The 57,671-nt window shown below is 40.5% G+C and carries 51 protein-coding genes (1 of these 51 cut by a window edge); 44 read left to right on the top strand and 7 right to left on the bottom strand.

The features are described 5' to 3' along the window. The 16 genes from MKY17_RS15355 to MKY17_RS15280 all read left to right on the top strand — a co-directional run. Positions 1–176, top strand: partial view of a fumarylacetoacetate hydrolase family protein gene (locus MKY17_RS15355; RefSeq protein ID WP_098369472.1) — the end only. The gene continues 712 nt to the left of window position 1, outside the view; only the last 176 of its 888 coding nucleotides appear in the window; the start codon falls outside the window, past its left edge; its stop codon occupies positions 174–176. Between the two features lie 11 nt (positions 177–187). Further along, complete coding sequence (locus MKY17_RS15350) at positions 188–487, top strand: UxaA family hydrolase (RefSeq protein WP_098369473.1); 300 nt, start codon at positions 188–190, stop codon at positions 485–487. Positions 488–491: 4 nt separating this feature from the next. Next, the gene (locus tag MKY17_RS15345) at positions 492–1,649 is read left to right on the top strand and encodes a UxaA family hydrolase (protein ID WP_098369633.1); all 1,158 of its coding nucleotides are present in this window, start codon (positions 492–494) and stop codon (positions 1,647–1,649) included. Positions 1,650–1,671: 22 nt separating this feature from the next. Further along, a complete protein-coding gene (gucD, locus tag MKY17_RS15340; RefSeq protein WP_098369634.1) occupies positions 1,672–3,141 on the top strand; it encodes an alpha-ketoglutaric semialdehyde dehydrogenase GucD in 1,470 nt (489 codons plus the stop codon). Positions 3,142–3,209: 68 nt separating this feature from the next. Continuing rightward, positions 3,210–4,358, top strand: coding sequence for a galactonate dehydratase (gene dgoD, locus MKY17_RS15335; protein WP_098369635.1), 1,149 nt, complete (start codon positions 3,210–3,212; stop codon positions 4,356–4,358). A gap of 17 nt (positions 4,359–4,375) precedes the next feature. Beyond that, a complete protein-coding gene (locus tag MKY17_RS15330) occupies positions 4,376–5,287 on the top strand; it encodes a dihydrodipicolinate synthase family protein (protein ID WP_098369636.1) in 912 nt (303 codons plus the stop codon). After that, positions 5,284–6,231, top strand: a complete 948-nt coding sequence (locus MKY17_RS15325) for a U32 family peptidase (protein WP_098369474.1) — start codon at positions 5,284–5,286, stop codon at positions 6,229–6,231. The genes MKY17_RS15330 and MKY17_RS15325 overlap by 4 nt, the downstream gene beginning before the upstream one ends. Positions 6,232–6,298: 67 nt before the next feature. Next, positions 6,299–7,258: a C-terminal binding protein gene (locus tag MKY17_RS15320; protein WP_339200151.1), complete on the top strand. Its 960-nt coding sequence runs from the start codon at positions 6,299–6,301 to the stop codon at positions 7,256–7,258. Between the two features lie 15 nt (positions 7,259–7,273). Then, positions 7,274–8,137 (top strand): fumarylacetoacetate hydrolase family protein, encoded by an 864-nt coding sequence (locus MKY17_RS15315; protein WP_098369476.1) that lies wholly within the window; start codon positions 7,274–7,276, stop codon positions 8,135–8,137. A 21-nt stretch (positions 8,138–8,158) separates the two neighbouring features. Next, positions 8,159–9,115 carry a sugar kinase gene (locus MKY17_RS15310; protein ID WP_098369477.1) on the top strand — a complete coding sequence of 319 codons (957 nt, stop codon included), beginning with the start codon at positions 8,159–8,161 and terminating at the stop codon, positions 9,113–9,115. A gap of 13 nt (positions 9,116–9,128) precedes the next feature. Next, positions 9,129–9,761: a bifunctional 4-hydroxy-2-oxoglutarate aldolase/2-dehydro-3-deoxy-phosphogluconate aldolase gene (locus MKY17_RS15305; protein WP_098369478.1), complete on the top strand. Its 633-nt coding sequence runs from the start codon at positions 9,129–9,131 to the stop codon at positions 9,759–9,761. Positions 9,762–9,943: 182 nt separating this feature from the next. Then, complete coding sequence (gene larE / locus MKY17_RS15300) at positions 9,944–10,759, top strand: ATP-dependent sacrificial sulfur transferase LarE (protein WP_098369479.1); 816 nt, start codon at positions 9,944–9,946, stop codon at positions 10,757–10,759. After that, positions 10,756–11,526, top strand: a complete 771-nt coding sequence (larB, locus tag MKY17_RS15295; RefSeq protein WP_098369480.1) for a nickel pincer cofactor biosynthesis protein LarB — start codon at positions 10,756–10,758, stop codon at positions 11,524–11,526. Before larE ends, larB begins: the two co-directional genes overlap by 4 nt. Next, positions 11,507–12,397, top strand: a complete 891-nt coding sequence (locus tag MKY17_RS15290) for a LarC family nickel insertion protein (RefSeq protein ID WP_098369637.1) — start codon at positions 11,507–11,509, stop codon at positions 12,395–12,397. The genes larB and MKY17_RS15290 overlap by 20 nt, the downstream gene beginning before the upstream one ends. Further along, on the top strand, positions 12,394–12,870 hold the full coding sequence (gene larC / locus MKY17_RS15285) for a nickel insertion protein (RefSeq protein WP_286176855.1): 477 nt from the start codon (positions 12,394–12,396) through the stop codon (positions 12,868–12,870). The genes MKY17_RS15290 and larC overlap by 4 nt, the downstream gene beginning before the upstream one ends. Then, the gene (locus MKY17_RS15280; RefSeq protein ID WP_098369481.1) at positions 12,867–13,505 is read left to right on the top strand and encodes an urease accessory protein UreH; all 639 of its coding nucleotides are present in this window, start codon (positions 12,867–12,869) and stop codon (positions 13,503–13,505) included. The genes larC and MKY17_RS15280 overlap by 4 nt, the downstream gene beginning before the upstream one ends. 386 nt (positions 13,506–13,891) lie before the next feature. On the opposite strand, the gene MKY17_RS15275 is transcribed toward MKY17_RS15280, so the two are convergent. Further along, positions 13,892–14,809 (bottom strand): DMT family transporter, encoded by a 918-nt coding sequence (locus MKY17_RS15275; protein WP_098369482.1) that lies wholly within the window; start codon positions 14,807–14,809, stop codon positions 13,892–13,894. A 394-nt stretch (positions 14,810–15,203) separates the two neighbouring features. On the opposite strand from MKY17_RS15275, the gene MKY17_RS15270 reads away from it, so the two are divergent. The 8 genes from MKY17_RS15270 to MKY17_RS15235 all read left to right on the top strand — a co-directional run bounded on the left by MKY17_RS15270 (position 15,204) and on the right by MKY17_RS15235 (position 23,367). Next, positions 15,204–16,160, top strand: coding sequence for a sugar kinase (locus tag MKY17_RS15270; RefSeq protein WP_098369483.1), 957 nt, complete (start codon positions 15,204–15,206; stop codon positions 16,158–16,160). Between the two features lie 26 nt (positions 16,161–16,186). Then, complete coding sequence (allD, locus tag MKY17_RS15265; RefSeq protein ID WP_098369484.1) at positions 16,187–17,197, top strand: ureidoglycolate dehydrogenase; 1,011 nt, start codon at positions 16,187–16,189, stop codon at positions 17,195–17,197. A gap of 8 nt (positions 17,198–17,205) precedes the next feature. Beyond that, a complete protein-coding gene (locus MKY17_RS15260; protein ID WP_098369485.1) occupies positions 17,206–18,225 on the top strand; it encodes a zinc-binding alcohol dehydrogenase family protein in 1,020 nt (339 codons plus the stop codon). Positions 18,226–18,238: 13 nt separating this feature from the next. After that, positions 18,239–18,859, top strand: a complete 621-nt coding sequence (locus MKY17_RS15255) for a bifunctional 2-keto-4-hydroxyglutarate aldolase/2-keto-3-deoxy-6-phosphogluconate aldolase (RefSeq protein ID WP_098369486.1) — start codon at positions 18,239–18,241, stop codon at positions 18,857–18,859. Between the two features lie 12 nt (positions 18,860–18,871). Further along, positions 18,872–19,948 carry a mannonate dehydratase gene (gene uxuA / locus MKY17_RS15250; RefSeq protein ID WP_098369487.1) on the top strand — a complete coding sequence of 359 codons (1,077 nt, stop codon included), beginning with the start codon at positions 18,872–18,874 and terminating at the stop codon, positions 19,946–19,948. Next, positions 19,945–20,781, top strand: a complete 837-nt coding sequence (locus tag MKY17_RS15245) for an SDR family oxidoreductase (protein WP_098369488.1) — start codon at positions 19,945–19,947, stop codon at positions 20,779–20,781. The genes uxuA and MKY17_RS15245 overlap by 4 nt, the downstream gene beginning before the upstream one ends. 185 nt (positions 20,782–20,966) lie before the next feature. Further along, complete coding sequence (locus tag MKY17_RS15240) at positions 20,967–21,968, top strand: substrate-binding domain-containing protein (protein WP_098369489.1); 1,002 nt, start codon at positions 20,967–20,969, stop codon at positions 21,966–21,968. Positions 21,969–22,125: 157 nt separating this feature from the next. Continuing rightward, entirely contained in the window at positions 22,126–23,367 is a 1,242-nt protein-coding gene (locus MKY17_RS15235; protein WP_098369490.1) for an MFS transporter, read from the top strand. Positions 23,368–23,463: 96 nt separating this feature from the next. Here MKY17_RS15235 and MKY17_RS15230 read toward each other — a convergent pair whose 3' ends face one another. Beyond that, entirely contained in the window at positions 23,464–24,333 is an 870-nt protein-coding gene (locus MKY17_RS15230) for an AraC family transcriptional regulator (RefSeq protein WP_179890964.1), read from the bottom strand. 198 nt (positions 24,334–24,531) lie between these two features. Between MKY17_RS15230 and MKY17_RS15225 the strand changes: the two genes are divergently transcribed. The 4 genes from MKY17_RS15225 (at position 24,532) to MKY17_RS15210 (ending at position 29,692) form a co-directional block, all read left to right on the top strand. Then, positions 24,532–26,037 (top strand): altronate dehydratase family protein, encoded by a 1,506-nt coding sequence (locus tag MKY17_RS15225; RefSeq protein WP_098369492.1) that lies wholly within the window; start codon positions 24,532–24,534, stop codon positions 26,035–26,037. 44 nt (positions 26,038–26,081) lie between these two features. Further along, on the top strand, positions 26,082–27,095 hold the full coding sequence (locus MKY17_RS15220; RefSeq protein WP_098369493.1) for a zinc-binding alcohol dehydrogenase family protein: 1,014 nt from the start codon (positions 26,082–26,084) through the stop codon (positions 27,093–27,095). A gap of 82 nt (positions 27,096–27,177) precedes the next feature. Next, on the top strand, positions 27,178–28,665 hold the full coding sequence (locus MKY17_RS15215; protein WP_098369494.1) for a tagaturonate reductase: 1,488 nt from the start codon (positions 27,178–27,180) through the stop codon (positions 28,663–28,665). Positions 28,666–28,987: 322 nt separating this feature from the next. Then, positions 28,988–29,692: a TerC family protein gene (locus tag MKY17_RS15210; RefSeq protein WP_098369495.1), complete on the top strand. Its 705-nt coding sequence runs from the start codon at positions 28,988–28,990 to the stop codon at positions 29,690–29,692. Positions 29,693–29,884: 192 nt separating this feature from the next. Here MKY17_RS15210 and MKY17_RS15205 read toward each other — a convergent pair whose 3' ends face one another. Then, complete coding sequence (locus MKY17_RS15205) at positions 29,885–31,366, bottom strand: aldehyde dehydrogenase family protein (RefSeq protein ID WP_098369496.1); 1,482 nt, start codon at positions 31,364–31,366, stop codon at positions 29,885–29,887. 507 nt (positions 31,367–31,873) lie between these two features. Between MKY17_RS15205 and MKY17_RS15200 the strand changes: the two genes are divergently transcribed. The 8 genes from MKY17_RS15200 (at position 31,874) to MKY17_RS15165 (ending at position 44,488) form a co-directional block, all read left to right on the top strand. Beyond that, complete coding sequence (locus MKY17_RS15200; protein WP_098369497.1) at positions 31,874–33,706, top strand: sigma-54-dependent Fis family transcriptional regulator; 1,833 nt, start codon at positions 31,874–31,876, stop codon at positions 33,704–33,706. Between the two features lie 251 nt (positions 33,707–33,957). Beyond that, complete coding sequence (locus MKY17_RS15195; protein ID WP_098369498.1) at positions 33,958–35,103, top strand: histidine kinase N-terminal domain-containing protein; 1,146 nt, start codon at positions 33,958–33,960, stop codon at positions 35,101–35,103. Positions 35,104–35,900: 797 nt separating this feature from the next. Beyond that, a complete protein-coding gene (locus MKY17_RS15190; RefSeq protein WP_286176868.1) occupies positions 35,901–37,319 on the top strand; it encodes an amino acid permease in 1,419 nt (472 codons plus the stop codon). Positions 37,320–37,557: 238 nt separating this feature from the next. Next, entirely contained in the window at positions 37,558–38,310 is a 753-nt protein-coding gene (locus MKY17_RS15185; protein ID WP_098369501.1) for a hypothetical protein, read from the top strand. 278 nt (positions 38,311–38,588) lie between these two features. Continuing rightward, positions 38,589–39,584 carry a cation diffusion facilitator family transporter gene (locus tag MKY17_RS15180; protein WP_098369502.1) on the top strand — a complete coding sequence of 332 codons (996 nt, stop codon included), beginning with the start codon at positions 38,589–38,591 and terminating at the stop codon, positions 39,582–39,584. Between the two features lie 176 nt (positions 39,585–39,760). After that, complete coding sequence (locus tag MKY17_RS15175; RefSeq protein WP_098369503.1) at positions 39,761–40,504, top strand: Cof-type HAD-IIB family hydrolase; 744 nt, start codon at positions 39,761–39,763, stop codon at positions 40,502–40,504. A gap of 171 nt (positions 40,505–40,675) precedes the next feature. Then, positions 40,676–41,674: a nitronate monooxygenase gene (locus MKY17_RS15170; RefSeq protein ID WP_098369504.1), complete on the top strand. Its 999-nt coding sequence runs from the start codon at positions 40,676–40,678 to the stop codon at positions 41,672–41,674. A 420-nt stretch (positions 41,675–42,094) separates the two neighbouring features. Beyond that, the gene (locus MKY17_RS15165) at positions 42,095–44,488 is read left to right on the top strand and encodes a YhgE/Pip domain-containing protein (RefSeq protein WP_339200150.1); all 2,394 of its coding nucleotides are present in this window, start codon (positions 42,095–42,097) and stop codon (positions 44,486–44,488) included. A 193-nt stretch (positions 44,489–44,681) separates the two neighbouring features. Here MKY17_RS15165 and MKY17_RS15160 read toward each other — a convergent pair whose 3' ends face one another. From MKY17_RS15160 to MKY17_RS15150, 3 genes are all read right to left on the bottom strand, one after another. Continuing rightward, positions 44,682–45,281: an exonuclease domain-containing protein gene (locus tag MKY17_RS15160; protein WP_098369506.1), complete on the bottom strand. Its 600-nt coding sequence runs from the start codon at positions 45,279–45,281 to the stop codon at positions 44,682–44,684. A 213-nt stretch (positions 45,282–45,494) separates the two neighbouring features. Beyond that, the gene (locus tag MKY17_RS15155; RefSeq protein ID WP_098369507.1) at positions 45,495–46,376 is read right to left on the bottom strand and encodes a helix-turn-helix domain-containing protein; all 882 of its coding nucleotides are present in this window, start codon (positions 46,374–46,376) and stop codon (positions 45,495–45,497) included. Between the two features lie 303 nt (positions 46,377–46,679). Next, positions 46,680–47,306 carry a CAP domain-containing protein gene (locus tag MKY17_RS15150; RefSeq protein ID WP_098369508.1) on the bottom strand — a complete coding sequence of 209 codons (627 nt, stop codon included), beginning with the start codon at positions 47,304–47,306 and terminating at the stop codon, positions 46,680–46,682. Positions 47,307–48,091: 785 nt separating this feature from the next. Between MKY17_RS15150 and MKY17_RS15145 the strand changes: the two genes are divergently transcribed. From MKY17_RS15145 to MKY17_RS15110, 8 genes are all read left to right on the top strand, one after another. Continuing rightward, positions 48,092–48,670 (top strand): GNAT family N-acetyltransferase, encoded by a 579-nt coding sequence (locus MKY17_RS15145; RefSeq protein ID WP_098369509.1) that lies wholly within the window; start codon positions 48,092–48,094, stop codon positions 48,668–48,670. A gap of 177 nt (positions 48,671–48,847) precedes the next feature. Then, on the top strand, positions 48,848–49,282 hold the full coding sequence (locus MKY17_RS15140; RefSeq protein ID WP_076369604.1) for a DMT family transporter: 435 nt from the start codon (positions 48,848–48,850) through the stop codon (positions 49,280–49,282). 705 nt (positions 49,283–49,987) lie between these two features. After that, on the top strand, positions 49,988–51,622 hold the full coding sequence (locus MKY17_RS15135; protein WP_260398136.1) for a peptide ABC transporter substrate-binding protein: 1,635 nt from the start codon (positions 49,988–49,990) through the stop codon (positions 51,620–51,622). A 133-nt stretch (positions 51,623–51,755) separates the two neighbouring features. Continuing rightward, entirely contained in the window at positions 51,756–52,685 is a 930-nt protein-coding gene (locus tag MKY17_RS15130) for an ABC transporter permease (RefSeq protein ID WP_034311122.1), read from the top strand. Next, positions 52,685–53,614, top strand: a complete 930-nt coding sequence (locus MKY17_RS15125; RefSeq protein ID WP_053535169.1) for an ABC transporter permease — start codon at positions 52,685–52,687, stop codon at positions 53,612–53,614. The genes MKY17_RS15130 and MKY17_RS15125 overlap by 1 nt, the downstream gene beginning before the upstream one ends. Positions 53,615–53,663: 49 nt before the next feature. Continuing rightward, the gene (locus tag MKY17_RS15120; protein WP_098369510.1) at positions 53,664–54,677 is read left to right on the top strand and encodes an ABC transporter ATP-binding protein; all 1,014 of its coding nucleotides are present in this window, start codon (positions 53,664–53,666) and stop codon (positions 54,675–54,677) included. Positions 54,678–54,723: 46 nt separating this feature from the next. Next, on the top strand, positions 54,724–55,683 hold the full coding sequence (locus tag MKY17_RS15115) for an oligopeptide/dipeptide ABC transporter ATP-binding protein (RefSeq protein WP_098369640.1): 960 nt from the start codon (positions 54,724–54,726) through the stop codon (positions 55,681–55,683). A 214-nt stretch (positions 55,684–55,897) separates the two neighbouring features. Then, complete coding sequence (locus MKY17_RS15110) at positions 55,898–56,752, top strand: crotonase/enoyl-CoA hydratase family protein (protein WP_218925100.1); 855 nt, start codon at positions 55,898–55,900, stop codon at positions 56,750–56,752. A gap of 221 nt (positions 56,753–56,973) precedes the next feature. On the opposite strand, the gene MKY17_RS15105 is transcribed toward MKY17_RS15110, so the two are convergent. Continuing rightward, the gene (locus MKY17_RS15105) at positions 56,974–57,174 is read right to left on the bottom strand and encodes a cold-shock protein (RefSeq protein ID WP_029714163.1); all 201 of its coding nucleotides are present in this window, start codon (positions 57,172–57,174) and stop codon (positions 56,974–56,976) included. Positions 57,175–57,671: the final 497 nt, after the last annotated feature.

Genomic DNA, 57,671 nt, shown 5'->3' with positions numbered 1-57,671 from the left:
ACTATTTAGTCTTAGATAACACTGTTTTTGACGGATCAGTGTTACTTACAGGTACATGCGTGGTTCCGCCAAATGAATTTACATTGAAAGGGGATGACCGAATCGAAATCGAAATACCAGGGATTGGAGTATTAAACAATCCGGTTATCCAAAGTAAAGCAGTTCAAACAATTTAAGGGGTGACAAAATGGGCGAGTATAAAACACTTTACTTAAGTACGAAAGATAGTGTAGCTGTCGCTTTATCCGAAATCCCTGCAAACACATCAGTAGTTGTGAAGGCAGACCTTGAAGAAATTGTCGTACCCATTCTTGAACCGATTCGTTTTGGACATAAGTTCGCAGTCAAAGCCATCGAACAAGGAGCAGACATATTTAAATATGGGGAAGTCATAGGGGCAGCCTCAGCTTTTATTCCCGCTGGTGCACATGTTCATGTACACAATTTAGAAGGTAAAAGAGGAAGGGGTGACAAAATTGCTGAATGAAAAAATGCAGTTTTGGGGCTACCGCCGTCCGGATGGCCGCGTCGGAGTCCGGAATCATGTACTGATTTTGCCAACGATAACATGCGCAACCCAAACTGCACAGCGCGTCACAGAATTGGTGAGCGGAACCGTCACATTCATTCATCAGCATGGCTGTGCGCAAGTGGGCTCTGATTTTGATCAAACGGCCAGAACCTATGCGGGAATGGGGATGAATCCAAATGTATATGGTGTCATAGTACTCGGTCTTGGCTGTGAAACACATCAGGCGCACCGTATTGGAGATGAAATTGCTAAATGCGGTAAACCAGTGGAAACTGTATCGATTCAGGAACATGGCGGCACTCTTCAAACCATTGCCGAAGTAGCTAAAATTGCGGTCAAAATGGTTCAGGATGCCTCAATGGTTCAGCGGGAATTATGCGATTTTAGCGAGCTGATCGTCGGCACGGAATGCGGTGGGTCTGATGCATGTTCAGGCTTATCGGCTAACCCGGCAGTCGGACGTACAAGCGATTTGGTTGTTCAGCAGGGGGGAACCGCAATATTAGCGGAAACGACTGAACTTATCGGTGCAGAGCATTTGATCGCTAACCGGGCGGCAAACGACCAGGTAGCCAAAAAAGCTTATGCGGTTATTAAAATGATGGAAGACCGCTCGATTCAAATGGGCGTAGACATCCGCACCGGAAACCCGAGTCCGGGAAACATTGAGGGAGGTCTCAGCTCAATCGAAGAAAAATCACTGGGGGCAGCGACAAAATCAGGCACAACCAGGCTGGAAGAGGTCATTGATTATGCCCAGGTGCCCACAAAAAAAGGGCTCGTATGGATGGATACGCCTGGCCACGACATTGAGCAATTGACGGGTATGGTCGCAGGCGGTGCCCAAATCGTTCTCTTTACAAGTGGAAGAGGGACGCCAACAGGTTCTCCTATAACACCCGTAATAAAAATCTCAACTAATACTCCAATGTTTGACAGGATGAATGAAAATATGGATTTAAATGCAGGTACGATTGTTGATGGTTTAGAAACCGTTGATGAGGTGGGAAGTCGCATCATGCAAGAAATTCAACATGTTTCAAACGGAAAACTAACAAAAGCGGAGATCTTAAAGCAGCATGACTTTGGTATTTGGAGAATTGGACCGACATTCTAAAACGAAAAAGGAGCTAAAGATTATGATATCAACTACATTTGCAACGAAGACATATAAAAATTTCATTAATAATGAGTGGGTGGATGCATCTTCTGGAAATACAATCGAAAGCATTAATCCTGCGGACAAAGAACCGGTTGGCTACGTTCAAAGCTCAACCGGAGATGACTTAAACAAGGCTGTAGCTTCTGCGCATAAGGCAAAGAGGGATTGGCGCAGGCTCGGGCAGTCTGCACGTGGGCAAATCCTTTTCAAAACGGCTAATATATTGGAAGAAAATCTAGATGAAATTGCCGAAACCATGACTCGCGAAATGGGTAAAACGTTACCTGAAGCAAAAGGGGAAACGGCACGAGGTGTTGCGATCCTCCGTTACTATGCTGGTGAAGGGATGCGGAAAGACGGCGATGTTATACCATCATCCGATAAAGATGCCCTAATGTTTACAAAACGCTCCCCACTTGGTGTTGTCGGTATAATCACACCATGGAACTTCCCGGTTGCAATTCCCATCTGGAAAATGGCTCCAGCTCTTGTATATGGCAATACAATCGTATGGAAACCCGCTACGGAAGGGGCCGTTACAGCAGCGAAAGTTATGGAATGCTTTACCAAAGCAGGCTTCCCTGAGGGTGTTGTGAATTTTATTACCGGTAAAGGATCAATCATTGGCCAGGGGCTCATCGATCATCCGCTTTTAAATGCAATCACCTTTACCGGTTCTGAAAGTGTCGGTCAGAGCGTCGCAAAATCAGCTTCCGCCCGCGGCATAAAATATCAGCTTGAAATGGGAGGCAAGAATCCAGTCATCGTGACGAAAGATGCAAACATCGACCAGGCAGTCGAGGCGGTCATCAACGGTGGATTTCGTTCCTCCGGCCAAAAATGCACAGCTTCTAGCCGTGTGGTTGTTGAATCATCGGTCTATGATGTATTTAAACAAAAACTAGTTGAAGCAGCAGCGGAAATAACGGTTGGCAACGGCCTTCAAGAGGGAATTTGGATGGGTCCCTGTGCAAGCGAAAGCCAGTTCAATACGGTGAAAGAGTACATTGAAAAAGGCAAGCAGGAGGGTGCAAAACTCATACATGGCGGGGAGATATTAACTGGCGGTGACTATGATAGGGGCTTTTTCATTACACCAGCGATTTTTGAAGATGTGACGACGGATATGGTGATAGCGCAGGCAGAAATTTTTGGACCAGTTATCGCGCTTATGAAAGCTAGCGATCTTGTCGAAGCGATAGACATGGCAAATAATACGAAATACGGATTGAGTGCTTCAATCTTCACATCAAATATTAGCTCGATTCTGGAATTCATCGATGAAATTGAAGCAGGGCTTGTCCGTATTAACGCAGAAAGTGCGGGCGTGGAATTGCAAGCCCCATTCGGAGGCATGAAAGCATCGAGCACGGGTTCGCGAGAGCAAGGTGAAGCGGCGAAAGAATTTTATACAGCCATAAAAACGGTTTTTATTAAAGGTTCTTAATAAGAGTAAGAGAGGTTTCCATGTTTGAAAATCTCTCTTTCTTCCAAAAAAACAATGCGAGGTGCTTGATGAAAATCATAAAAATTTCTTTATACAAAGTTCCACCCCGCTGGCTGTTTTTAAAAATCGATACGGATGAAGGCATTTCCGGCTGGGGAGAGCCTGTCGTGGAAGGCCGTGCTGAAACGGTTAAAGCAGCAGTTAACGAATTGACCGATTATTTGATTGGGAGAAATCCGAACGACATTGAAGACATCTGGCAAACACTTTATCGAGGTGGATTTTACCGTGGGGGGCCAATTTTAATGAGTGCCATTTCTGGCATTGAGCAGGCACTATGGGATATAAAAGGAAAATACTTCAATATTCCTGTATACCAAATGCTCGGCGGTAAAGCACGCCAAAAAATTAAAGTGTACTCATGGGTCGGAGGAGATCGACCAGTGGATGTCGTTGCTGCTGCAATCGAAAAACAGAAGGAGGGCTTCCTTGCTGTCAAAATGAACGCATCAGAAGAAATGAATTACATTGATAGCTTTTCGAAAGTAGAGGCGGTCATCGAACGCGTTGCATCAATTAGGGAAGCGGTTGGCAAAGACTTTGGCATTGGTGTGGATTTTCATGGAAGGATTCATAAAACGATGGCAAAGGCGATTGTGAAAGAACTTGAACCGTACCATCCAATGTTCATTGAAGAGCCGGTGCTTCCGGAAAATAATGAAGCACTTCGTGAGATTGCCTGGCATACTACGTGCCCGATTGCGACGGGTGAAAGGATGTATACACGCTGGGGCTTTAAGCAGCTTCTTCAAGATGGCTATGTGGATATTATTCAGCCGGATCTATCCCACACAGGTGGTATTTTAGAAGGAAAAAAAATTGCCGCGATGGCAGAAGCCTCTGATGTAGCGATCGCTCCGCACTGCCCGCTCGGTCCGATGACTCTCGCTTCATCAATTCATTTGGACGCAACGACACCGAATTTCATTATTCAAGAGCAAAGCCTTGGTATTCATTACAACGAAGGCATGGACATTCTCGATTATATGAAAAATCCAGAATTATTCGACTATGAAAATGGTTATGTGAACATTCCGGATAAACCGGGTCTTGGTGTGGAAATCGATGAGGAAAAAGTGAAGCAGGCAGCAGAAACCGGACATGATTGGAAAAACCCCATCTGGCGTAATGAAGACGGGAGTATCGCTGAATGGTAATAAAAGGAGGAAAAACAATGGACTTTCATGGCATCATTCCACCGGTAGTCACCTTATTTGATGAAACGGGGAACTTAGATATGGCGCTGAACAGAAGCTATATCGACCTATTAATCTCACGGAATATAGACGGTATTTTATTGATGGGAAGTTCAGGTGAGTTCTCATCGCTTACAACAGAAGAAAGAAAATTATATGTACGCGAAATGATAAAGCATATTAACAACCGAGTGCCTGTTATGGTCGGGGTGGGGCATACCGCATTAAAAGAGGTGCAAGAACTGACTTCTTATGCAGAAGAGCATGGAGCGAACGGCGTTCTCGTAGTCAACCCATATTACTGGAAGCTGTCTGACGAGCAATTATACCGACATTTTTCCAGTGTAGCGAATCATACTAATCTGCAAGTTTTCATTTATAATATACCGCTCCTGACAGGTCAAAATTTATCAATCGAATTGATTAAAAAATTAGCTGAAGATCATTCAAACATTGCTGGAATTAAAGAGACGGTCAGTGATTTCGGGCACCTTCGTCAAGTGCTCGCGGAAGTGAAGAAAGTTCGCAGTGATTTCCGCGTCTTCTCTGCTTTTGACGAACACTTGCTTCCGGCTCAAATGATTGGTGCAGCGGGAAGTATTAATGGAAGCGCTGTCTTTGCACCGGAAATTTCCGTTGATTTATATCAATCGTATCATAAAGGTGACCTTGCTGAAGCACAGAAAAAGCATCAAGTGATTTCAAAACTGATGGATGTGTACAATTATGGTCCGACATTTTTTACTGCCATGAAAGAAGCAGTTCATCAGCGCTGGTTTGATGTTGCGGCTGGACACCGTGCACCCTGCGACGTATACCCTGCTGATTTGAGCGACAAAGTAGCTGCTCTTTTAAAAAATATAAATATGAAAGAAGGCGTCCAAAAATGAAAGAATCACGAGACTTGCTCGAACAATTAGGCTACCCATCAACTGATCTTAAAGACCTTCCTACATCAACGAAAACATTTCCAGACGGTGCTCAATACCGCATTGAACTCCCAAGCGTAGAAGGTCCAATAGCACTAAAAGAAACATTGAAAGAAATTGACCGACTCGGCTTGACTATTCACCGAATATCTCAAGGCAGCGGTATCATGCTTCAAACGGATGAAGAAATTATAGAAATGTGTAAAATGACAGCAGAGCGAGGCATGGAACTGAGTTTGTTTGTCGGTCCCAGGGGTTCATGGGATGTCAGTGCGGGACCGCTTACGCCAGGAGGCAAATCTCAGGGAATCCGCCATGAGGGCTCCGATCAGCTTGTTTATGCCATGGAAGACCTGAAAAGAGGGGCTGCACTAGGTCTTCGCGGTGCGTTAGTTGCGGATGAAGGACTCCTTCTTTTAACGAAAGAAATGAAAAAATACGGACAGCTTCCGGAAGACTTTGTTGTTAAAGTATCGGTTCAAATGGGGTCAGCCAATCCAGTATCCGTCAAATTAATGGAAGACATCGGTGCGGATACCTACAACGTGCCACCTGCATTAACGCTGTCTAAACTTGCAGCGATCCGACAATCAATAGACATTCCAATTGATTTATACGTTGAAGTTCCGGATACCTTCGGAGGCTTTCTTCGCTATTATGAAATACCGGAAATAATCCGTGTGTTGGCGCCTGTTTACATCAAATTCGGCCTTCGTAATCACCCAGATGTATACCCCTCAGGGAAACAATGGGAAAGTACGAACGTCTCACTTACAAAGGAACGTGTACGCCGTGCCGCAATTGGTATTCAAATGATCGAACGATACTATCCAGAAGCAAAAACATCGAAACTCGGTGCAAAAGGACTCGGAATTGCGAAAATTGAAAAGGCAGCAGCGAAATAGATGATATTAACGTGAGGGATCCCCTCTGATATTCACGTATTTGTTACTAAAAAGGAGTTGGGCACAAATGTCCTTTAAAATATTATTAACGGATTACGAATTTGAACATTTGAAATATGAAGAAGAGATTTTTCAAGAAAGGGGTCTTGAAATCGAATTCATCAAAGCGCAATGCAAAACTGAAGAAGAAGTAATGGAGCAGGCAAAAGAAGTGGATGCAATTTTAAATCAATATGCTCCTATCTCACGCCGAGTTATTGATTCGCTTGAAAACACGAAAATCATTTCCCGTTACGGTGTTGGCGTCAATACAATTGATCTCAATGCGGCTAAGGAAAAGGGGATTACTGTCGCCAATGTACCGGATTATGGCATGGAAGAAGTATCGAATCATGCATTGGCACTTTTACTTTCTTCGGCGCGGAAAGTGACACTGTTAAACAAGGAAGTGAAAAAAGGTAACTGGGACTTTAAAGTGTGTGTCCCGATTCATCGCTTTAACGAGCAAACTGTTGGGGTTCTAGGCTTTGGCCGGATTCCGCGCCGTTTCATTGAAAAGGTGAAACCGCTCGGCTTTAAAACTGCTGCTTACGATCCTTTCGTATCGGCGTCCGACATGGATGCGGTTGGGGTTCAAAAAATGGAACTCGACGAAATTATAGCAGAAGCCGATTATTTGTCGATCCATGTGCCCTTAATTGATGATACATACCATCTGATTAATGAGGAGCGCCTTAAACAAATGAAGAGAAATGCGGTTATCATTAACACGGCACGTGGACCGATAATCGATGAAAAAGCACTTTCTGATGCACTTGAAAAAGGAGTAATTGCAGGTGCAGCACTTGATGTGACAGAGAATGAGCCGGTCAGCACTGATAGCCCGCTGCTCACAATGGACAATGTCATCATTACGCCTCACAGCGCCTGGTATTCAGAGGAAGCAATGGTTGAACTTCGTCAAAAGGCAGCGAGAAATATCGTTCAGGTGCTAAACGGAGAAATAACACCATACGCTTTGACTTAGGAAAGGGGAAAAAATATGAAAATAGCGACTTTTTCCGTACAAACCGAACAACACATCGGTCTTGTTAAAAATGATCAAATTATTAGTTTAACGGCTCTCGGTCCAGAAGAATTTCCAGCTTGCATGAAAAATTTCATAGAACGAAGCAGCGAGTTAAGAACACGTGCTGAACAGTTAATTGAGCAACGGGTTAATGAAGATGCAATATTCAATCTGTCAGAAGTAAAAATCCTCCCGCCAATCGCAAAGCCGGATAAAATCATTTGCGTAGGACTTAACTATTTTGATCATTGCAAGGAAACGGGGATGGAGCCTCCTGAATCACCGGTCATTTTTTCAAAATATTCAAATGCCATTGCCGGTCATAATGATGCGATTGAAATTCCAATTAATTCAACCACGGTCGACTTTGAAGCAGAGCTTGCATTTGTCATTGGAAGAGAAGCGAAACATGTATCAGAAGAAGAAGCGAATGACTACATTTTTGGCTATACAATCATGAATGATATTAGCGCCCGAGACTTGCAATTTCAGGATGGCCAGTGGTCGAGAGGCAAAACAGCGGACACATTTGCTCCATTTGGTCCTGTTATCGTGACACAAGATGAAGTGGGTGACCCCCACAATCTAGCGATTTCGCTTGAATTAAACGGTGAAATTATGCAGGATTCAAATACAAGCAACCTAATTTTTACGGTTCCGAAAATCATATCATTTTTATCACAGTCCATGACACTAATGCCAGGTGATTTGATTGCAACTGGCACGCCACCAGGCGTTGGAATGGGAAGGAATCCGAAAATCTGGTTGAAAAAAGGTGACCGGATGAACGTCAGTATTGAGAAGATCGGTACGCTTTCTAATCACGTAATAGCATGACAAGAGAAAGTAGGTGATGATATGGATGTTGTAACCATCGGAGAAACAATGACAGTGTTTACCCCGAATGAAGAAGGTCCACTTCGCCACGCCCGTTCTTTTTCAATGAAGTTTGGCGGTGCGGAATCCAATGTCGCGATCGGGTTAAGCCGACTCGGTCATAGGTCACGCTGGATTAGCCGTCTCGGCGAGGATGAATTTGGCGATGCCATGCAATCGTTCATTCGCGGAGAAGGCGTTGATGTCTCTTATGTAACAAGAGACCCAGATGCGCCTACCGGAGTCTTTTTTAAAGAATTCAGACGGCTGAATGATACTAGAGTTTATTATTACAGGAAAGATTCGGCAGCTAGCAAAATGACAGCGGAATTACTACCTGATCTTGCCATCCAAGACGCAGCTTATCTCCATATTACCGGAATTACCCCTGCACTAGGGAATTCGTGTCAGTCGCTCTTGGATAAAGCGATCCGCATTGCTAAAGAAAACGGTACAAAAATCGTCTTCGATCCGAATATTCGCTTGAAAATATGGTCGGATGAAAATGAAGCACGTCACATCATAACAAAGTACGCCTCGGAAAGTGATATCGTCATGCCCGGGGTGACCGAAGCCGAATTTTTATTCGGCTCCCATACTCCGGAGTCATTTGTCGATCATTTTCATGAACTCGGTGTCGAAACAGTTTTACTTAAATTGGGCAAAGAGGGCTCTTTAATTTCAGCCCCGACTGTACCGAAAACATACGTTCCTGGATTCTTTGTGGAACGGGTCGTGGATCCCATCGGTGCTGGTGATGCTTTTGCATCCGGTGTACTTTCCGGCCTGCTTGATGGACTGCCGCTAGATGAAGCTGCAAGGCGTGGAAATGCCATGGGAGCAATGGCAACGATGGTAAATGGCGATGTTGAGGGTTTGCCGGTCCGTGCCGACCTCGCTTTGTTCATGAGTGGCGGCACTGATGATGTGACGAGGTAGAAAGGTGGAAAAAATGACTAAACTTGAAGAGCTTAAACATGGGAAGCTGGTCGCCGTCATTCGCGGTGCACGCCCAGATCAAATTATACCAATTGCCCGGGCCCTGAAAGAGGGCGGCATCCGAACGCTAGAAATAACAGTGGAAACTCCCAAAGTGTGCCATTTAATTGAAAGAGTGAAAGAGGAGTTCGGTGATGATATCATAGCGGGTGCCGGTACAGTATTGGATCCTGAAACGGCCCGTGCGGTCATCATGGCAGGGGCGGAATTCATCTTTTCTCCAACCGTCAATGTCAAAACGATTAAAATGGCGAAGCGCTATGGCGTTATTAGTATTCCTGGTGCGCTCACACCAACCGAAATATTGACTGCTTATGAGCATGGAGCTGACATTATCAAAGTTTTCCCGGCAGATGCACTGGGTGTTAGCTACTTTAAAAATCTTAAAGGACCGCTTCCTCACATTCCCCTAATGCCAACTGGCGGTGTCAACCTTGACAACCTTGCATCTTTTTTTAAGGCAGGGGCCATCGCGGCGGGACTTGGTGGTTCATTGATCAATCCTACGAAATTGATTACGGGTGAAGATTATACCAGGCTGACAGAAACGGCAAAAAAATTTTCAGCTATCGTACAAAAAAGCTAAAGCAATCCGTCGCTTATATGAATTTCAGTCCAATAGGCGCTGGGAATGAAAGTATGAATGTGTTTATTTCCTCCTTCTAACCAATTTGATGTATCTCTTTCAATCTTTTAGTAGTCCATCAAGGGTGTTATTGCTGGTGGACAGTAGATAAATTCAGACAAACCAGAAAGGGGAAAAGTGCTATGTTACAAGAAAAGTATAGTATTCTGCAGGGGATTCTCCAAAAAATGGAGTCGGTGGTGGTCGCTTTTTCAGGAGGGGTGGATAGCACTTTTTTGCTAAATGTTGCTATTGATACTTTGGGTTATGATAATGTGTTAGCCATTACAGCAGATTCGGAAACCTATCCGTCGAGTGAGTTGAAAGAAGCCATTATGCTATCAAAATGGATTGGTGCCAACCATCGAGTCATTCAGACTTCGGAGTTGGCCATTCCTGGATATTCAGAAAATAATCAGAATCGCTGTTACTTTTGTAAAAGTAGTTTATTTGACCACCTGCTTCCTATTCTTGAAGAATATGAATTTAATAATATAATTTATGGAGTCATCGCTGATGATGCTAACGAATTTCGTCCAGGCATGAAAGCAGCTAAAGAAAAAGGAATCAGGGGACCTCTTCTAGAAGCCGGTTTATTCAAAGAAGAAATAAGAGAATTGTCCAAGCAAGCCGGTTTGCCAACCTGGGATAAACCATCATTCGCTTGCCTATCTTCACGCATTGCATATGGCGATATCATTACGAAGGAAAAATTGACGAAAGTGGATAAATCAGAAGCTTACTTAAAATCATTGGATATTCATCAGGTAAGAGTCAGGACGCATGAGGATACTGCCCGAATTGAAGTTGAACCCGTTGATATGCCGCGAGTGCTCCAATACCATGTGGCGATCACGAAACGACTGAAGCAATTTGGTTATAAGTATGTATCAATGGATCTCACGGGCTATACAAGCGGAAGTATGAATATAGCACTTAAAAAGGAAGAAAAGTTATGATTGATGATATTTTAGAGCAGGTTCAAAATGGTTCATTGACAGCAGCTGAAGCAAAGGAAAAACTTGCATCATATGAAAATTTAGGGTTTGTAAAAATTGATCATCATCGTAAAAGGAGACAAGGCTTTCCCGAAATTGTGTTTGGAGAAGGTAAAACAGCTGAGCAAATTTTAACGATTGTACAATCACTGCGGACAAGGAATGATTCTGTGCTTGTGACTCGAATTTCTCGGGAAAAAGCAGTATTTGTACAAAAAGAATGCAGTGAATTTGAGTATAACGATATGGCACGGACACTTGCTTGGGTTAAAGAAAAACCTAAATCCGTTGGTTCATATATTGCAATTGTGTGCGCCGGTACATCAGATTTGTCCGTTGCTGAAGAAGCTGCCGTGACGGCCGAAACACTAGGTGTTCCAGTCAGGCGTATATACGATGTTGGTGTTGCTGGGCTGCACCGCCTCCTTGATAATATAGACGAGATACGAGGGGCTACCGTATCAGTTTGTGTAGCGGGGATGGAAGGGGCACTCCCAAGTGTGTTAGGAGGCCTTGTCACGAATCCAATTATTGCTGTACCGACAAGTATCGGTTACGGTGCCAATCTTAACGGTTTATCGGCACTTTTATCAATGCTTAATTCATGCGCATCGGGTGTAAGTGTGGTGAACATCGATAATGGATTTGGTGCAGCTTACAATGCAGCGATTATATACAAACTTGTACATAAAAAGGAGATCAATGATGATGAGGACATTATATTTTGACTGCTTTTCCGGCATAAGCGGAGATATGGTTATTGGTGCATTGATTGATGCAGGTGCAGACCCTTTACAAATGGAAGAAGAGTTAAAAAAGCTGAATATAGATGAAGAATATAGTCTGTCATGGGGGAAAGTCGTCAAAAATGGCATTACGAGTACTAAATTTCATGTTATTCTTACCAGTAAATCAGAGCAACCACATGAACACAGCCACAGTCATGGACATGAACACAGCCACAGTCATGGACATGAACACAGCCATAGTCATGGACATGAACACAGCCACAGTCATGGACATGAACACAACCACAGTCATGAAACCGAACCCAACCATAGCCATGCACCTCACAATCATCATGGTAGCCGCACCTACAAGCAAATTGTAGAAGCTATCAATGAGGCAAACCTTAATGAATCGGTAACAAACATGTCACTCGCCATATTTAAGAAGATTGGTGAAGCGGAAGGGCACATACACGGGCTTCCGCTTGATAAAGTTCACTTTCATGAGGTAGGAGCTGTAGATTCAATAATAGATATAATCGGGGCTGCAATTTTAATCGATCAGCTAGGTATTGAATCAGTTCAGTCATCAGCCATTCCAACGGGATCTGGACATATACATATTGATCACGGTGTATACCCGGTTCCTGCACCTGCCACACTTGAAATATTAAAGGGGGTACCGATTGCCTCAAACGTTATTCGTTCTGAATTAGCAACACCGACCGGTGCTGCCATCGCTGCGGTTTTAGCTGGAAAATTTGGCACGCTTCCAGCCATGACTGTCGAATCGATTGGCTATGGGGCGGGGACAAAAACATTTGAAAATCATCCGAACGTCCTTCGCATTATTATAGGGGACATCCAATGAAGCGCCCACCTGATCATGAGCATCTTGATGGACAAATGGTAAAAATGGAAGTGAATCTAGATGATATTTCCGGTGAATGGCTTGGTCATGTAATGGATTTGTTGTTTGAATCAGGAGCAAATGATGTATTTTATACTCCAATCTTCATGAAAAAAAATCGACCGGGGGTGTTATTGCAACTTCTCTGTTCACAGCAGGAGATTTCGAAAATAAAGAAGATATTATTTGCTGAAACAACGACTCTCGGTATACGCTACTATCCTCTTACCGTGCACAGGCTCGAACGATCTTTTTTACATGTAGACACAAAATGGGGGCAAGTGACGATAAAGAAAGGGTACCATGAGGGCCAACCCATACAGCAGGCACCTGAATATGAAGATTGCCGTAAAATTGCCGTTCAGAACAATATACCTCTTAAAAGGGTGTATGAAGAAGTATGGAAGTGTCTCGGGGAGGTGGTAGAGAAATGAGCTTGGTGTCGATTCTTACATTAGGATTCCTATTGGGGATAAAGCATTCGTTAGAGCCGGATCATGTTATTGCAGTAGCAACCACGGCAGGAAAAACGAAAAAATTATCACGGTCCACTCTAACGGGGGTGTGTTGGGGAATAGGGCATACATGTACGCTGTTTCTTATAGGTATGCTATTCATTTGGATGAAAGGGGAAATTCCAGAGTCGTTAAGCATGTCGCTGGAATTCGGTGTTGGTATCATGCTTGTTATGCTAGGGGCGAAAAGTTTATTTAAAGCTCGCCCTGATATCACGAACGACAAAGATAGATTTCGTCCTTTTTTGGTGTCCGCTTTAATTGGGTTCGTCCATGGTCTCGCGGGCAGTGCTGCAATGGTCATTCTAACGATGTCGACCGTAACCGGTATAGGTGAAGGATCCATCTATATCATTATATTTGGCGCAGGGACGATTATTGGCATGCTGTGCTTTACAACTTTACTAGGCATACCGTTTGCTTTGAATGGAAAGGACATCGTTTTGAACCGAATCTTCATCAAAATGGCGGGAGCTTTAAGTTTTGCATTCGGACTTTATTATATATACAAATTGGGTGTAACAGAAGGCTTGTTTGCAATCTGGGCTAATTGATTTATTTTTAAGCATGACTGGAATCTCAGGCTGTCTGTAATCTCCGTAGACAGTCTCTTTTATATTTATTAATTCAACAAACAATAAGTCTTCTAGGAGGTTTCTCAGAAAGAAAAGGGCCATAGCTGATAAAAAAGCTTGTCATAATGGGCACACTTCAATGGACATGTCCATGTGAATATAGGGGTATATTGTAACGGATATGAATCTCCAATTATTATTCTGCAAGTATGTTTCAAGGGCTTATAAACATCTGTAGATGGAGGAGAGGGTGGACAACATTTAATAAGACCCTATGACACTGCTATGCCATTGGGATGGTAGTGTCATAGGGTCTCTTATTCTGGTACGAAGAAAGTTACTGAATCTAGGGGCTGCCGTTGCCGCTAGGCAGATATACGTTTATTTTTCCTTTGAAGAATCCATATTTCAATTGCACCGGAGCCAAGCAATACCCCCGAAACAATGAAAATAAGTCCAATGAAATGTGCAGGCACAATGGCTTCATTAAGGAAAAATGCTGCCCCTAACAAAGAGAATAAGGTGTTTAAGTTAAGAAAAATGGATGATTCGGCTGCGCCTACCTTCCCAATGGCATAATTATAGCTCATGTGCCCGAGGGCAGTGGCAAAAATGGCGGAGAAGATGAAAGCTCCCCAGATGGAGGGTGGTGCAGTTGTCAGTGAAGATAAGCCCTCGGGTTCCTTCCATAAGCTGATGGCAAAAAGAATAAAAGACCCGATCAGCATCATGTAGCCGGTTAGTAATCGTGGATCCATTGTTTTTGAGGCTTTATTGATAAGTATGAAACTTAATGCCTGTGAAAGTATGGAAAGTAAAATATCCACATCCCCCAGATTAATAGAATGAAGTCCTCCACTTCCTGCCATAACGGTAAAACTCACACCCATGGCACCGCATATAAAGCCAAAAAGCCTGATTAAAGTGGGCTTTTTACGAAAGAATATCATGGTCAAGATGACAGTCAAAATTGGCCCCATGCCCAAAATCAGTCCAGCATTCGATGCAGAAGTCTTCGTCAATCCCTCAGCTAAAAAATAATGATGAAAAACGACACTCAAAAGTGCTCCTCCAAAAACGTAAAAAAGTTCACTCTTTTTAGGAAGGCGTATTAGTCCAAAAAAGAAAAGGATAAGAATGACTATAAGAGAAGCAGTAAAAATTCTCAAAGAGGTTATTGTTACGGGCTGTGTATTCGCAACTAAAATTTTAATAACCGAGACATTTAACCCCCATGTAATCATTATTCCGGTAAGTAAGATGTATATTTTCAAAAGACTCATTCCAAACAACCTTTCAAACTTATTTAACAATTGATATATTATACAACTTTCTCCAAATTAATAGCAAAGAGTAAATTTGATAGAAAGCTCTTTGATGAAAAATCAGAAACTCTTAATCATTAAAAAAGAGGGAAGAAATAAGTCCTTCCATTTTACCGTAATGTGGTTTTTTACCATAAATTTGGATGGGGAATAACATGAAATATACAAAATAAAAATAAAATTATAAATTATCAAACTTTTCTATTGTTTTTGGTAGGGTTTTCATTTACAATTTCCTTATGATTTACCAAACCGGTTTAGTATTTAACTAAATCGATTTAGTAAATGAAAATGATATGATCAAATGTTTTTTGTTTTTATTTGTGATTGTTCGAAAGAAGGAGGTACTGTATTGTCATCAAAATATGGTGTTTTAACGCTTGGCGACGCCATGATTACGCTAAATCCGGAAGAGACAGGACCTTTAAGATTCGTAAACCGTTTTGAGCGAAAAGTAGGAGGCGCTGAACTGAATTTTGCGATTGGCTGTGCAAGGCTTGGCATGCGGGCAAAGTGGATAAGCCGCTTAGGCAAGGATGAGTTCGGTAAAGTTATATATAATTTCGCTCGCGGGGAAGGCGTGGACATGAGTGATGTTGCCTATGTAAATGGATATCCAACATCTCTTAACTTTAAAGAAATCCGGGAAGATGGTTCCGGAAAGACATTTTATTACCGCTATCAATCTCCCATTTTAACTTTAAACCCGGGAGATATAACAGAGAAGATGTTTGAAGAGATTGATATAGTCCACCTTACTGGAGTGTTCTTGGCTATAGATCCCAAAAATGTGGATATTGCAAAGAGGGTCATGGATATTGCAAAACAAAAAAATATACCTGTTTCTTTTGATCCGAATATCCGCTTAAAGCTATGGTCCATCGAGGAAGCAAGATCAGTTTATTATGATTTTTTTCCATATGTTGACATTTTGCTTACAGGTTTGGATGAAATAAGATTGATCATCGGAACGGACTCTAAAGAATCTTTGGCGGAATTCGCAAAGGTGAATGACATTGATCAGCTTGTCATTAAGGACGGGAAACATGGTTCAAAACTATATACCGAAAGTGAATGGCATGAAAAAGAAGCATTCCCAGTTATACCTGTTGATACTGTTGGTGCGGGAGATGGTTATGATGCCGGTTATATTTACGGATATCTTCATGGTTTATCTATTGATGAAAGATTGACATTCGCAAATGGTGTAGGAGCTCTTGTCACCACTGTTGCAGGGGACAATGAAGGGTTACCGTATTTGGATGAAGTAATGCCTTTCATACAGAATGAGGCTGTTATAGAAAGATAGATGACTGAAAGAAATGAGGGGAGAAAATGGCAACAGTAACGATACAAGCCGAGGAAGCAAAACGATTAGTCATTCAACAGCTGACCAAAGTGGGTTTAAATGAACTAAATGCCGGGAAAATCGCGGAAGTATTGGTTCATGCCGATCTCAGAAACGTCAATTCCCATGGTGTTTTGCGAACAGAGCATTATGTGAACCGTTTACAGGCAGGAGGCATAAATCCCGATGCCCAGATTTCCTTCCAAAAGACAGGGCCAGTTACCGGTGTAGTTGATGGAGATGATGGGTTTGGGCATGTGATTAGCGACGTGGCCATGGACCATGCAATCGAAATGGCTAGAGATAATGGCGTGGGAATGGTGACAGTTATTAATAGCAGCCATTGCGGGGCACTAAGCTATTTCGTTCAAAAAGCCGCTGATGCAAAGTTGATTGGCATCGCGATGTCACATACCGATAAAATTGTGGTCCCATTCGGAGGAAAAACATCATTTCTTGGTACCAACCCAATCGCTTACGGAGTTCCTGCCAAAAAGAAGAAACCCTTTATTCTTGATATGGCAACATCCAATGTTGCGCTGGGGAAAATCCTCCAGGCACGCGAAGAAGGAAAGGAAATCCCTGAAGGATGGGGAGTGGATGAAAATGGAGCTAATGTGACAGACCCGAAGAAAGTCGTTTCCCTTTCCACTTTCGGAGGCCCTAAAGGCTATGGCCTATCCGTAATTGTGGATGTGTTTTCTGGATTATTGGCCGGTGCGGCATTTGGCCCTCACATTGGGAAAATGTATGACGACCTTGATAAGAAACGGAAGCTGGGACATTATTTTTGTGTGATTAATCCTTCGTTCTTTACGGATACTGAAATATTTTTAGAGCAAATGGATCAAATGATCGAAGAGCTGCAACAGGTTGAACCTGCTCCAGGGTTCGATCGCGTATATGTACCGGGTGAGATTGAACAAAGCAATGAAGAAAAAAACCTGAAACAAGGGATTACGATAGCATCAAGTGTTTATGAATTTCTTACAAAGTAGGTGGGGAAATGAAAGCGGTTCAAGTACGGAAAGCTCATGAACTTATCATTCAAGAAGTGGAAAAACCTCGGATTTCAAACTCGACGGATGTCCTTGTGAAAGTAAAAAGAGTCGGGATTTGTGGATCGGATATGCATATTTATCATGGTACGAATCCTCTTGCTACACTGCCGCGAGTCGTTGGGCATGAAGTAGCGGGAGAAGTTGTGGAGATAGGTCAAGGTGTCACGGGCATAAAAGTGGGGGACCACGTTGTTATTGAGCCCATCAGTTATTGCGGGGAGTGTTACGCCTGCCGTAAAGGCCGCCAAAATGTTTGTGAAAAACTTTCCGTTTTTGGGGTGCATGAAGATGGTGGGATGAGGGAATGGTTCGTCCTTCCGGAGAAACAATTACATGTTGTGGATCCCGCTTTAGCTTGGGAAGAAATAGTATTGGCTGAGCCATACACAATCGGCGCACAGGCCGTTTGGAGAGGCGAAGTGGAGGAAGGGGAAACAGTGCTTATCCAGGGGGCCGGGCCTATTGGAATTTGCATATTAAAGATGGCAAAGCTTCAAGGAGCATCAGTGATGATCACGGATTTAAGTGATGAGCGTTTGGAATTCGCTAAAGAAAGCGGCGCCGATATCACCGTCCATGCTGGAAAAGAAGATGTTCAAAAACGAGTGGAAGAATGGACGAATGGCGAAGGGGCGAACGTCGTCATTGATGCAGTATGCTTGCCGATGACATTCGAATTGTCCTTCGATGTCGTGTCAACGGCGGGGCGGATTGTCGTACTCGGTTTTGATGAACGTCCTTCAGCGGTTTCCCAGCTACCAATCACAAAAAAGGAAGTATCGGTGAAAGGGTCCAGATTGCAAACCGATCAGTTCCCGAAAGTGGTAAAACTTTTAAATGAAGGAAAACTCAGACATGAAGGTTTAGTTACCCATACATTTTCGCTCGATGATATCCAGGAAGCATTTAATTTTGTTGAAAATCATCCCGAACAAGTTCGAAAAGCGATCATCGTTTTTAATTAAGGGGGTAGGAGTTATGGATAAACATTCAATCATACATCGAATAACGGAAACGAAAGTTGTAGCTGTTATCCGGGGACAGGATGCAAAGGAGGCGGCACAACTTTCTAAAGCAGCTGTGGAAGGCGGTATTCAGGCAATCGAATTGACTTATACAACACCGGGAATTGAAGAAGTTTTCAAAGAAATGAAAAATACGGATGCACTATTAGGAGCAGGCTCTGTACTTGATTCTGAAACGGCTCGGCATGCGATTATAGCTGGCGCCAATTTTATCGTCAGCCCCTATTTTGTCAATGGCGTTGCCGAACTTTGTAATCGATACGGCATTCCCTATATGCCTGGATGCATGACAATTAGAGAAATGGCTACATCATTGGAAGCAGGTTGTGATGTTTTGAAGTTATTTCCGGCAAACCATTTTGAACCTTCTTTCATTAAGTCGGTTAATGGTCCACTGCCCAATGTAAGGATCATGCCAACCGGCGGAATTAATTTGGATAACATGAAGGACTGGCTGAATGCAGGCGCGGTAGCAATCGGGATCGGCAGTGACTTGAACAAAGCCTATCAAAATGGCGGCTATGAAGCCGCAGTGGAATTAAGCCGAAAATACATGCAAAAAATTGCGGAATAATGGAGGTGCATGATGAACATTACATTTAGATGGTACGGGAAAGACAATGATACCGTTACATTGGAGCACATTAAACAGATTCCTGGAGTGAAAGGGATTGTCTGGGCACTTCACCAAAAACCTGTTGGTGAGGTATGGGAAAAGGAAGAAATTCAAGAAGAAATTGAGTATATCCAATCATTTGGTTTTCACACGGATGTCGTAGAAAGTGTAAATGTCCATGAATCGATTAAATTGGGTAATGAAGACCGCATGATATATATAGAGAAATACAAAGAGACGATCCGGAATCTTTCGGAAGCTGGAGTGAAAGTCATTTGTTATAACTTCATGCCGATCTTTGATTGGACTCGGACGGAAATGTTCCATCCTTTGGAAGATGGCTCAACTGCCCTGTTTTATGAAAAAGCGAAAGTGGATACGTTAGAGCCGCAAGATTTAATTCGTACTGTAACGGAAGCTTCAGATTTAACTTTACCAGGTTGGGAACCAGAAAAGATGGATAGAATCTCTGAATTATTCGAAGCTTACAAAACTGTGGACGAAGAGCAGCTATGGGCAAATCTTGAAATATTCCTAAAAGAAATATTACCTGTTGCCGAGGCTTGCGGTATAAAAATGGCAATACACCCGGATGATCCACCATGGTCCATTTTTGGCTTGCCAAGAATCATCACCGGAGAGTCGAGCTATGAAAAATTGATTTCGATTTCGGATTCACCATCGAATGCATTTACCTTGTGTACAGGATCGATGGGGGCAAACCCTGAAAATGATATGGTTCAGGTGGCTAAAAAGTATGCAAACCGTTCGCCTTTCTCCCATATACGCAATGTGAAGATTTATGAAAACGGTGACTTTGTGGAAACATCCCATCATACCCAGGATGGATCGATCAATATACAGGGCGTCGTGGAAGAATTGAATAAGCAAAATTATACTGGTTATGTCAGACCGGATCATGGCCGCCATATATGGGGTGAAGTTTGCCGCCCAGGTTACGGTTTATATGACCGAGCATTGGGAATCATGTATTTGCTCGGATTATGGGATGCATATGAAGCTACTAAATTAGGTGAAAAATCATGATTCCCATTCATGAAAACTTATCGAACAGGGTGGCAGTGATCACTGGAGGCAGCGGTGTTTTATGTTCCAAAATGGCGGTGGAATTGGCCCGTCATGGTGTCAAGATAGCTATATTGAACAGAACGGCGGAAAAAGGGCAAGAAGTGGTCGAACTCATTGAACAAACTGGGGGGACTGCGATTTCCATCGCGGCAGACGTTTTGGATAGAACCTCATTGGAAAATGCAAAAGGGAAAATAATAGAATCGTTCGGAAGAGTGGATCTATTAATAAATGGTGCGGGAGGCAATCACCCTGATGCCATTACAGCTCCAGAGAAATATGGGGAAGAAGCAGAAGGAAAATCCTTTTTTGATTTGGATGAAAATGGTTTCTCCCAGGTTTTTGCCAGTAATTTCACCGGTACATTTTTGGCCAGTCAGGTTTTTGGGAAAGAGTTATTGCAAGTGGAAGCACCTGTTATCGTAAATGTATCTTCCATGAGCGCCTACGCTCCAATGACTAAAGTACCAGCATATAGTGCTGCCAAAGCTTCGATAAATAATTTTACCATGTGGATGGCTGTTCATTTTGCCGAAGAAGGTTTACGGGTGAATGCCATTGCTCCAGGATTCTTTTTGACGAAGCAAAATCGGAATCTTCTGCTTAATGAAGATGGCAGCCTGACGGCAAGATCTAATAAAATAATTACTTCAACACCCATGAAGCGCTTTGGGCAGCCTGAAGATTTACTTGGTACCTTGCTTTGGCTAGTTGATGAATCCTATTCGGGCTTTGTCACAGGAATTACGGTACCAGTCGATGGGGGCTTCATGGCATACTCAGGTGTCTGAATTCGGGTCCAATAAAAAGGCAAACAAGTGACCGTGATTAAATTAGTTCCACGGTATGGGAAATTGACTTTTTTACTGCATCAGAAGTTGATTGTAAAGCTTTCCTTATTATAATAGAATATTCCTTATATATCTAAGCCATTTTGGTAATAGAGAATTGAAACCACACGACAGGAATGAATGAATTGAAAACCATTACAATTACTGATGTCGCCAATCACGCGAAAGTATCAAAAAGCACAGTTTCCCAATACCTGAACAAACGTTACGAATATATGAGTGAAAAAACCAGGAAAAAGATTGAAGAAACTATAGAAGAGTTAAACTATCAGCCTAATATATTAGCACGCAGTTTAAAACAAAAATCCACTTTTACCGTTGGGGTGGTGGTTGCCAATATTCTTCACACGTTTTCAACTCAGGTTATTAGAGCTATAGAAAACTACTTTTATGAACAAGGGTTCCATATTATCGTATGCAATGCAGATGACAATCCTGAGAAGGAAAAGAATTATATTGAAATGCTAAGAGCTAAACAAGTTGATGGGATCATCATATTCCCCACAGGGGACAATCTTGATTTATATCAACGTATGAAGAGTGATCATTTCCCGATTGTTTTCATGGATAGGACGATCGAAGAATTGGATATTGCAACAGTCATGCTCGATAATCACCTTGCTTCCAAGTTAGCGATCGACAGGTTTATTGAAAAGGGTTATGAAACCATTGCAATCATAACCACCTCAATAATACGCGATATTAGCCCTCGTATCGAACGGATCCAAGGGTACAAGGATTCACTTGCGACACATGGGATACCATTTAATTCTGAATATATTAAAACAGTGAACGCAGATGAAATTCCGGTTGCACTTTCAGAATTTTTCGAATTGGAAAAGCCGCCTCAAGCCATTTTGGCAGGAAATGATATCGTACTTAATGAAGTGTTGCGTTATATGAAACAGCACGAAATCAATATACCTGATGACATAGCGGTCATAGGGATCGATGATGTGCCCTATGCCAGTTTCTATACACCGACCATCACAACGGTTAATCAGCCAGCCATTGAAATGGCCAACTTGGCAGCAGAGTTATTGCTTAGTCAAATCAATAAAACAGGAATAGAGGATACAAGCGTGCATCGCTTGAAACCGACTTTGCTTTCAAGGAATTCTTGCTAGAACCCGATGTAAGAATTCCTGTGAAAAAGAAAGCGCTTTTTCACGGGAATTCTAAACCGATTTAGTTATAGGTCATATAGGCTTTACTCTTGGTTATTAAATGGAAACGTTTCCAAAAATGCTGCTGCATTTATTGAAACGTATAGGGGGGTATTTTATGTTTTCAAATGGTAGAGGAATGCTTATCGTTTTCTTGTTCTTGGCAGGTGTAATAAATTATCTGGACCGATCTGCACTGTCCATTGCAGCTCCGTTCATCCAAGATGATTTATCCTTAACAGCAACACAGATGGGGATTATTTTTAGTAGCTTTTCAGTTGGTTATGCCATATTTAATTTCCTTGGAGGAATGGCGTCAGATAAATGGGGTGCAAAGCTTACGCTTTTCGTGGCGATGATCGTTTGGTCTTTATTCAGTGGTGCACTTGTACTTGCTGTCGGTTTTGCCAGTATGATAGTCATCCGCATCTTGTTTGGAATGGGCGAAGGACCTCTTTCTGCAACCATCAATAAGATGGTGAATAACTGGTTCCCAGCGAATCAACGGGCATCTGTCGTTGGTTTGACGAATAGTGGGACGCCGCTTGGTGGCGCCATAGCAGGTCCGATTGTTGGATTTATTGCCATCTCATATGGATGGAGAGTTTCTTTCATTGCCATAATGGTGATTGGCCTTATATGGGCGATTTGCTGGTGGAAGTTCGTTAAAGAAAAACCAGCAGAGTCAAAAGAACAGAAACATACTGGTAAATCTTATGTAGCCGCAACATCGGAAGGAAAGTTGAAATTCACGTTTTATTTAAAACAAAAAACTGTTTTATTTACAGCTCTAGCCTTTTTTTCTTACAACTATATTCTCTTCTTTTTCTTAACTTGGTTCCCAAGCTATTTGGTGGATGCACGCGGCCTAAGTGTAGAAAATATGAGCATCATTACTGTGATTCCATGGATTTTTGGATTCATCGGACTTGCTTTGGGTGGATTCGTTTCGGATTTCTTCTCTAAAAAATTCGCTCAAAAAGGTGTTTTATTCTCACGTAAGCTCGTGCTTGTAACATGTTTATTCTTATCGGCGGTATGTATCGGCTTTGCCGGACTGGTATCCACAACGGTCAGTGCGGTAACGCTTGTCGCACTTTCCGTCTTCTTCCTATATTTGACTGGTGCCATTTACTGGGCAATCGTCAACGATGTTGTCGACCCTGGTAATGTTGGATCTGTTGGAGGTTTTATGCATTTCTTGGCAAATACAGCAGGTATCATCGGACCGACGTTAACAGGATATATTGTCGATACCTCAGGCACATACACAGTTGCATTCTTGCTTGCAGGAGGATTGGCCATCGTTGCATCGCTTGCAGTCATCCGTTTTGTAAGACCGATAGTAAAGCCTGCGTAATAGATTATTAGAATGGAAGTGTCTCCCAAAGGAAATATCAAGGGAAGACACTTCCATTTTTCATGAATTAATATTTTTCATGTTTACTAGGCATGCTTAGCGCATCCGATTTTCTTTTCGAAATGTTGCAGGTGTTTTTTTATTGTATTTTTTAAAGGTGCGAAAAAATTGGGGCATGCTTTCAAAACCACACATCTCAGCAATATGGGCAATGGTGTGATTCGTTTCCAGCAAAAGTTCCTTTGCCTTGATGATTCTTTTCGTATTTAAATATACTATTAAGCCAATTCCGGTCGTGTCCTTAAAAACTCTGCTGAAATGAGCGGGACTGACCAAAGCTTTTTGTGCAAGTGTCGTCAAAGTCAATGCTTCATCGATATGTTCATTAATATAAATTAAAATATCTTTGATCCATTCTGAACTATAGCTATTGCACTCTGGTATATCTTCTTTGCCATTTATCCGGGTACGGTATAAATCAAGTATGATTTGATGAACGGTCAGCAAACAAGCATGCCTTGAGCCCATTGATTGGCTAGTGGTTTCTTGCAGGATAAGTTGTAGCTGTTCCTCCATCTTTACTTGTTTATTTTTCGGCAATGATATTTTATAATTCTTACTCTTTTTTGTCAGGTCAAACAAATGTAAATATGAAAAAGAATCATCAACCATATCTTTATATATCAATGTGGGACTGAAAAAGATAATGGTGGAGGTAACAGGGTCGTCCTTATTGGGTAAAGCCCTATGAATTGTATTATTAGGGATCAGGAATACATCCCCTTGCTGCATATCATAAAACACATCACCGATAAAAAAGGTCCCCTTACCGTTATAAACATAAACAATTTCATAATAGTCATGCATATGATCGGACAATTCATTCTGGGGACTTTTCGTATCCTGATAGACAAAAGAAAATGGGAAGAGTAAATCATGATTTAATGCATTATGAATTTTTTTCATTTCGTTCATCTCCTGAAAGTATAATACAACAAGAATGAGTATATTTATAGCAAAATATGCAATTTATATTTCAAAAATTGATGTTAAAATTAGAATAGATTTAAAAATTAAAAAAGTTCAAGCGAAAAATGAAAGGGCTTTCGGAATGGATTGACGTTTGGTTTTGAACGTCTTCACTCATGATAAGGAGGGGACAAAATGAATAAATTTGTTCAATTGCATTCAAATGATGATGTTGTTATTTCCTTGGAGGGGATTCATAAAGGACAGAGCCTCCAGATTCAAACGGAAGACAGGGGAATGATCCATATAAAAGCAAGTGATGACATTCCTAAAGGGCATAAAATGTTAGTGAAACCGATAAAACGAGGGGAGGACGTAATCAAATTTGGCTACTCGATCGGAAAAGCTAAAGAAGATATCTCGATTGGCGATTGGGTTCACACCCATAATCTAGCATCCGGTTTGCATGGTATATTGGATTATTCCTATCAACCTAGCAGTCAAAATACAATAGAGTCAAGTCAAGATCATACCTTCCAAGGATATATCCGTGAAAATGGGGAAGTGGGTATCCGAAATGAAATCTGGATCATCAACACGGTTGGTTGCATCAATAAAACATGTGAAATTCTCGCTAAAATGGGAAATGAGCAGTTTAAAGATCGACAAATCGATGGGATTCAACACTTTTCCCACCCATACGGCTGTTCTCAATTGGGTGATGATTTGACACATACACAGAAACTTTTAGCTGCCTTGGCTCAACATCCAAATGCGGCAGGGGTTTTAGTTGTAGGGTTAGGATGTGAGAACAATCAAATCGAAGCATTTAAAGAGGTCATAGGCGAATTTCCTCCAAATCGCATTAAATTTTTAAAAGCCCAGGAGGTTCAAGATGAATTGGAGAGCGGCTTACGTTTAATGGGAGAATTAGTGGAATATGCCGAAGGATTCGTACGCAAGCCCGTACCGGTTTCAAAGCTGAAAATAGGCTTGAAATGCGGGGGTTCCGATGGTTTTTCAGGCATTACAGCTAATCCATTGGTTGGTGCGGTTTCCGACCTTATTGTAGAAAATGGCGGGACCACGATATTGACAGAGGTTCCTGAGATGTTTGGAGCGGAAACGATATTGATGAACAGGGCAAGAGATGAAGAAACCTTTAATAAAATCGTTGGCCTTATTAATGATTTCAAACAGTATTTCATTCGCCATGATCAGGAAATTTATGAAAACCCTTCACCTGGAAACAAGGAAGGCGGCATAAGTACGCTGGAGGAAAAATCTCTTGGGTGCACGCAAAAAGGCGGCCATGCCACTGTAGTGGATGTTAGCCCATATGGTGAAAGGGTAGTGAAGCATGGTTTGAATTTAATCAATTCTCCTGGAAATGACCTGATTTCGGTGACGGCTTTGGCAGCAGCAGGTGCACATATCGTTCTGTTCACTACGGGAAGGGGAACACCATTTGGCGGACCGGTGCCAACCGTGAAAATAGCAACGAATTCAGATTTAGCCGATCGTAAAAAACACTGGATTGATTATAATGCAGGGCAACTGATTGAAGGTCAAAAGATCGAGGAATTAAAGGACGATTTATTCCAATACATTCTTGAACTTTCATCAGGTAAAAAGAAAACGAATAATGAAAAATTCGGTTATCGGGAGATAAGCATCTTTAAAGAAGGCGTCATTCTCTAACAGGTGTAAATATCTATTAAGATACTAAAAAGGAGTGTTATTCAGTGAAAAGTATTGTTTGTGAACAACCTTTTGAATTTAAGATGATCGAGACGGAAAAACCGGTTCCAAATTCAGGCGAAGCTTTGGTTCGTGTGCGGCGAATAGGAATTTGCGGTACGGATATACATGCCTATGGTGGTAATCAACCCTTTTTTAGCTACCCTCGAATACTTGGACATGAATTATCCGGTTATATTGAATCCATATCGGAGAATGAATCAGGGCTGAATGTCGGAGATCAAGTATCGATCATCCCCTATATGGAATGTGGAAAATGCCTGGCTTGCAGAAGTGGAAAAACGAACTGCTGTACGGATATGAAAGTTTTGGGTGTACATGCTGAAGGCGGCATGAGTGAGTGGATGACGGTTCCTTATAATCATTTGGTGAGAACAGAGGGTCTTACACTTGACCAATCCGCAATGATAGAGCCTTTAAGTATAGGGGCTCACGCAGTTAGGCGCGCTGCTATTCAAAAAGGGGAATTTGCACTGGTAATTGGTGCTGGTCCAATTGGCTTGGGAGTCATGGCATTCGCTAAAGAACAGGGTGCGAAGGTGATCGCAATGGATGTAAATGATGAGCGCCTTGCGTTTGCTGGCAAATGGGCAAATGTCGATTATACGTTGAACGTTTTGGAGAATCCAATGGAGGAATTAGCCCAATTGACAAATGGAGATATGCCAAGCGTGGTATTTGATGCAACAGGCAATGCTAAGTCAATGATGGATTCATTTAAATATCCTGCTCACGGCGGAAGGTTGATTTATGTTGGGTTAGTTAAAGCGGATATTTCCTTTAATGATCCTGAATTCCACAGTAAAGAGCTTACATTAATGGGAAGCCGTAATGCAACAAGGGATGACTTTGATTATGTCGTGAATACGCTGAAGAATGACAAGCTGGATATGGGACAGTATATTACACACCGCACACATTTGGATGAAATGATCAATCAGTTTGAAGGGTGGTTAACTCCTGAAGCTAAAGTGATCAAGGCTATCGTCGAAATTTAAGCATTATGTATGCTGTCATAAGGGCAACCTCTTAAATCGCACTCCGAATTGGATATTTCAATAAGAAAGGTGTTCTTTGATCATGAACATAAATAAATGTCAGCTAAAGAGTCTGAGTAAAGCTACAAAAACTGTCCAATATTCACATATGATGGATTTTCCCATAAAAGTATTGCAGATTGGGGAGGGGAATTTTCTTCGAGGCTTCTTTGATTGGATGATTCATGAATGTAATAAACAAGGTCATTTCATGGGAAGTATTGCAGTTACCCAGCCTCGCCGCGCCGGAAAAGGGAAAATAGAGGAAGTGAAGCGGCAAGATGGCCTGTATACATTAATGTTACGTGGTTTTCACCAAGGGGAGAAAATGGAACATACAGAGATCATTTCCGTTTTTTCGAAGGTAATTGATCCATATGAAGATTGGGTGGAATTTTTAGCGTTATCAGAAAATCCTGAATTGGAATTTGTAGTTTCCAACACGACTGAAGCAGGACTCAAATACCAGCCGATTCCTTTGGAAGAAGGAAAGCCAATTGAATCTTTTCCAGGAAAACTGACTGCTTTTTTGTATCATCGTTATCTGCATTTCAACGGAGATGCGAAAAAAGGACTGATCATGCTGCCTTGCGAGCTTTTAGAGAGAAATGGTGATTCATTGAAGCAATGCGTTCTTAAGCATAGCAGGGATTGGGATTTACCAAAGCCATTCATGAAGTGGGTGGACCGGGACAACCTATTCCTAAACTCGCTTGTAGACCGTATCGTTACAGGATTCCCAGCCAGTGAGTCGGAAAAACTATTTACGGAATGGGGATATAAGGATACTCTGCTAAATACGGCAGAACCCTACCATTTATGGGCTATTGAAGGTGACCCTTGTATTGGTCAGCGTCTTCCTTTACAACAAGCAGGCTTAAATGTGCGTTGGGTAAAAGATTTAACACCTTATCAAATGAGGAAGGTACGGATTCTTAATGGTTCTCATACCTTGATGGCTCCTTTAGGCATTTTATCTGGAATGGAAGAAGTAAAACAGGCAATCGATAATCCTGAATTCAACCAATTTCTGAGCAATGCCATCGAAAAGGAAATAATTCCTTCATTACCTTTTGATCAAAATGAGATGATGTTATATGGGGAAAGTGTTCTTGAGCGATTTAAGAATCCTTTTGTACATCACCTACTGTCCGATATTTCGCTGAATAGCATTTCGAAGTTCAAGGTCCGTCTCCTGCCTACCTTAGTGGAATATCATAAGGCGCAAGACAGGCTGCCTGAATGTATCGTACGAGGTTTTTCAGGCCTGATCCGATTTTATAAGGTTCACGAAGTGAAGGGGAGTTATATTGGTAAAAGCTTTGCGGGTAAAGTCTATGTCGTTAAAGATGATATAAAGACAATTGAATTTTTCAAGGAACAATGGCTTCGTTATGATAAGGGGGAAATCCCGCTTAGACAATTGATAGAGGCCACCTTAAGTAATCAATATCTATGGGGGAAGGATTTGAGCGATATCCCGAACCTAGGAAACGAAATATGCCAATATCTAGAAGGAATGATTGACTGAAATAAATCCGTTGAAAGGATATGGGCAAGTTAAGTTCATGAATTTCCTGCCTATCTCTCATTTTTTTCTTTATTTTATTTGTATTTTTGGTATACTGAATTAGTAATATTTTTTCTTGCTAGTTTACTAAGGGAAAGATATTAAAAGAGTTACATATTCTTTATTCCCGTGAAGGGGAGTAGCGTCAGGGATAACCTGAAATAAAGTCGTCATTACGTGGGAATCCCACCGGCTTTATTGGCCTAATTCATTTAGTGCTTAGCGAGACCTTTGCCATTTATGGCAGAGGTCTCTTTATTTTTGTATAAAGGAGGAAATAGTGTTGGATTTTTTAACAGGTGAATTCATTTCAGGACTTTTAGCGATCATTATGATAGATTTGGTTCTAGCCGGTGATAATGCCATCCTTATTGGATTGGCTGCAAGAAAGCTTCCAAAAGAACAGCAAAAAAAGGTGATAATATGGGGAGCGGTCGGCGCAATTGTGATAAGGATCATTGCAACGCTGCTGGTTGTATGGCTCTTAGAGGTGCCTGGACTGCATTTAATAGGGGGATTACTTCTTGTATGGATTGCTTATAAGCTCCTTATTGATGAAGAAGAACATGATGTGAAGCCTGCAGACTCGATGTGGGCTGCTATAAAAACCATCATTATTGCAGATGCTTTGATGGGATTGGATAACGTCCTAGCGGTGGCAGGTGCATCTCATGGTAACTTCGCTTTAGTGGTAATCGGTTTGCTTGTATCTATCCCAGTAGTGATGTATGGAAGCACATTAATCCTGAAACTGATAGAACGCTTCCCATTCATCATAATAATTGGTGCGGGAATACTAGGCTGGACAGCCGCTAAAATGATCGTAGCTGAACCCTTCATGCTCGACTACTTTGCAAATCCCTTCATTAAATACGGATTTGAAGCGATAGTGGTGATTGGAATCCTGGTTGCCGGGACTTCAAGACAGAAAAATATTGAAAAAGAAAAAGCAAACAGAGAAAAAATGCAAATCGAACGTAATGGATAATGGACACAGAGAGACCTTTCGAAAATGAAAGGTCTCTTCTTTTTGTCTAAGCCCTATAAGTTAGAAAACAAGAAAAAGGTGTACCAAAGTCCACACTTTGGTACACCTTTTGCAAATATTCAGGAAACGATAACATGGATTACAATCACGATATCTTAGCCGAATGATCTTATGGAGCGTTCACTCTTTTATTTAGTTTAAGTTAATCCATACACTTTTGACTTCCGTATAATTTTCCAAAGCATAACTGCCCATTTCCCGACCAATTCCACTTTGTTTATAACCGCCAAATGGAGAAGCTGCATCAAAGGCGTTATAGCAGTTTACCCAAACAGTACCTGCTTTTATTTCATTGGCCACATAATGGGCTTTTTTTACATCTTGTGTCCATAAACCTGCAGCCAATCCATATTCTGAGTTATTTGCACGGTTTATAACATCATCCAAATCATCAAAAGGCATTGCAGCTACAACAGGACCGAAGATTTCTTCTTTAGCGATCGTCATTTCATCTTCAACGCCTGCAAATATTGTAGGTGTTACAAAATAGCCCTCTCCTTGTCCATATTTGCCCCCTGTAACCACTTCAGCTCCTTCAGACTTTCCTTTTTCGATATAACTGCCCACTCGTTCCAATTGTTCACTGGAAACCAATGGCCCTATCTGTGTAGATGGATCAAGACCGGCCCCTTGTTTAATGTTTTTTGCATGAGACACTAAGTCGGCTACCACGTTGTCATAGGATTTCTTTTGAATGTACAGGCGGGAACCGGCACAGCAAACTTGTCCTTGATTAAACATGATGCCCATTAAAGCACCAGGAATGGCTTTACTCATATCTGCATCCGGTAGAATGATATTAGGTGATTTCCCGCCTAACTCCAACGAGATTTTTTTCACAGTTCCCGAAGCTTGGCGCATGATCATTTTCCCTACTGAGGTTGAACCGGTAAAGGCAATTTTATCGACATCTGGATGGTCTACAAGCGGTGACCCTGCTGTTTCCCCAAATCCAGGGATGACATTGAGAACGCCAGGAGGAAAACCGGCTTCAAGCGCCAATTGACCTAAATATAATGCTGAAAGCGGCGTTTGCTCTGCTGGTTTTAAAACGATTGTACATCCGGTTGCAAGGGCTGCGCCTAATTTCCATGCAGCCATAAGAAGAGGGAAATTCCATGGGATGATTTGTCCTACCACTCCAACTGCTTCATGACGGGTATAATTGAAGTAATTCCCAGCAACAGGTATTGTTTGTCCTACTATCTTAGTTGTCCACCCAGCATAATAACGGAAGTGATCGATTGCAAGTGGGACATCGGCATTAGTGGTTTCGCCAATTGGCTTGCCATTATCCAAGGTATCCAATTGTGCTAACGCCTCTTTATGTTCCTCCATGAGGTCCGCTAATTTATAAATGAGGCGGCTGCGTTCCGATGCACTCATTTTTTTCCAAGGACCGTTGTCGAATGCCTTACGGGCTGCTTTGACTGCTTTATCTACATCTTCCGGACCTGCTTCACTCACGACCGCTAAAACCGTGCCGTTTGAAGGATCGAGAGTCTCAAAGGTTTTTCCTGAAGCAGCTTCCACCAATTCCCCATTAATCAAAAGCTTTTTAGTGCCCTTCAAGAATTCTTGCACTCGTGGATTAAGTTTAATAGTTTGTTCCATGTATAATACCCCTTTTCATTTGGATTATAAGTTCGATATCTGTTCGGACAATGGCGTTCCTCTAAGTAAAGGATCAGGCATGATCTTATGTTTTTGATACAATTTTCTTTGGCTGCCTTGCAGCAAGTCAGAATATTTTTAAAAACTGGATTACTTGATTCTTTCCCCCCTTATCAAAAGAAATCAATTTCTCGACATGTAATTATGCAAGACGTATGCCATAACAAAAAACCGATGAAACCAGTTAAAAGATGGTAGATCGATATCGGAAGGTGCCATACTGTTCCATATTGGAACAGGCAGGTGTTCCAATATGGAACAAAAAAGTGTAGCAGTTCGCATAAGGCCGTTTTCATTTTGGTTAATATCTGAATTTTCTGTTATAATTAAACTGAATGAACGAACCCTGAATGCTCTGAAACTTTGAATTACATAGAGTTTCATTTATGAAATTGGATAAAAAACAGTAGCCGATTTACTCGATTATACATACGGGAGGATTATTCAATGTCTGTTAATATAAGCGCGGATAAAGGAACCATACCGGTATTTATTCAAGAATCATGGCAGCGGTGCATTTCGAAGGGACTTCAGCCAAGCATGATGGATAAGGAAGATATGCTTGGTGCATTTGAGTTGGCCGAATACCACGATCGATATGCAGAACTCCTGTACCATTCTTCCCCCATTTTAGAAGAAGTTTATCGCTCGATTAATGGTTTGGAGTCCATTTTATTACTTGCTGCTCCTGAAGGATATATTATCGAAACAGTTGGGGATCCAGCTTTCATTCGCCATGCAGATAATGTTTCTTTAAGGAAAGGGGCCAATTGGCTAGAGGAATCAAAAGGAACAAATGCAATAGGAACAGCCATTGTAGAGAAAAATCCTGTATTGATTCATGGCAGTCAACACTTTCATCAGGATAACCATTTCCTCACTTGTGCTGCATCGCCCATTTATCACCCTGATGGGCATCTGCTTGGTGTTTTGAACTTAAGCAGTCATCAACAGAATTATCATCCTTTTTCCATTAGCTTAGTTCAAAGGGTGGCTGATAGCATCAAACAAGCACTCTTATTGTCCCATACACAAAAAAGGGAGAAAAACCTTTATTTTATATATGATTCATACCCTGATCCGTTAATTACCCTTGATAAAGAGGGGAAAGTTACAGATCTCAATTTAGCGGCGTCACATGTTATCGGCACATTGAAAAAACCGGTATCGAATATAATATCAGGAACAGATCCACTTGTTTTGGAACAGAGGGTTTCAATTAAAGACCAGGAATTTTTAGTGCAAACCCTTGGGAAAAATATGGAAAATCAATCATCCGTGATCGTTCGGTTAAAAAAACAAAAATTGATTGATGGTTTAACAACCAATCGTTATCAATTTACTGATATACTAAGTAACGATCCGCAAATGGATCAAACCATATCCATTGCTAAAAGAGCTGCATCGCTTGATATCAGCCTGCTAATCACTGGAGAAAGCGGAACGGGAAAAGAACTGTTCGCTCAATCCATTCATGGGGTTAGCTTAAGAAGTGATAAGCCATTCATCGCCATCAATTGCAGCGCAATTCCCGAAAATTTATTGGAAAGTGAGTTATTTGGGTATGAAAAGGGTGCCTTTACTGGCGCAAAAAGCGGCGGGCATAAGGGGAAGTTCGAAGCTGCAGATGGCGGAACCCTTTTTTTGGATGAAATCGGGGACATGCCGCTCCAAGCTCAAGCGACTCTGCTCCGAGTGCTTCAGGAACGATGTGTGACACGTGTCGGCGGACATGCTTCCATTCCAATCGATGTAAGGGTCATTGCCGCCACCAACAAAGACTTACAAAAAGAAATTGAAGCAGGAGAATTCCGTGCAGATCTATTTTTTCGCCTTTGTGGATTATCATTAAAACTTCCAAATCTGAGGAGTCGCAAAGATTTATTGCTGTTAGCAGAATACATTTTAGTGGATTTACCTTATAAGAGCGAACATACCGAACTAACTGATGAAGCTAAAACATTCATTTTGGAATATTCATGGCCAGGAAATTTCCGTGAATTGCAAAACGTACTGGGACAGGCTGCTTTCCTAGCTGATAATGGCCCGATTACAAGGGACTTGCTTGTGGCACTTTGTCCTGTATCTTCCATTACACATGAGGAAGGGGCAAATGCCGTTCAAGAACCAAGAAACTTTCAAGAACAAGAAACTCAACTTATCAGAAATACATTGGAACGAACAAATGGAAATATCAGTAACGCCGCGAAACAACTCGATATCGGCCGAAATACGCTTTATAGAAAAATGAAAAAATATGGAATCAAACTTCAAAAGTAAGAGTTTCTTAGTATAATAAAAACATGAATGATGAGTTTCAATATTATGAAAATCTCAGATTCCCGACCTGATTTGGTCGGTTCTTTGGTATCGCAAGTAAACATATGCGGACCAGCATACCTTGTCTCCTTATAAGCTACATTTCACCTTAAAAACAATAAATAATGAAGTGCAGGAAATCAAAATCTCATATAGAATGATGTTATTGATATAGTATCTAAAATTCCGTAAGGGGATGTGTGGTCAATAGTATGGAGTTGTCATCTGAACATAAGAAGTATAAAAATGTATTGATTCAATATTTGGAAGAAAATGAATCTGTGTTTTTAAATGAATGGAACGAGACTATTAAGATCAATGAAATAGACCCCTACAAAGGTAAGATTAAAGAAAATGGTTATGGGATGTACTCACTGGTCATCCAAACGTTCAAGGAGGTATTGTCTGAAGATGTGCTGATAAAATTGGCTTACCAGGTTGCAAAAGAGCGACTTGAAGCAAATATCAACATTGGGGATTTTCTATATAATATCAATTTGGGAAGAAATATCATAATCAGAAATCTTTTTGGGGCAGATATCCCGATTAATTATATGCAGAAATTCATTAATGATATCAACTTGCACTTTGATACGTTCAGCTACCATGCAGTAACGAGATATACGAATCTTACAAATGAAGTGATTGAGGAGAAAAAGTCTTATATTAGTGAAAACCACAAAGATAAATTAGCGGTACTGGGTCAGATATCATCAAGCTTTGTACATGAGTTCCGAAACCCTCTTACAGCTATCATGGGGTTCAATAAATTACTGAAAAGGGAGAACCCGGGCTTGAAATATTTAGATATCATTGATTATGAATTAAATCAGTTAAATTTCAGGATAACCCAATTCCTCCATACCTCTAAATCAGATTTTAATGAGGAACAAAGAGAGGAAATTTCCGTGTTGAAGTTAATTGAAGAAATTCAAGAACTGACTTATGCAAATATTGTGGATGCCAGTGTTAATGTGGAAATAGATATTTTTCCAAACTTCGTCATGACAGCGAGCAAGGATGGGTTAAAACAAGTGTTCTTGAATCTTTTTATTAATTCCATTGATGCCTTAAAGGATAAGGAACATCCAAGAATTTTGAGGATAAACTCTTTAATTGAGGCGAATGAAAGAATAATTAGAATTTCAAATAATGGACCGGCCATTGCCAGTGAATTGATCGAATCTATTTTTGAGCCCTTTGTTACAACGAAAGAGTTAGGAACGGGAATTGGATTATACGTATGTAAAAAGATCATTGAAAGTAATGCTGGATATATGAATTGTGTCTCCAATGAAAATTTAACCACATTCAGTATCCATTTTCCCACAGTTCAGAACGAATTTATAAGGGTTTAATACATATCATATAGTGACATTACATAAAGCATTATATACTTATCGATATTTTTCGAAGCTTGTACATAGATTTTTGATTAATAGCGGAAGGGAATTCTGGGTTTGCCTGTATTTTACAAAAACATTCTCAGTGAAAATAAATCTAATTGGAAGATGCCAAGAAATCATAATATGGATTTTAGCATCTTTTTTTTATCCCTGCTATTTTTCATATATATGTGTGTCGAAATTTTAAAAGAAAACAATTATATTGTCATTTTTAATTCGATTGTGGATCAAAAAGGGGCAATAATTAATAAATGAATCACAAATCGGATTAATGATTCAATAATGAATCATTTTAGACACATAAAAGCGTTAAACCCTAATAAAATAACTATCCTTTTTTTTGGCATGGATATTGCTTTTATTTATATATGTATAAAATATTAATGAAAGAGGGTGAAGAGCGAGGAAAAAAATAATAGAGCTGGGTAAATATATTTTTTACATAATAGGACTTCACTCAACAAAATGCAAAAAGTGCAAAATCAACAAAGATCATTGTACTTTCCGTGTATTTCGTTGAGGGGCTGAGGTAGTAAAGGGGCAGTATAAATAGAAAAGCGGTTTCGGTTAATAGAGTTTTTGCTGTGCAATATACATATACCGATTGTGATGAATTTGGCCCCATTAAAATTAATGATGAAACTGGGATAGACTGTAAACATTGTTTTTGAATGAAAGATTTCTACTAGGTTACCCATGAGCAGTGGTTTACTGCTTACAAAACGGCAAATTGACAGTTTTAAAGGATGGTGACAATAGTGGCACTTCAAACAAATGAATTGAAACACGGTCTCAAGACCAGGCATGTCACAATGATTTCTATTGGCGGGGTAATCGGGGCAGGACTATTTATCGGAAGCGGAACAATAATCGATTCAGCAGGACCTGGTGCTATTTTATCGTATATAATCGCAGGATTGATGATCGTGCTAATAATGCGTATGCTGGGTGAAATGGCTGTGGTGAATCCTGATAGCGGATCCTTTTCAACATATGCACATCAAGCATTTGGTCCCTGGGCCGGATACACGATAGGCTGGTTATACTGGTTCAACTGGGTTATCATCATTGCTATCGAAACTACGTTATTGGGTACTATGATTCATGATTGGGTTCCTGGCATACCTATGTGGGCTGCCAGTCTATCTTTCCCTATATTAATGACGGTTACGAATATCTATTCTGTCAAAGCTTATGGGGAATTTGAATACTGGTTAGCTTTCATGAAAGTGGCTGCCATTGTAATATTCCTCTTCCTGGGCGCCGCCATGATTTTCGGATTTGTTCCAGGATTCGATTCACCAGGCCTCTCAAACATAACTGGGGATGGAAGGTTTTTGCCAAATGGTTTTCTGCCTGTCCTCCTTAGTGTGATATTCATTACCTTCTCTTTATCAGGAAGTGAAGTAGCTGCCATTGCTGCAGGCGAGTCTGAAAACCCTGAAAAAAATATTATTAGAGCCATAAACAGTGTTGTATGGCGTCTCCTTCTTTTCTTTGTTGGTTCAGTTACTGTGTTAGTTATCGTAATCCCCCAAGGGGCTAAAGATTTACTAAAAACCCCCTATGCCAGCGTATTTGATATGGCAGGCCTCCCGGCAGCGGGTCAAGTCATGAATATCGTAATCTTCACTTCATTGCTTTCTGTTTTGAATTCAGGGCTATATACAAGCTCTCGTATGTTATATTCTTTATCAATAAAAGGTGATGCACCGAAAATCCTTTCCCGTGTGAATAAGAGGGGAATTCCGATTTGGGCGTTAATGGCAAGTGTTTTCTTTGCTTATGTGTGTACGACATTTAAATTTGTTTCCCCTGATAAATTGTTTGCTTTTCTCGCAAACAGCTCGGGAGGAGTCACCATGATCATGTATATCTTTATCGCCTTTTCCCATCTATATTTGCGGAAAAAGTCGGAAAAAGAAAATCCAGGGACACTCAAAGTGAAAATGTGGCTATTCCCTTATTTAACCTACGTGACTATTGCCGTATTATTTATTATTTTCGTTGCTCAGGCATTTATTGATTCCATGAGATTGCAATTCTTTCTTACAACCCTTCTCACGATTCTAGTTATTGGGTCATACTTTCTGTTTTATCATAAGAAAAACGTTATTACTCCTGAACAGGAAGGAAAACTAAAAAAAATTCACATTAAGGAAGGGTAAGGGATGTAGTCCTTTTTGCCCGATTGTCGAAATAAATGATTGACTATTCAAATAAAAAGGCTGCTCTTAGTGGGCAGCTTTTTTTCTGGTTCCAAAATTGATCGCATTCATTTAATGGGGGGAAATTAGGCGTGTTCGGAATTGTGACTGCTATCAACCCATAATGATACTCATTCATTTGCAACTTTGAAATCCTTTGCTAGAATATAATCTATAGAAAAGATTAGGAGTGGTTACTGTGGCTGAAACTCCAGCTGAAGATTTGATTCATTATATTGCACCAAAAGGAGAGTATATCCCTTTTTTAGATGATACGGACTATATCGCTAAAGGATTGGAATGGAAATTATTCACTGCCCGTTCGGTAAAAAGAGAACTATTATATAAAAGCGGCAGTTTTCAAGCTAAAGTCAAATTGGCAGGTTATGAACAATATGGAAATGGCCTTGACACTGTAGTTGTTGAATTTGAAAATGGAAAGCTTAGTTGCATTCACCCTTCCTATTTAAAGGAAATGCAAAGCACCAGTTTCGGAAAAGAATTGTTGAGTGGACCGGTTGCCGAAACATCCGCAGATTCAAGTGAAACTGAGCAGGTGATGGAAGCACCAATTACGGAAAACTCCGATCAGCTAAGTGCAGAACCAAAAAAAGCAAAAGCCAAAACTAAAAAGACGACTGCAAAACCTAAATTGGACTTACCTGGGGAAAAAGTGCATTTCACTGCAACGGTCAAGGAGTTCACGGCGAAAATGAACCATTTCACTGGTGAAGAAGATGAAGTCATACTCTTGGAGAGTGTCATAGTGACAACGGAGCCTGAATTGACTATCGGCGATGCTTGGTGTGGATATAGCAAGACATTAAAAAAAGCTGAGCTCGAAGAAGGGGACGCAATCGAATTTGATGGAAAAGTGGTCGACAAAAAATACAATAAAGAAATACGGTATAAAGTTAATAATCCATCTAAGTTAGTGAAAAAGGAGATCTAAGCTTAAACGCAGAAGTTCTTGAATGATAGGAAGTAAGCCGCCGCTTACTCCCTTTTTTTGTTGTTTTAATCAGTTTTCAAAAGAAATGAATGCGTTCATGTGAACTTATTAGAATAGATGAGTCCATTCCTGGAATATATTCGTTTGTGGGAATTACAACTTATGACCATTCACCAATCGTATAGTTAAGGGTTTCGCTTATGTGGTTTCATATTTTCCACTGTTGGGGATAATACATTATGATAATGGATTTATAAAAAGATTAGGGGGGGTATTATATGAAAGAGTTATTTCGGTTATTAAAACAAGGTAATAAATCGGCGTTCATTGCTGCCTGTGTGAATAGTATCATCGCTGTGCTAAAGGGGATTGCTTATTTTATGACAGGCAATGTAGCTATGTTTGCTGAAACTTTACATACTTTGGGCGATGCTGCGAATCAGTTTTTCGTCTTCATTGGATCCGCACTAAGTAAAAAGTCACCAACTGATCGATTCCCTGATGGTTTTGGACGTTTGGTTAACCTCGTATTATTAGGGGCAGTATTGGTTGTCGGGATTATGTCTTATGAAACGATTAAAGAAGGGTTCCATCACATTTTGCACCCTGTAGAATCAACTGGTATCCTTATTAACTTGTCCGTCCTTTCGTTAGCGGTTGTGTTGGAATCATATGTATTATTTAAAGCGATGAAAGAAGTGGTGCATGAGACTGGAATCGAAGCTAAAGGAGCAGCCGTCATATTTAAGAGCTTCGCTGGTTTAAAAAGAGCAAAACCGGCGACCAAATTAGTATTCATGGAAGATATGGTAGCAACCGGTGGTGGGGTACTAGCGATAATTGCCATTTTATTAGCAAACTTCACGCCCTTCATCCAAGCGGAAGGCGTTGCTTCCGTCATGATCGGTCTTGGTATGTTCTATGTGGTTGGTAGGGTATTTCTTGATAATGCTGCAGGTGCTCTTGGGGAAGCCGATATTGAAATGCGACAAAAAATCGGAACTAAGGTCATGGATGATCCAGACGTAAGGGATATACAGAAACTTGCCGTAATAAAAGAAGGGGAAGACTTTCATGTTGAACTTGAAGTTGAACTTGATCCCCATATTTCAATCGCCCAGGCGGATGACATTAAAGATCGGCTGTTTAATGAGATATTCAAGGAAAGAGGAGTAACGGATGTCATTATAGAATTTGATGAAAATGATGGTATCCCAAAATGGGAAGGTCAGATAAAAAAAGAATTGAATGAAATGAAAAAAGAAAGGGAGTAGACGATGTTTAGAATGGCAGAATATAAAGTGGCCGGATAAAGATATTTGGTTGATTTTAAAAACCATGAAACGAATGGCAATACCTGTTCAATTATTCACGTACTTTCCTTGCGTATGCATTATAAGCTATCATGGAATTAGTTACATAAAGAAGGATTATGGAAGGGTGAATAAGAATGAAGGAACAAGATATTAAGCTGGTTGCACTTGATATGGATGGCACGCTTCTCAATAAGGCTGGAGAGATATCCCAAGAAAATCGGAGAGCGATAAAAGAAGCAGAAAATCAAGGGATTTTTGTTGTATTGAGCACAGGAAGATCCTACGCGACATGCAGTGATTTTGCAAAGTCAATGGAACTCCAATCATACCTCATTACCGTTAACGGAAGTGAAATATACGATAATCAAGGAAAACTGGTGGAAAGGAATATCGTCGATAGTGAGTCCATACAATGGATGTGGGAATTAAGCCAAAAACATGGTACACATTTTTGGGCAATTAGTTGCGATAATATTTACAGGGCTGAAATGCCTGAAAAAATCCATGATTCGCAATGGCTTAAATTCGGTTTTGATACAACTGATGATGACGTCCGCAAAATCATCATGGATGAACTGGTATCAAAAGGAAACTTTGAAATAAGCAATTCTAGCCCAACGAATATTGAAGTGAATGCCATGGGCGTCAATAAAGCGAAAGCGATAAAGCTTGTATGTTCATTGCTCGATATTACGATGGATAATGTTATGGCAGTAGGTGACAGCCTTAACGACCTTGCAATGATTTCTGATGCAAAAGTGGGTGTGGCAATGGGAAACGCCCAAGAAATTGTGAAAGAAAAAGCAGATTGGGTTACAGCAACAAACGAAGAAGATGGTGTGGCTAAGGCCATTCGTAAATGGGCGCTTTCAAATTGAATCGAAACTGTATATGGGATGCATTCCATATACAGTTTTTTCATTGACATGGCGCTTCATGACAAGTTAATTCAGCTGCTGAATTAATTTCTTGAAAATTGTGTATTTTAGAAGTATGATAATCTTGTAGTGTTATATTTTGGTAATATATTAAAATGGGAGGTTTCATAGATGACAAGAAGTTTGCCTGAACAGTGGTGGAATCAATTAACTTTACCAGTTATCTCAGCACCTATGTTTTTAATATCCGGTCCTGAGTTAGTGAAAGAATGCTGCTTGAATGGGGTGATCGGCTCTTTTCCAGCACCGAATGCGCGGCCGATTGAGGTACTGGATCAATGGATGAGTGATATAAACGACACATTGATTGCAGCAAAGGATAAAGAACCTGGCTCAAAGATTGCTCCATGGGCAATGAATATGGTTGTCCACCGTACATATAGCCGTCTTGAAGAAGAGCTGGAATTGGTCAAAAAGCATCAGCCTCCCATCGTCATTACATCATTAGGTTCACCAAAACATGTGGTGGATGTCGTACATAGCTATGGCGGGTTGGTCTTTTCGGATGTCAGCTCGGTGGATTTTGCAAAAAAAGCTGCGGAGTCAGGTGTGGACGGATTGATCTTGGTTGCTGCGGGAGCCGGTGGTCATGCTGGTGAGATAAATAGCTTTGCTTTCGTGGACAGCGTAAGGACATTCTGGGACGGAATCATTTTGCTTGCCGGATCCATCAGTACTGGTCACAGTATCTTGGCAGCTCAAGCTGCAGGAGCGGATCTTGCATATATGGGTACACGTTTTATCGTGGCTAAAGAGAGCAGGGCCAATGATGAATATCGTGAAATGCTTGTCGATTCTGATCATGATGACATCATCTTGACTGATGCATTTTCAGGCGTTAATTGTAATATGCTGAAACCGAGCATCAGAAAGGAAGGATTAGACCCTGAGCAATTAGCCAAAAAAGAAAAAGTCGATTTTGACAGCATGTCCAAATCATCTGAATCTAAAGCGTGGCGTGATATTTGGTCAGCGGGTCATGGCGTAGGGGCGATTAAAAAAATAGATACCGCCGCCGGAATCATAAAACAATTAGAAAAAGAATATCAGCAATCCTTAAAGAAACTGACCGGGCAGGCGGAAAAATTAAAAGGCATTATATCAAAATGATATGTAAGCGCTTCATTTAATTATGCTAATATAGCTAATTAAAAGGGTATCCATTATGGATACCCTTTTTTGCCATGAAATATAGAGGAAATTTTAACAGCCGATGATAAGGGCTTAATCAATAAAAAGGCAATCTAAACAGAATATAAAGAGATAAATAGTAGATATAGGATGTAAGACAGTGAAAAAGTATTGATAAATGAATGGATAAATGTTATATTATTTTCGTGTTAATGACCAAATGAACGATATAGTCATAAGTTATTATTTGCTTGAAAAGTAATATATATTAATGATTAAGATAGTGAATTTTAAATATATTGCAGAAGCAAATGAGTTAAAAATGTATTCTTCAATCCGTTTTTCACCGAGATAGATTAAATAAACGGCATATTCGTCGTATAGGAGGGCTTGGTAGGCGTGTTAAAATCTTTAAAGGGTGAAATTTTAGCCATAATAAAACATCCTATGATACTCATTTCGATAATAGGGATCATACTGGTTCCATTATTATACAGCGGCACTTTCCTGTGGGCATTTTGGGATCCATATGGTAAGGTGGACCAATTGCCTGTTGCCATTGTCAATATGGATGAGGGTGCGGAGTTCAATGAATCGGAACTTACAATAGGAAAAGATTTAGTCAAGGAGTTAAAGGAAAAGAAGGATTTCGATTGGCATTTCGTCAGTCAAAAAGAAGCAAATGAAGGCCTGGAAAAACAAGATTATTACATGAAAATAGAAATCCCGAAAAACTTCTCCAAAAATGCAACGACCTTACAGGAGGACAATCCGGAAAAACTTGATTTAATTTATACGTCCAATGAAGGGTTCAACTATATTTCCACTAAAATAGGTGACGCAGCTTCGGAGAGAATTAAAGGGGAGGTTTCGTCAGCCGTTACGAAAACCTATGCGGAGTCTATGTTCGATAATTTGAACGAAATGACTGACGGACTCAAAAGTGCCAGTGACGGAGCTGGAGAATTGAAAGATGGAACAGATACAGTGAAGAACGGATCAAGTGAACTTGGTGATGGGATTAACTCGGCTAAAGAGGGTTCCAAAAAAGTCGATGAAGGAATTGATTCCCTTCATTCAGGTTCTGTCGAAATCCATGAAAACCTGGAAAAATTAGCTGAAAAATCATTGACCTTTTCGAATGGAGTCGGTTCGGCAGCTATAGGATCAAAAGAACTCAATCAAGGGTTACAACAGTTTAGCTCTGGTGTTGGACAAATGAAAGATGGGCAATCCGAGCTTTTGCAAGGAGCCAAGAAATCTGAAGCGGGTACTGGTGAATTGGCCTCTGGACTGCAACAGTCATTAGAGGGCTTCAATCAAATCGAAGAAAAGCTGCCCGCTTTGACAGATGGAGCAAATGGTGTAGCTGCTGGAGCTTCCCAACTTTCAGGTTCATTGGCTGAATGGAGTGCAGCATCGAACGAAGCAAAAGCTGGGGCATCTGAAGTTTCAGCAGGTTTGGATGAGGTAATTTCCGGATTGAAACAACAATCTGAAGCTGCGGATGATCCTGCAGAGAAAGCGCGTTTGGAGGGAGTGATTACTTCTCTAACCCGCATCAGTGAAGGTAGTAAAGGAGTATCTGAAGGAGTAGGGGAACTATCGGCAAGTGCAACTGAAATTGCTAAAGGCTCAAATAGTCTTAGTGCTGGAGCTAATCAGTTAGGTGAAGGCACAAGTGCAATAAGCGGCGGTTTCACTCAATTGAAGCAAGCTCAGGATAAACTCGCCAATGGGGCGGATGAACTGAAGAATGGTCAAGGTCAATTGGTATCTGGCTTGACAACATTTGGCGATAGTATAGATTCAGCACAAAGTGGGCTTGGACAGTTAACCGAAGGCAGCAATAACTTGGTAAGCGGGCTTGATCAGCTTGAAGATGGCTCCAAGCAATTATCAAGTGGAACCTCACAGCTTTCAGAAGGTTCGAAAGGTCTGGTTACAGGAACGGATAAGCTGAAGGAAGGTTCATCCAGCCTTACTAGCGGAATGGGAGAACTGGCAAATGGAGCCATTAAGTTACAAGATGGAATCGCCAAACTTTCAGATGGATCTGCAGAATTACATGACGAATTAAGTGATGGGGCAGACGAAGCAGGTAAGATAAAGTCCAATGAAGAAGTATATGACATGTTTGCAAGCCCAGTTAAAGTGGATAAATTACCAATTAATAATGTCCCGAACTATGGCACTAGTTTTGCACCATATTTAATTTCATTAAGTTTATTTATCGGGGCTATCGTTCTGACGATCATTTTCCCGTTAAAAGATCCTGCTGTTAAACCTGCGAGTGGATTTAGCTGGTTTATTAGTAAATACAGCGTCATGGCACTCATAGGAATCTGTCAAGCCATATTGGTGGACTCGATTTTAATTTTAGGTCTTGGAATCAATGTTACGAGCCTGCCGCTATTTTTTGCAGTAAGCATTCTTGCTAGCTGTACATTCATGGCAATCATTCAGTTCCTGGGTTCGGCCTTTGACAATCCTGGCCGGTTCATAGCGTTATTGATTTTGATTCTTCAACTGACCAGCAGTGGCGGAACATTCCCAAATGAATTAGTTCCTGGCTTCTTGCAAGGATTCACACCGTTCCTACCGATGACATATTCTATTAATGCTTTCCGTGCAGTCATCTCAACAGGAGATTATAGCTTCATGTGGCATAATCTTGGCATATTGGCCATATTCCTCGTTGTGGCATTAATATTATCACTTCTTTACTTTATTTATCGGTATAAGAAATTGAACGGCGCATTAAATGAAAAACAGGAAGAAGCAACTGTATAATGATCAAAAAACAGCGACCCGTCATGGGTCGCTGTTTTTTAATAAATATCAGGAAATAAGTGAAATGCAGGGAAATAAAAGTGCCCCTAAAATAACACCCATCGTAAAGAAATGTATTCCTGTTCTCATGGAATGAGCAATTTTGTGACAAAACTTTGGTGCAGCCTGTACAATGAAGTATTTTTGCAATCAGCTATACCCTTGTCTTTTGAGAAGCAGGTGCATATTTCTTCATTGGATTTTTTGCTATGACTTCCTTTAAATAAGGATGGCCAGAAGGTCCTGGTTTTCTCATGAGTTCCATTAGGTAAGATATATCGTCCATAGCCCTGTGTGTTTGGAAATTTGTGATATTATGTGCCTGCAGTAATGTTAAGAGTTTACTATTCTCAAATCCGTATTGCTTCCAAGGAACATTCCGCATCGTACAGAACCACTTTTGATCATTGATTTCCGGATACATTTGGTAAAGGAAACTTCTATCGAAAGAAGCATTATGTGCGAAAATCGAATCGGTACGGGCAATGAAGGATTTAATTTTTTCATCGTGAAAACTTTTTCCTTCTACTGAGCTGTATGGAATTCCATGAATTCTGTACGCTTGATCATAATTCCTTCTTGCTCCATAGGAGAGAGGCTCCCTTAAAAATGATTCCTGATCAATAAGATTAATAATTTCACCTGTTTCACTGCTGTATGTAAAGAGTATAAGAGCAAGCTCGATGATTTCATCGGAAGAGGGACGTAAACCAGTTGTTTCTACGTCAAGCACTAAACCTAATCTATTAGACAATTTTTTTTCCTCCAGTTGGGTTTCATTCTTCTATTATAGCTGACATAGAATAGCTATTGAAAGTGTAATGATTGTTTTAAAGTAGCATTTTTAACTTGAAAAAAATAGTCATTCCTGAAAAATGATTGGTAGAGCAAGAACTAACAATGGATAAAAAAAGATAGAGTATTGCTTTTTTCAAAGCAATCTCTATCTTTTTTTATCCATTGAAATTCATAAGCATTGCAAAATGCTTTCCAATTCATCTTCGGCAATTCGTATGAATTCTTCGTTTTTTTGAAGACTGAAAATGTTCTTGGATTGTTTTATATAGTGCAGTCCTTTTTCAGGTTGTTGAAGATGAACTAGATTCTTACCAGTTAATAGATGGAGTTCCGCATATAAATATAATGATTCTATCGAATTACAAATGTTGATCCCTTTAAGGGTATAATTTAATGATTCCTGATAATAATGAAGTTCAGTCAATGTTTGTGCCAATCCATGAATGATCTTCAAGATAATGGTACCTTCTTGATTCACATGGGGAATATTCTCGATAAATTCCAGTGCTTCATTGAAGATGTTGATGGCCTCTTCATAATTCTTCGTTTTAAAATGGATAATTCCGATACTATTTAAAACTTCTATCTCCTGTTGATGAAGAATGACCCGTTTACCCATGGTAATCTGAATGGCCTCATTCAATAATTCTATGGCCCTTTGTTTGTCATTGTACAAATAAAAAAAAGAGATACCTTCATGCCATTTCAAGAATTGATAAAACGATATCGATTTTTCCGGTGCAGTTGCCATTTCTTTTTGGACGATTTCATAAATTGCTTCATAATTACGTGTGCGTTTGTATTTGTTAATCAAAAGTTTAATGGTTTCTATGTAATTATAAATCGGTTCATTTTTGGTGGTGAAGAAATACGGCAGGTCAACTTTAAGTTTATCCGCAAAAAGTGCCAATTCATCAATTGTTGGAGAAGTGATGCTTCTTTCATAATCTGACAGGGCATTAGGTTCACATATATCCCTAGCCAGTTCTTCTCTTGTAAGATTTTGTTTTATTCGTAATTCGTTGATAACAGAGCCAACCTCAATTTTCATTACAATTGCTCCTTTGTACCTATGTCTAGAATTCTATTTTAACATAATTTTATTTTTATAAGAACGATAATTGAAAGATAGTATGATATAACTACTTTACGAGTATTCCTATAGTATTCATCCAACAAAAAAAATGAAGAACGACTTTTTATTGAAGCGAAAAATGCAAGACGTCTTTTCTATATAAAGTGAAAGGTCCCCGCATATTTTTGCTTGGAGTCTATAATCCCGGATAATAGCAAGCTTTAGATTTGGAATATAAGGATAAAAAAAGGAGGCGGCAATCTGCCGCCTCTAACGTTTTTAATTTCCAATGAATTGCTGGGTCCAATAGTGGGTGTATTTCCCACCTGTCACATGCCCAATTCCAATATGTGTATAGTTCTTGTTCAGGATATTGGCCTTATGTCCAGGGCTGTTCATCCATGATTTCATGACAGCATCCGCACTAGGTTGACCTGCTGCGATATTTTCCCCTGCGTACTTGTAACTGATCCCAAAGGATTTCATCATTTCGAAAGGCGATCCATAACTGGGGCTTGTATGATTGAAATAATTACTATCTCGCATATCCTCAGATTTCAGAATTGCTACGTTAGAAATGGCTGTATCCATTTTAAGGGAAGGTAGGCCCGATTTTGACCGTTCTTCATTCACTAAACTAAGGACCTGCTGTTCAACTGATTGACTTTCTGCGCGATTAACTGTGGTGTTGGACGTGGGAAGATTTATGATTTGTCCGATTCGAATTTGATTTGCATCGTTTATAGCAGAGTTCGTTTTAAGTAATTCGTCAATGCTGACATCATATTCAGTAGCAATTTTCGTTAAGGTATCTCCTTTTGCCACCTCGTATGTATTGGCTCCCAGAGCAACTTTTGGAGATAATAGGGATAGAGACAGGGCTGATAAAAGGATGATTTTCTTCATTTTGATTCCTCCTAGTAGAATATCTGGATTGGAAGTATAGTATGCTATAAAAATAGTTTTGTGTAAAATTAGCTCATTAACAATCTCTATTGGAATGGGAAAAAGGTATCGAATGGGAAGATGATGTTAAGGGTCCATATAACCCGGAAGTGTGTTAAGGGTAACCAAAATCATAGGGCTTTTTGATAAATTGGAAGAATTATTTCATGTAGATAAAGAATCATTTTACGTTTGCAGGCCATATTTGTCAGGGAAAATAATAATAACATCAAAACGATATAGTTATATGGAACTAAAAATGATGGATTCAATAAATTATCCTAAGGGTGGAATTGAATGGATTTAAAGGCAGGGAAAGTGTTTTGGAAAAGATAAATTTGAAGCTAGAAAATATCCAATGTTGGAAGAGAATCTTTCATGTGATGTTTGTATAGTAGGAAGAGGTTCATCGGGGGCACACTGTGCCTATTTTTTTGCAGATACGGGCCTGAATGTCGTCCTGGGGGCTCTTTTTGGTGAGACCCCATGATGGTTTACCGACGATAGTAGAATGTATCCTAACCATCCAAATTGCTATTTCTTAAAAGGTTATGGCGGAATGGGACGGTTTACAGTGTCAGCCTTTCCCATATCATCATGGATTTGATTACAAAGGGAGGACATTAGGACTCGGCATTGTATGTAAAAGAAATGGATTTTTCAAAAAGTATTGTACATTAAGAAAGGTATCTCTTCTTCACGAATAGAATAAAGTAGACAGCTGAAAATACCGGGGGGATTCTTCGATGTGGTTTAAGGAATTGGAAACAGAAAGGCTGCGTTTAATCGAAATAGGTCACCATCATGCTGAAAGTCTGTTCGAAATTCTCTCTAAAGATGAAGTGACCAAATATGATGGAATAGAAAGTTTAATCCGAGTTGAAGATGCCCGCCGCTTAATCGATTCGTTTAAAAGTGCTTATATAAACAAACGTGGGATGCGGTGGGGAGTCATTTTAAAGGATTCAGGCAAATTCATCGGTACTGTTGGCCTGAATCAATTGAGCCTCGCGAACAAACGCGTCGAAATAGGATATGAAATCCATCCCGAATATTGGAGGAATCACTTTACGTCTGAAGCCGTCAACGAAGTATTGCGCTATTGCTTTGAAGAATTGGGACTAATCAGAATTGCGGCTTTAACTTTCAAGGATAATATTGCATCCAGAAACCTATTGAAGAAATTTGGATTCAAAGAGGAGGGCAGCCTTCGAAGTTATCTATTTCTTCGGAATCAATCCCATGATGCCCTTGTATTTTCCTTGTTAAGTACAGAGTATTGCCAGTTAAGACAACAAAGTATTCAGGGATCAAATAGATTATAGTTTAGTATTAGAACATTGCAGCTGGCCAATAGTGCCAGTTTTTTATTTGTGCAATATCTCTCCCGTTAGGATCAATTTATATCACTAAAGGACAATATACATATTTTTCATGTTAAAATAGAGTGCGGATTCATTAATCAGTCCGGATGGACGGACATAAAAAGGAGCAAAATCATTGTGAAGATACTATTTCCGTTGCTTGCGGTCCTAGGCGGCATCACCATTGCCATACAAGGACAAATCAATGGTGGATTAGGGAAAAAAGTGGGGGTTATTGAAGCTTCTTTCATTTCGTTTGGGATCGGGACACTTGCTTTATTATTTATTGTTTTGTTCGCGGGAAATGGAAACATTTCTGCCATCGCGTCTGTACCAAAATGGCAATTGATAGGCGGACTGTTAGGGGCTATTTATGTCATTGTGATAGTATTGGTCGTCCCTCAGATTGGAGTTGCACCTGCATTGGTCGGGGTTATCGCAGGCCAGATACTGATCGGGGCAGTCATTGACCATTTCGGTTTATTTGGAGGCGTACGAATCCCATTGGATGCGAAAAAGGTGGCAGGCATTTGTTTACTTTTCGTGTCATTATATTTATTTAATCATAAATGAGGAAGGGTCATTATTCATTGGATTTGCTACGTACATATAGGTGAGAAACTGATGGAATATCTCTATTCCTACATAGTTATTATCCGTTATTTGGGATTTACTTGAAAAGAACTCAATACTTTATTGAGAAAAAATATTATTCTACTAAAGTATATTATTGAATTGGGAATGGTTTGCTAGGAAAGTGGTCTTAGTAACCAACCCGACTTTAATTGTTAGAATATTTAGAAAAAAATAGACGAGCGAACTTATATGAATACTGTCATAAAGGTGTTTGAAAAAACCACTGGAAGTCGGAAGTCATTTTACATCAAATAGGTTATCATTTCTTTTTACCTAGTATCTAGATCGAATTGATTAGCAAATAATTACTATCTTGTGAAAAAGTACTCATCGGTTTATTGATTTTTTGATTTATTCGTAATATACTTAAAATTCAACATCTTTAATTCGAGGTATAGTACCCTTAGCGAGGTTGAAAAGAGGGTGATTTTTTACTAGTAAACTGCATTAATGCGTTTTTTAGGGAGAAATACAGGTTTATGCAAACGGTTCGCTAGTTGTTTTGGTGAATTCCTGCAATGAATGCTTCTAACTTTCCTCGCTGACATTATATGTACTATACGGAAGATTAATAGGTGCTAGAAGGATAATCTCTTAAATGGGAATATCCTAAGAAAGATTAAAGATGAGGGGGAATATTTTTTGAAAAAGTCTAAATTTTCAGTGCTTGCTCTTCTTATGGCCATCATGCTTATGCTTGCGGCATGCAACGGCGGTTCGAAGGAAACTTCGAATGAAAAAGAAGGCGGCTCGGGTGACTCATCCGGATCAAAAGTATTAAACGTAAACAACTCAAGTGAACCTGGTTCGCTTCACCCTGCCAATGCGCAAGGTACTCATGAATCATGGATCCTTGAACATACGTTTGAGGGACTGACAAAGAAAACAGAAGAGGGCAAAATCGTACCTGGTTCTGCAGAATCATGGGAAATCAGTGAGGATGGATTAACTTGGACATTCAAATTGAAAGATGGTTTGAAATGGTCAAATGGAGATCCGCTTACAGCCAATGATTTCGAATATGCTTGGAAATACGCTTTGAAACCGGAAACAGCTGCTGATTATGCTTACCAACTTTATTATCTTAAAGGCGGGGAAGCTTACAACAGTAAGAAAGGGAAGGAAGAGGACGTAGGCGTTAAAGCGACAGACGATCATACATTAGTTGTTACTTTGGAACAGCCTACACCATATTTCCTTGACTTGACTTCTTTCTATACTTTCTATCCAATCGATAAAAAGGTACAGGAAGAAAATCCAAAATGGGCTTTGGATGCAAAAACACACGTTTCAAACGGTCCGTTCAAATTAACGGAGTGGAAACATAAAGAAAGCCTGAAAATCGAAAAGAATGAAAATTACTACGATAAAGATAAAATCAAATTGGATGCGGTCAACTTTGCTCTAATTGAAGATGAAAATACAGCATGGCAAATGTATCAGAGTGGCGAATTGGACCTCGCTTATCCACTGCCAGTGGATATTCAAGGTCAAATGGTCAATTCTGATGATAAAGAATTCAAAATGGGCAAAGAACTTGCCGTTTACTATTACAACTTTAATACAGAAGTGAAACCTTTCAATAATGCTAAAGTAAGGAAAGCGCTTTCAATGGCTATCGAGCGTCAAAAAATCACCGAAAATGTTGCTCAAGGCGGACAAAAGCCTGCTTTCGGCGTAGTCCCTCCGGGTATTCCTGATGCATCTGGAGATTTCCAGGAAAATACAGGTAACCTATTTAAGGAAGATGTTACCGAAGCTAAGAAATTGTTAAAAGAAGGACTTGCTGAAGAAGGAATGAAAGAATTACCTGAGTTTTCAATTTTGTATAACACTTTAGATTCACACAAGAAAATTGCTGAAGCGGTTCAAGGAATGTGGCGTGATAACCTGGGTGTTGAAGTGACACTTGAAAATGCAGAATTCCAAGTTAAGCTTGACCGTGAAAAAGCTGGTGACTTTGAAATTTCCCGTGCAGGATGGGTTGGTGACTATGTTGACCCGATGACATTCATGCTTTGGGAAACGGACGGCGCCTATAATGATGCAGGTTGGTCAAACAAAGAATATGATAATTTATTAAAAGAAGCAAAATCTACAATGGATCCAAAAGAACGCATGGATGCTTTGCATAAAGCAGAGAAAGTCATGATTGACGAAATGCCGATCCTTCCGGTTTACTTCTATACAAAACCATATATGGTTAAATCGAATGTTACTGGAGTTTATGCTCCAATTAACGCTTATCCGAACTTTATTTACGCGGATAAAAAATAATAGAAGGATCATAGTGAAATGGGAGGTATGTCCGATTAAGGACATACCCCATTTTTCAATTGCGAATTTGAATATTTCATGAATTCATTTCCGTTTTCAACTTCTTAGAAAATCGATGATTGGGGTGATTACCATGTTGAGATATACATTAAACCGATTTAAATGGGCGATTATTACTTTATGGGCTGTTATTACATTAACGTTCATCATAATGCATACGATTCCGGGAAATCCATTTGCAAAAGAAGGAGCTATGCCTCCTGCTGTTTATGAAAACCTTCAAGTCCACTATGGATTGGACAAGCCGTTGTTGACCCAATATGGGAATTATTTATTGGAAGTCGTTCAATTTGATTTTGGTCCTTCATTGAAATCCTCATCCATTTCCGTGAATGATTACATTTTGAAGGGGTTTCCAGTGTCATTGCACTTAGGGGCACAAGCTTTGGTGATTGCCATCTTCTTTGGCCTCATTTTGGGTGTCGTGGCATCACTGAAAAGAAATAAATGGCCCGACTATTTATCAATGATCATTGCCATCGTAGGGATTTCCGTTCCTAACTTTATCCTGGCGACTATTTTAATCAATTATTTTGCAATTAAATGGAATATATTCCCTGTTGCTACATGGGCAACATGGCAGCATACCATTTTACCATCCATTGCCCTTTCTATGATGCCGCTTGCTTTCATCGCGAGACTGATGCGGACAAGTATGCTTGAAGTAATGGGGCAGGATTACATTTTGACAGCAAAGGCCAAAGGATTGAAACGGAGCGGTGTCATAATCAAACATGCGATTCGGAATGCATTATTGCCGATTATCACGGTTCTGGGCATCCTTACGGCTAATATCGTGACAGGAAGCTTCATCATTGAACGTATTTTTGGTATTCCGGGCATGGGAGATATGTTCGTAAAGGGAATATCCAACAGAGACTACCCGGTTATTCTTGGTTCCACAATTGTGTATAGTGCGGTGCTTATTCTATTGATATTCATCGTTGATATAGCCTATACGTTGATTGATCCTAGAATTAAAGTGACGGGGGAGAAGAAATAATGGCAGATAAAGTGCATTTAACCGAAGATATGTTCCAACCCGCCGAAGGCAACTTTAAGGAAGCTGAAAAAATAGCAAGACCTACAGTTTCATATTGGTCTGACGTCTGGCGTCGATTTAAAGAAAATAAGCTGGCCATGACTGGATTTGTTCTTATAATCCTCTTGGTCTTGATGGCGATTTTTGGTCCGTACATTAACGGATATACTTATTATGGACAAGATTTCGAGAAAAAGAATCTTAGCCCAAATAGCGAGCATTGGTTTGGAACGGATTCATCAGGAAGGGATCTATTTACGCGAGCTTGGTATGGTGCAAGGATATCCTTGTTCATTGGATTGATGGCAGCGCTGATCGACTTTTTAATTGGTGTCCTTTATGGCGGGATTTCTGCCATTCGCGGTGGACGCACGGATAATATCATGATGCGTTTCGCTGAGGTGATCTATGCGATTCCCTACCTATTGATGGTTATCTTAATGATGGTCGTATTAAAACCTGGTATTCTGCCGATCATCATTGCGATGTCGATTACGGGGTGGATTCCGATGGCGCGACTGGTACGGGGCCAGGTTTTACAACTGAAAGAGAATGAATATATCCATGCTGCAACAATCTCTGGAGCCAATACAAGCTGGACTTTAAGAAAACACATGATTCCAAATACAATGGGACCGATCCTTGTCAATTTAACGTTGACTGTACCTACTGCCATTTTTGCCGAAGCTACACTTAGCTTTTTGGGACTGGGAGTTCCGGCACCTCAGGCAAGCTGGGGAACATTGACAAGTGATGCACTGGGAAGCATTCTGGTAGGGAATTTCTATCAGCTGTTAATCCCGGCAATATTGATTTCCTTAACGATGTTCGCGTTCAATGTGGCTGGTGACGGATTGCAGGATGCCCTAGATCCAAAACTACGGAAATAAATGAGTCCTAACATAATGATGTGATAGTACTAGAATAGGAGGGACGATGATGGAGAACCTATTAGAAGTCAACAATTTACAAATCACCTTCCATACTTATGCAGGAAAAGTGCAAGCGGTTCGCGGTGTGAATTTTGACGTGAAAAAAGGGGAAGCCGTTGCGATTGTTGGGGAGTCCGGATGCGGCAAAAGTGTTACAGCGAAATCTATCATGAGATTATTGGAAACACCCCCAGCAGAGTATGGAAAAGGGTCGATAAACTTTGGCGGTAAAGACCTTCTTAAAATGAGTGAAAAGGAAATGCAGAAGATTCGCGGAAATGAAATCAGCATGATTTTCCAGGATCCGATGACTTCGCTCAATCCAACGACAAAAATCGGCAGCCAGATCATGGAAGGCATTTTAAAGCATAATAAAAACATGTCCCGAAATGATGCATACGAACGGGCGTTGGAAACACTGAAACTGGTAGGTATTCCACAGCCAGAAAAAAGGATGCAGCAATATCCGCATGAGTTTTCAGGTGGTATGCGCCAAAGGGCAATGATAGCGATGGCCCTTGCTTGTGAACCGAAATTACTGATTGCCGATGAACCTACAACTGCATTGGATGTAACGATACAAGCGCAAATTTTGGAACTGATGAAAGATATCCAACGAAGAATGGATACTTCCATCATTTTAATCACTCATGATTTAGGTGTGGTTGCGGAAACTTGTGAACGGGTAGTCGTCATGTATGCAGGCAAGGTTGTTGAGACGGGTACGGTAGAGTCTATATTTTCAAACCCGCAGCATCCATATACAAGAGGTCTGCTTAAAACGGTGCCAAGGCTCGATATGGAAAAAACGGCCCCGTTGGTTCCGATTATCGGATCACCACCGGATCTATTGGATCCGCCAAAAGGGTGCCCATTTTATCCAAGATGTGAATCAGCAATGAAAGTGTGCAAAGACCATGATCCGGAGCTTGAAGTAGTGGAAGAAGGTCAGACAGCCGCATGCTGGCTGCACCACCCAATGGCAAAGGCAGCACAGGTACAAGCACCTACTAATGTATAAAGGAGGAGAACCAATGGTTTCACTGAAAAATAAGGCCGTAAAAGAAATGACAGACAACGAAAATTCTCCTCTTGTTGAAATAAAGAATCTGAAGAAGTACTTTCCTATTGGTTCTCAATCGCTGAAGGCGGTAGATGGTTTGGATCTCAAAATCTATCCAGGGGAAACTGTCGGTCTTGTTGGGGAAAGCGGTTGCGGTAAATCGACTGCAGGTCGTACCATCACTCGGCTTTATGAACCGACAGATGGAGAAGTTCTTTTTCAGGGGAAAAATATTTTCGATTACAAACCTGGGGAAATGTCACATATCCGCCGTGAAATACAAATGATTTTCCAAGATCCCTACGCATCATTGAACCCAAGGATGAAGGTGGAGGAATTGATTGGGGAGCCACTTGCCATTCATGGGATATCAAAAGGTAAAGAGCGAAGAAAACGGGTGGAAGACCTGTTAAAGCTGGTTGGTTTAAGTCCGGAACATATCACTCGTTTTCCCCATGAATTCAGTGGTGGACAACGCCAGCGTATTGGAATTGCAAGGGCTTTGGCTTTAAATCCTAAATTCATCGTTTGTGATGAACCAATTTCTGCCTTGGATGTTTCGATACAGGCTCAAGTGGTCAACTTATTAAAAGAGCTTCAAAAAGAAATGGGATTGACTTATTTATTCATCGCTCATGATTTATCAATGGTCAAGTATATTTCAGATCGCATTTTAGTCATGTACCTTGGAAGAATGATGGAACTTTCGGATAGTGATTCTTTAACGAAAGATCCGCTTCACCCATACACACAGGCCTTGCTTTCTGCAGTGCCGATACCAGACCCGACTATTAAACGGGAAAGAATCGTACTTAAAGGCGATGTACCAAGTCCCATCAATCCGCCGAGCGGCTGTGTATTCCGAACTCGCTGCCCTAAAGCGATGGAGATATGCTCAAGTGCTGTACCTGAATGGAAAGAACAAAAACCAGGGCATTTCGTTGCTTGTCATTTATATTGGTAAACAAAAAACCAGTTGCATTTGCAACTGGTCTTTTTTACACATTTATGTAAAATATTTTTAGAATAGGAGCGATTATCCTGAAGATTTAAATTATTTATCAGTATGTCAAAATAAATTACTAGGAATCTGAAAATAAAACATATAATATGTAATTATATGTAAAAATTAACTTCTGTAGAATTTTTTCAATTTGTGAGAGAAGGAGGGACTGTTATTGTATTCCACGATAACTAGTGAAATCGTCGATCGTGTCATGATTGTTACTCTTAATCGTCCTGAGAAAATGAATGCTTTCAATGAAAAGATGTGTGAGGAGATGATTCACGCTTTTAATGAAGCGGACGAAAATGATGACGTACGAGCCGTAATTTTAACTGGCGCTGGGGATGCTTTTTGTGCTGGAATGGATTTGGAAAAAGGTGCAGAAACCTTTATGGATCACACTCCTTTGGTTGAATATCGCGATGCAGGGGGAATGTTGTCATTACGGATTTTTGAAATGAAGAAACCTATGATAGCGGCCATTAATGGAGCGGCAGTCGGGATAGGCATAACAATGACTTTGCCCATGGACATTAGAATTGCTTCATCAAATGCAAAAATGGGTTTTGTATTTGCGAGGCGGGGGATAACGATGGAGGCATGCAGCGGCTGGTTCTTACCTAGGCTTGTCGGAATGGGTAAAGCTTCCGAATGGATTTTTACCGGCAGGATGATTTCAGCCAGTGAAGCATATGAGGGAAGGTTGGTAAATAAGATCGTCGAGCCAAACGAATTGATGTCGGCTGCAATGGAAATTGCAACAGACATTGCGGAAAATACATCTTCCGTCTCTGTGACGCTATCCCGGCAGTTAATGTGGACGATGCTCGGTGCAAACCATCCTGTTGACTCACACAAAATAGAATCAAAAATGATTCATTGGACCGGAAAACAAGCGGATGCACTAGAAGGGATTGAAGCTTTCCTCGAAAAAAGGAAAGCCGAATTCAAAATGAAAAGCAGCACTGATATGCCACCGTTTTATCCATGGGGAACAGACCGAACATATGAAGTGGAAAAGAAATGAATGGGGTAATATCAGGGAATCCAGGGCTTCGAAAGTGCTTGATAATTTTTACTTTTCGGATAAATTAGGGTTTCTATACCTAGTGTGTTATACTGAGTTTACCATTTACTAAACTTGTTTCATGTTCCCTATTCCATGTGAATAGGGTTTTTTTTTGATTGCTTTTTCAATCAAAAAAAACAGACCCTACAAGTAGGGTCTGTTATATATTGTATTTAAAATTACGCTTTTTGAACGTTAGTAGCTTGGGGTCCACGTTGACCTTGCTCAACTTCAAAAGTAACTTCTTGACCTTCGTCTAATGATTTGAATCCTTCGCTTTGGATAGCTGAGAAATGTACGAATACATCGTCTCCGTTTTCGCGTTCGATGAAGCCAAATCCTTTTTCTGCGTTAAACCATTTTACTTTACCTTGTTCCATTGTTGTTGCCTCCTAGTGTGAATCCACACATTGTGTTACTACCCTTGCTCAATCATTAGACGAAAAGTTTTTCACTTATCAATCTTCCCGAACAAAAATAATTCTTTTTAAATATAACAGATAATGTCGGAATCTGCAAGCTAACAAAGGAAGATTATTTATGTTCACAGACAATGAATAATTCTTGATACCCTTTTTTGTAATCAAGCAAATTTGTTGAATGTTTTTTCCATTTAGATAGTTCATTAAATTCGGCATGAAAATATCTAAGCCTTTGGTCGTAAAATTCCGTATTTCCGTATGTGTGCGGAGTGATGATTACATTGTTCACCCCCCCATAACGGACTATTCTCAGGAAGTGGCTCCGTTTCAAACACATCAAAGTCCAGCGCCCGCAATATCTTTGTCCATAAGCGCGTGAACCAATACGTATTGAATGACGAGATTACGCCTTCCTATGTGCGTGATGCCAAGTCTTTGCAAGCTGTTGATTACTA

Origin of the sequence: Peribacillus sp. FSL P2-0133, assembly GCF_037975445.1 — a bacterium.
In the GTDB taxonomy this organism is placed as follows: domain Bacteria; phylum Bacillota; class Bacilli; order Bacillales; family DSM-1321; genus Peribacillus; species Peribacillus simplex_E.
Note: the sequence above shows the minus strand (reverse complement) of the source record. Positions and strands in the feature narration are given on the sequence as shown.

Coding starts and splice junctions, on each gene's coding strand:
- larC (WP_286176855.1), top strand. CDS start 12,394: ATGAAGCGCCCACCTGATCATGAGCATCTTGATGGACAAATGGTAAAA.
- MKY17_RS15290 (WP_098369637.1), top strand. CDS start 11,507: ATGAGGACATTATATTTTGACTGCTTTTCCGGCATAAGCGGAGATATG.
- MKY17_RS15120 (WP_098369510.1), top strand. CDS start 53,664: ATGGAGAACCTATTAGAAGTCAACAATTTACAAATCACCTTCCATACT.
- MKY17_RS15345 (WP_098369633.1), top strand. CDS start 492: ATGCAGTTTTGGGGCTACCGCCGTCCGGATGGCCGCGTCGGAGTCCGG.
- larB (WP_098369480.1), top strand. CDS start 10,756: ATGATTGATGATATTTTAGAGCAGGTTCAAAATGGTTCATTGACAGCA.
- MKY17_RS15325 (WP_098369474.1), top strand. CDS start 5,284: ATGAAAGAATCACGAGACTTGCTCGAACAATTAGGCTACCCATCAACT.
- MKY17_RS15320 (WP_339200151.1), top strand. CDS start 6,299: ATGTCCTTTAAAATATTATTAACGGATTACGAATTTGAACATTTGAAA.
- MKY17_RS15125 (WP_053535169.1), top strand. CDS start 52,685: ATGGCAGATAAAGTGCATTTAACCGAAGATATGTTCCAACCCGCCGAA.
- uxuA (WP_098369487.1), top strand. CDS start 18,872: ATGAACATTACATTTAGATGGTACGGGAAAGACAATGATACCGTTACA.
- MKY17_RS15230 (WP_179890964.1), bottom strand. CDS start 24,333: ATGAAAAAAATTCATAATGCATTAAATCATGATTTACTCTTCCCATTT.
- MKY17_RS15115 (WP_098369640.1), top strand. CDS start 54,724: ATGACAGACAACGAAAATTCTCCTCTTGTTGAAATAAAGAATCTGAAG.
- MKY17_RS15280 (WP_098369481.1), top strand. CDS start 12,867: ATGAGCTTGGTGTCGATTCTTACATTAGGATTCCTATTGGGGATAAAG.
- MKY17_RS15225 (WP_098369492.1), top strand. CDS start 24,532: ATGAATAAATTTGTTCAATTGCATTCAAATGATGATGTTGTTATTTCC.
- MKY17_RS15155 (WP_098369507.1), bottom strand. CDS start 46,376: ATGAAAATTGAGGTTGGCTCTGTTATCAACGAATTACGAATAAAACAA.
- MKY17_RS15260 (WP_098369485.1), top strand. CDS start 17,206: ATGAAAGCGGTTCAAGTACGGAAAGCTCATGAACTTATCATTCAAGAA.
- MKY17_RS15205 (WP_098369496.1), bottom strand. CDS start 31,366: ATGGAACAAACTATTAAACTTAATCCACGAGTGCAAGAATTCTTGAAG.
- gucD (WP_098369634.1), top strand. CDS start 1,672: ATGATATCAACTACATTTGCAACGAAGACATATAAAAATTTCATTAAT.
- MKY17_RS15195 (WP_098369498.1), top strand. CDS start 33,958: ATGGAGTTGTCATCTGAACATAAGAAGTATAAAAATGTATTGATTCAA.
- MKY17_RS15255 (WP_098369486.1), top strand. CDS start 18,239: ATGGATAAACATTCAATCATACATCGAATAACGGAAACGAAAGTTGTA.
- MKY17_RS15180 (WP_098369502.1), top strand. CDS start 38,589: ATGAAAGAGTTATTTCGGTTATTAAAACAAGGTAATAAATCGGCGTTC.
- MKY17_RS15145 (WP_098369509.1), top strand. CDS start 48,092: ATGTGGTTTAAGGAATTGGAAACAGAAAGGCTGCGTTTAATCGAAATA.
- MKY17_RS15175 (WP_098369503.1), top strand. CDS start 39,761: ATGAAGGAACAAGATATTAAGCTGGTTGCACTTGATATGGATGGCACG.
- dgoD (WP_098369635.1), top strand. CDS start 3,210: ATGAAAATCATAAAAATTTCTTTATACAAAGTTCCACCCCGCTGGCTG.
- MKY17_RS15245 (WP_098369488.1), top strand. CDS start 19,945: ATGATTCCCATTCATGAAAACTTATCGAACAGGGTGGCAGTGATCACT.
- MKY17_RS15315 (WP_098369476.1), top strand. CDS start 7,274: ATGAAAATAGCGACTTTTTCCGTACAAACCGAACAACACATCGGTCTT.
- MKY17_RS15330 (WP_098369636.1), top strand. CDS start 4,376: ATGGACTTTCATGGCATCATTCCACCGGTAGTCACCTTATTTGATGAA.
- MKY17_RS15350 (WP_098369473.1), top strand. CDS start 188: ATGGGCGAGTATAAAACACTTTACTTAAGTACGAAAGATAGTGTAGCT.
- MKY17_RS15305 (WP_098369478.1), top strand. CDS start 9,129: ATGACTAAACTTGAAGAGCTTAAACATGGGAAGCTGGTCGCCGTCATT.
- larE (WP_098369479.1), top strand. CDS start 9,944: ATGTTACAAGAAAAGTATAGTATTCTGCAGGGGATTCTCCAAAAAATG.
- MKY17_RS15130 (WP_034311122.1), top strand. CDS start 51,756: ATGTTGAGATATACATTAAACCGATTTAAATGGGCGATTATTACTTTA.
- MKY17_RS15170 (WP_098369504.1), top strand. CDS start 40,676: ATGACAAGAAGTTTGCCTGAACAGTGGTGGAATCAATTAACTTTACCA.
- MKY17_RS15235 (WP_098369490.1), top strand. CDS start 22,126: ATGTTTTCAAATGGTAGAGGAATGCTTATCGTTTTCTTGTTCTTGGCA.
- MKY17_RS15150 (WP_098369508.1), bottom strand. CDS start 47,306: ATGAAGAAAATCATCCTTTTATCAGCCCTGTCTCTATCCCTATTATCT.
- MKY17_RS15310 (WP_098369477.1), top strand. CDS start 8,159: ATGGATGTTGTAACCATCGGAGAAACAATGACAGTGTTTACCCCGAAT.
- MKY17_RS15215 (WP_098369494.1), top strand. CDS start 27,178: ATGAACATAAATAAATGTCAGCTAAAGAGTCTGAGTAAAGCTACAAAA.
- MKY17_RS15275 (WP_098369482.1), bottom strand. CDS start 14,809: ATGAGTCTTTTGAAAATATACATCTTACTTACCGGAATAATGATTACA.
- allD (WP_098369484.1), top strand. CDS start 16,187: ATGGCAACAGTAACGATACAAGCCGAGGAAGCAAAACGATTAGTCATT.
- MKY17_RS15105 (WP_029714163.1), bottom strand. CDS start 57,174: ATGGAACAAGGTAAAGTAAAATGGTTTAACGCAGAAAAAGGATTTGGC.
- MKY17_RS15200 (WP_098369497.1), top strand. CDS start 31,874: ATGTCTGTTAATATAAGCGCGGATAAAGGAACCATACCGGTATTTATT.